This is a genomic window from Staphylococcus sp. HMSC62A08, assembly GCF_001839105.1.
Classification (GTDB): domain Bacteria; phylum Bacillota; class Bacilli; order Staphylococcales; family Staphylococcaceae; genus Staphylococcus; species Staphylococcus caprae.
On sequence record NZ_KV840039.1, the window covers coordinates 620707 to 674605 of the forward strand.

The 53899-nt window shown below is 32.7% G+C and carries 54 protein-coding genes and 1 pseudogene; 12 read left to right on the forward strand and 43 right to left on the reverse strand.

The window, feature by feature from the left end; all coding sequences use genetic code 11:
• Window positions 1–101 precede the first annotated feature (101 nt).
• From HMPREF3264_RS08830 to HMPREF3264_RS08865, 8 genes are all read left to right on the forward strand, one after another.
• On the forward strand, window positions 102–2507 hold the full coding sequence (locus HMPREF3264_RS08830) for a Na+/H+ antiporter subunit A (protein ID WP_070873057.1): 2406 nt from the start codon (window positions 102–104) through the stop codon (window positions 2505–2507).
• Window positions 2500–2928 (forward strand): Na+/H+ antiporter Mnh1 subunit B, encoded by a 429-nt coding sequence (gene mnhB1 / locus HMPREF3264_RS08835; RefSeq protein WP_002441786.1) that lies wholly within the window; start codon window positions 2500–2502, stop codon window positions 2926–2928. Before HMPREF3264_RS08830 ends, mnhB1 begins: the two co-directional genes overlap by 8 nt.
• On the forward strand, window positions 2928–3275 hold the full coding sequence (gene mnhC1 / locus HMPREF3264_RS08840; protein WP_044466322.1) for a Na+/H+ antiporter Mnh1 subunit C: 348 nt from the start codon (window positions 2928–2930) through the stop codon (window positions 3273–3275). Before mnhB1 ends, mnhC1 begins: the two co-directional genes overlap by 1 nt.
• Window positions 3262–4758 carry a Na+/H+ antiporter Mnh1 subunit D gene (gene mnhD1 / locus HMPREF3264_RS08845; RefSeq protein ID WP_070873059.1) on the forward strand — a complete coding sequence of 499 codons (1497 nt, stop codon included), beginning with the start codon at window positions 3262–3264 and terminating at the stop codon, window positions 4756–4758. The genes mnhC1 and mnhD1 overlap by 14 nt, the downstream gene beginning before the upstream one ends.
• Before the next feature lies 1 nt (window position 4759).
• A complete protein-coding gene (gene mnhE1, locus HMPREF3264_RS08850; protein ID WP_002441780.1) occupies window positions 4760–5239 on the forward strand; it encodes a Na+/H+ antiporter Mnh1 subunit E in 480 nt (159 codons plus the stop codon).
• The gene (gene mnhF1 / locus HMPREF3264_RS08855) at window positions 5239–5532 is read left to right on the forward strand and encodes a Na+/H+ antiporter Mnh1 subunit F (RefSeq protein WP_002441778.1); all 294 of its coding nucleotides are present in this window, start codon (window positions 5239–5241) and stop codon (window positions 5530–5532) included. Before mnhE1 ends, mnhF1 begins: the two co-directional genes overlap by 1 nt.
• On the forward strand, window positions 5510–5866 hold the full coding sequence (gene mnhG1 / locus HMPREF3264_RS08860) for a Na+/H+ antiporter Mnh1 subunit G (protein ID WP_002441776.1): 357 nt from the start codon (window positions 5510–5512) through the stop codon (window positions 5864–5866). The genes mnhF1 and mnhG1 overlap by 23 nt, the downstream gene beginning before the upstream one ends.
• A gap of 227 nt (window positions 5867–6093) precedes the next feature.
• Window positions 6094–7251 (forward strand): FAD/NAD(P)-binding protein, encoded by a 1158-nt coding sequence (locus tag HMPREF3264_RS08865; RefSeq protein ID WP_070873060.1) that lies wholly within the window; start codon window positions 6094–6096, stop codon window positions 7249–7251.
• A gap of 77 nt (window positions 7252–7328) precedes the next feature.
• Here HMPREF3264_RS08865 and HMPREF3264_RS08870 read toward each other — a convergent pair whose 3' ends face one another.
• The 6 genes from HMPREF3264_RS08870 to HMPREF3264_RS08895 all read right to left on the reverse strand — a co-directional run bounded on the left by HMPREF3264_RS08870 (window position 7329) and on the right by HMPREF3264_RS08895 (window position 13316).
• On the reverse strand, window positions 7329–7703 hold the full coding sequence (locus HMPREF3264_RS08870; RefSeq protein WP_070832120.1) for a PaaI family thioesterase: 375 nt from the start codon (window positions 7701–7703) through the stop codon (window positions 7329–7331).
• Window positions 7704–7725: 22 nt separating this feature from the next.
• The gene (locus HMPREF3264_RS08875) at window positions 7726–9042 is read right to left on the reverse strand and encodes a Na+/H+ antiporter family protein (RefSeq protein WP_070873063.1); all 1317 of its coding nucleotides are present in this window, start codon (window positions 9040–9042) and stop codon (window positions 7726–7728) included.
• Window positions 9043–9257: 215 nt separating this feature from the next.
• Window positions 9258–10739, reverse strand: a complete 1482-nt coding sequence (locus tag HMPREF3264_RS08880; RefSeq protein WP_070873066.1) for a M17 family metallopeptidase — start codon at window positions 10737–10739, stop codon at window positions 9258–9260.
• A gap of 112 nt (window positions 10740–10851) precedes the next feature.
• A complete protein-coding gene (locus HMPREF3264_RS08885; protein ID WP_002441766.1) occupies window positions 10852–12060 on the reverse strand; it encodes an NAD(P)/FAD-dependent oxidoreductase in 1209 nt (402 codons plus the stop codon).
• A 574-nt stretch (window positions 12061–12634) separates the two neighbouring features.
• On the reverse strand, window positions 12635–12994 hold the full coding sequence (locus tag HMPREF3264_RS08890; RefSeq protein ID WP_037541238.1) for a HesB/IscA family protein: 360 nt from the start codon (window positions 12992–12994) through the stop codon (window positions 12635–12637).
• Between the two features lie 76 nt (window positions 12995–13070).
• Window positions 13071–13316: a YuzB family protein gene (locus HMPREF3264_RS08895; RefSeq protein WP_070832133.1), complete on the reverse strand. Its 246-nt coding sequence runs from the start codon at window positions 13314–13316 to the stop codon at window positions 13071–13073.
• A gap of 313 nt (window positions 13317–13629) precedes the next feature.
• Here HMPREF3264_RS08895 and HMPREF3264_RS08900 point away from each other — a divergent pair, with 313 nt between their 5' ends.
• Entirely contained in the window at window positions 13630–14694 is a 1065-nt protein-coding gene (locus HMPREF3264_RS08900) for an NAD(P)/FAD-dependent oxidoreductase (RefSeq protein WP_002441759.1), read from the forward strand.
• 60 nt (window positions 14695–14754) lie between these two features.
• Here HMPREF3264_RS08900 and HMPREF3264_RS08905 read toward each other — a convergent pair whose 3' ends face one another.
• Complete coding sequence (locus tag HMPREF3264_RS08905) at window positions 14755–15075, reverse strand: YuzD family protein (RefSeq protein WP_070873068.1); 321 nt, start codon at window positions 15073–15075, stop codon at window positions 14755–14757.
• Window positions 15076–15174: 99 nt separating this feature from the next.
• On the opposite strand from HMPREF3264_RS08905, the gene HMPREF3264_RS08910 reads away from it, so the two are divergent.
• A complete protein-coding gene (locus HMPREF3264_RS08910; protein ID WP_002433501.1) occupies window positions 15175–15417 on the forward strand; it encodes a NifU family protein in 243 nt (80 codons plus the stop codon).
• A gap of 163 nt (window positions 15418–15580) precedes the next feature.
• Here HMPREF3264_RS08910 and dltD read toward each other — a convergent pair whose 3' ends face one another.
• From dltD to HMPREF3264_RS08950, 8 genes are all read right to left on the reverse strand, one after another.
• On the reverse strand, window positions 15581–16822 hold the full coding sequence (gene dltD, locus HMPREF3264_RS08915) for a D-alanyl-lipoteichoic acid biosynthesis protein DltD (protein WP_070873070.1): 1242 nt from the start codon (window positions 16820–16822) through the stop codon (window positions 15581–15583).
• Window positions 16819–17055, reverse strand: coding sequence for a D-alanine--poly(phosphoribitol) ligase subunit 2 (dltC, locus tag HMPREF3264_RS08920; protein WP_002433359.1), 237 nt, complete (start codon window positions 17053–17055; stop codon window positions 16819–16821). The genes dltD and dltC overlap by 4 nt, the downstream gene beginning before the upstream one ends.
• 17 nt (window positions 17056–17072) lie before the next feature.
• A complete protein-coding gene (gene dltB / locus HMPREF3264_RS08925) occupies window positions 17073–18287 on the reverse strand; it encodes a D-alanyl-lipoteichoic acid biosynthesis protein DltB (RefSeq protein WP_044466326.1) in 1215 nt (404 codons plus the stop codon).
• Entirely contained in the window at window positions 18284–19741 is a 1458-nt protein-coding gene (gene dltA / locus HMPREF3264_RS08930; RefSeq protein WP_070873072.1) for a D-alanine--poly(phosphoribitol) ligase subunit DltA, read from the reverse strand. Before dltA ends, dltB begins: the two co-directional genes overlap by 4 nt.
• A gap of 15 nt (window positions 19742–19756) precedes the next feature.
• Window positions 19757–19906, reverse strand: coding sequence for a teichoic acid D-Ala incorporation-associated protein DltX (locus tag HMPREF3264_RS08935; RefSeq protein ID WP_002441749.1), 150 nt, complete (start codon window positions 19904–19906; stop codon window positions 19757–19759).
• A 410-nt stretch (window positions 19907–20316) separates the two neighbouring features.
• Entirely contained in the window at window positions 20317–21285 is a 969-nt protein-coding gene (locus tag HMPREF3264_RS08940) for a 2-hydroxyacid dehydrogenase (RefSeq protein ID WP_070873073.1), read from the reverse strand.
• Window positions 21286–21358: 73 nt separating this feature from the next.
• Complete coding sequence (locus tag HMPREF3264_RS08945; RefSeq protein WP_002441745.1) at window positions 21359–22138, reverse strand: TIGR01457 family HAD-type hydrolase; 780 nt, start codon at window positions 22136–22138, stop codon at window positions 21359–21361.
• Entirely contained in the window at window positions 22138–22572 is a 435-nt protein-coding gene (locus HMPREF3264_RS08950; RefSeq protein ID WP_002441743.1) for a DUF86 domain-containing protein, read from the reverse strand. The genes HMPREF3264_RS08945 and HMPREF3264_RS08950 overlap by 1 nt, the downstream gene beginning before the upstream one ends.
• A gap of 118 nt (window positions 22573–22690) precedes the next feature.
• Here HMPREF3264_RS08950 and HMPREF3264_RS08955 point away from each other — a divergent pair, with 118 nt between their 5' ends.
• Complete coding sequence (locus HMPREF3264_RS08955) at window positions 22691–22957, forward strand: DUF3055 domain-containing protein (RefSeq protein WP_070873075.1); 267 nt, start codon at window positions 22691–22693, stop codon at window positions 22955–22957.
• Window positions 22958–23074: 117 nt separating this feature from the next.
• Here the strand turns inward: HMPREF3264_RS08955 and HMPREF3264_RS08960 are convergent, their stop codons facing one another.
• The 24 genes and pseudogenes from HMPREF3264_RS08960 to HMPREF3264_RS09080 all read right to left on the reverse strand — a co-directional run bounded on the left by HMPREF3264_RS08960 (window position 23075) and on the right by HMPREF3264_RS09080 (window position 48046).
• Entirely contained in the window at window positions 23075–23458 is a 384-nt protein-coding gene (locus tag HMPREF3264_RS08960) for a YutD family protein (RefSeq protein ID WP_002441738.1), read from the reverse strand.
• Between the two features lie 104 nt (window positions 23459–23562).
• Entirely contained in the window at window positions 23563–24480 is a 918-nt protein-coding gene (lipA, locus tag HMPREF3264_RS08965) for a lipoyl synthase (RefSeq protein ID WP_070832159.1), read from the reverse strand.
• Between the two features lie 83 nt (window positions 24481–24563).
• Window positions 24564–25883: a bifunctional metallophosphatase/5'-nucleotidase gene (locus HMPREF3264_RS08970; RefSeq protein WP_070873077.1), complete on the reverse strand. Its 1320-nt coding sequence runs from the start codon at window positions 25881–25883 to the stop codon at window positions 24564–24566.
• A gap of 93 nt (window positions 25884–25976) precedes the next feature.
• Entirely contained in the window at window positions 25977–26804 is an 828-nt protein-coding gene (locus HMPREF3264_RS08975; protein WP_002441733.1) for a sulfite exporter TauE/SafE family protein, read from the reverse strand.
• Between the two features lie 13 nt (window positions 26805–26817).
• The gene (locus HMPREF3264_RS08980) at window positions 26818–27666 is read right to left on the reverse strand and encodes a DUF72 domain-containing protein (RefSeq protein ID WP_070873079.1); all 849 of its coding nucleotides are present in this window, start codon (window positions 27664–27666) and stop codon (window positions 26818–26820) included.
• 223 nt (window positions 27667–27889) lie between these two features.
• Entirely contained in the window at window positions 27890–28957 is a 1068-nt protein-coding gene (locus tag HMPREF3264_RS08985) for an NAD(P)H-dependent flavin oxidoreductase (RefSeq protein ID WP_070873081.1), read from the reverse strand.
• A gap of 24 nt (window positions 28958–28981) precedes the next feature.
• Complete coding sequence (locus tag HMPREF3264_RS08990; RefSeq protein WP_070873083.1) at window positions 28982–30007, reverse strand: hemolysin family protein; 1026 nt, start codon at window positions 30005–30007, stop codon at window positions 28982–28984.
• 216 nt (window positions 30008–30223) lie between these two features.
• On the reverse strand, window positions 30224–30895 hold the full coding sequence (locus HMPREF3264_RS08995) for a DUF5079 family protein (protein ID WP_070873085.1): 672 nt from the start codon (window positions 30893–30895) through the stop codon (window positions 30224–30226).
• Between the two features lie 983 nt (window positions 30896–31878).
• Window positions 31879–32490 (reverse strand): hypothetical protein, encoded by a 612-nt coding sequence (locus HMPREF3264_RS09005; protein WP_002441721.1) that lies wholly within the window; start codon window positions 32488–32490, stop codon window positions 31879–31881.
• Window positions 32491–32819: 329 nt separating this feature from the next.
• Window positions 32820–33026, reverse strand: a complete 207-nt coding sequence (locus HMPREF3264_RS09010) for a hypothetical protein (protein ID WP_070873089.1) — start codon at window positions 33024–33026, stop codon at window positions 32820–32822.
• Between the two features lie 164 nt (window positions 33027–33190).
• On the reverse strand, window positions 33191–33562 hold the full coding sequence (locus HMPREF3264_RS09015) for a cystatin-like fold lipoprotein (protein WP_002441717.1): 372 nt from the start codon (window positions 33560–33562) through the stop codon (window positions 33191–33193).
• A gap of 37 nt (window positions 33563–33599) precedes the next feature.
• Window positions 33600–34184 (reverse strand): DUF5080 family protein, encoded by a 585-nt coding sequence (locus tag HMPREF3264_RS09020; protein WP_002441714.1) that lies wholly within the window; start codon window positions 34182–34184, stop codon window positions 33600–33602.
• Window positions 34185–34212: 28 nt separating this feature from the next.
• Window positions 34213–34671, reverse strand: a complete 459-nt coding sequence (locus tag HMPREF3264_RS09025) for a DUF5085 family protein (protein WP_070873091.1) — start codon at window positions 34669–34671, stop codon at window positions 34213–34215.
• The gene (locus HMPREF3264_RS09030) at window positions 34664–35119 is read right to left on the reverse strand and encodes a DUF5085 family protein (protein ID WP_037541228.1); all 456 of its coding nucleotides are present in this window, start codon (window positions 35117–35119) and stop codon (window positions 34664–34666) included. Before HMPREF3264_RS09030 ends, HMPREF3264_RS09025 begins: the two co-directional genes overlap by 8 nt.
• Window positions 35119–35763 carry a DUF5079 family protein gene (locus HMPREF3264_RS09035; RefSeq protein WP_002441708.1) on the reverse strand — a complete coding sequence of 215 codons (645 nt, stop codon included), beginning with the start codon at window positions 35761–35763 and terminating at the stop codon, window positions 35119–35121. Before HMPREF3264_RS09035 ends, HMPREF3264_RS09030 begins: the two co-directional genes overlap by 1 nt.
• Before the next feature lie 11 nt (window positions 35764–35774).
• Window positions 35775–37430, reverse strand: coding sequence for a T7SS effector LXG polymorphic toxin (locus HMPREF3264_RS09040; RefSeq protein ID WP_070873093.1), 1656 nt, complete (start codon window positions 37428–37430; stop codon window positions 35775–35777).
• Window positions 37431–37448: 18 nt separating this feature from the next.
• Complete coding sequence (locus tag HMPREF3264_RS09045) at window positions 37449–37844, reverse strand: YwqH-like family protein (protein WP_070873095.1); 396 nt, start codon at window positions 37842–37844, stop codon at window positions 37449–37451.
• 33 nt (window positions 37845–37877) lie between these two features.
• Complete coding sequence (locus HMPREF3264_RS09050; protein WP_037541224.1) at window positions 37878–38147, reverse strand: TIGR04197 family type VII secretion effector; 270 nt, start codon at window positions 38145–38147, stop codon at window positions 37878–37880.
• Window positions 38148–38152: 5 nt separating this feature from the next.
• A complete protein-coding gene (gene essC, locus HMPREF3264_RS09055) occupies window positions 38153–42601 on the reverse strand; it encodes a type VII secretion protein EssC (RefSeq protein ID WP_070873097.1) in 4449 nt (1482 codons plus the stop codon).
• A gap of 20 nt (window positions 42602–42621) precedes the next feature.
• Window positions 42622–43947, reverse strand: a complete 1326-nt coding sequence (gene essB / locus HMPREF3264_RS09060; RefSeq protein ID WP_070873099.1) for a type VII secretion protein EssB — start codon at window positions 43945–43947, stop codon at window positions 42622–42624.
• A gap of 13 nt (window positions 43948–43960) precedes the next feature.
• Complete coding sequence (locus HMPREF3264_RS09065; RefSeq protein WP_002441695.1) at window positions 43961–44203, reverse strand: EsaB/YukD family protein; 243 nt, start codon at window positions 44201–44203, stop codon at window positions 43961–43963.
• Entirely contained in the window at window positions 44200–44634 is a 435-nt protein-coding gene (gene essA, locus HMPREF3264_RS09070; protein WP_002441693.1) for a type VII secretion protein EssA, read from the reverse strand. The genes HMPREF3264_RS09065 and essA overlap by 4 nt, the downstream gene beginning before the upstream one ends.
• Window positions 44634–47669 (reverse strand): annotated as a pseudogene (gene esaA / locus HMPREF3264_RS09075) (type VII secretion protein EsaA). Before esaA ends, essA begins: the two are co-directional and overlap by 1 nt.
• Window positions 47670–47752: 83 nt before the next feature.
• A complete protein-coding gene (locus HMPREF3264_RS09080; protein WP_002441688.1) occupies window positions 47753–48046 on the reverse strand; it encodes a WXG100 family type VII secretion target in 294 nt (97 codons plus the stop codon).
• 240 nt (window positions 48047–48286) lie between these two features.
• On the opposite strand from HMPREF3264_RS09080, the gene HMPREF3264_RS12805 reads away from it, so the two are divergent.
• The gene (locus tag HMPREF3264_RS12805) at window positions 48287–49285 is read left to right on the forward strand and encodes a CHAP domain-containing protein (protein ID WP_070873101.1); all 999 of its coding nucleotides are present in this window, start codon (window positions 48287–48289) and stop codon (window positions 49283–49285) included.
• A gap of 157 nt (window positions 49286–49442) precedes the next feature.
• On the opposite strand, the gene HMPREF3264_RS09090 is transcribed toward HMPREF3264_RS12805, so the two are convergent.
• The 4 genes from HMPREF3264_RS09090 to HMPREF3264_RS09105 form a co-directional block, all read right to left on the reverse strand.
• The gene (locus tag HMPREF3264_RS09090) at window positions 49443–50147 is read right to left on the reverse strand and encodes a tandem-type lipoprotein (protein ID WP_070873104.1); all 705 of its coding nucleotides are present in this window, start codon (window positions 50145–50147) and stop codon (window positions 49443–49445) included.
• A 321-nt stretch (window positions 50148–50468) separates the two neighbouring features.
• Window positions 50469–51866, reverse strand: coding sequence for a Fe-S cluster assembly protein SufB (sufB, locus tag HMPREF3264_RS09095; RefSeq protein WP_070873106.1), 1398 nt, complete (start codon window positions 51864–51866; stop codon window positions 50469–50471).
• A 218-nt stretch (window positions 51867–52084) separates the two neighbouring features.
• Window positions 52085–52549, reverse strand: coding sequence for a Fe-S cluster assembly sulfur transfer protein SufU (gene sufU / locus HMPREF3264_RS09100; RefSeq protein ID WP_044466333.1), 465 nt, complete (start codon window positions 52547–52549; stop codon window positions 52085–52087).
• Window positions 52539–53789 carry a cysteine desulfurase gene (locus HMPREF3264_RS09105; RefSeq protein WP_002441676.1) on the reverse strand — a complete coding sequence of 417 codons (1251 nt, stop codon included), beginning with the start codon at window positions 53787–53789 and terminating at the stop codon, window positions 52539–52541. Before HMPREF3264_RS09105 ends, sufU begins: the two co-directional genes overlap by 11 nt.
• Window positions 53790–53899 lie beyond the last annotated feature (110 nt).

Below are 53899 nucleotides of genomic sequence, written 5' to 3' on the forward strand. Positions count from 1 at the left end.
TCCTTTAAAATCAATGCTTATAAGCGTTGACGAGGTTTTTCAGAAGAAGTTCATTCATGTATAATGTTATTCATAAATATATTTTAAAGGAGGACAACATAGTGAGTTGGTTACATATTGCGGTACTCCTACCGTTAATATTTGCACTCATTATTCCTATCCTATATCGATTCGTTAAACGTATACACTTAGGATGGTTTGTATTACCTGTCCCAATTGTCTTATTTATTTATTTTATTTCTTTAATTTCAATAACGATGTCAGGTAATACCGTAATGAAAACCTTAAATTGGATGCCACATTTTGGAATGAACTTCAATTTATATGTGGACGGTCTCGGACTGTTGTTTAGTTTACTCATCACAGGTATAGGTAGCTTAGTTGTTTTATATTCTATTGGCTATTTAAGTAAATCTGAGCAACTCGGGAATTTTTATTGTTATTTATTACTATTTATGGGCGCAATGTTAGGAGTTGTACTCTCTGATAACTTAATTATTTTATATCTATTTTGGGAGTTAACTTCATTTTCTAGCTTTTTACTTATTTCATTTTGGAGAGAGAAGAAAGCTTCTATATATGGTGCGCAAAAGTCACTTATCTTAACAGTGTTAGGTGGACTTAGTTTATTAGGAGGTATCATCCTCTTATCTTTAGCTGCAGATACATTCAGCATTCAAACAATGATTGAAAAAGCGAGCGAGATTCAAAACAGTCCATACTTTATCTTAGCAATGGTACTTGTTATGATTGGCGCATTTACAAAATCGGCTCAAGTCCCATTTTACATATGGTTACCTGATGCAATGGAAGCACCTACCCCAGTAAGTGCCTACTTACACTCTGCGACAATGGTTAAAGCAGGTCTTTATTTAGTAGCAAGAATGACACCTATCTTTGCCATTTCTGAAGGTTGGGTGTGGACCATCACTTTAGTAGGTCTTATCACACTATTTTGGGCATCGCTGAATGCAACGAAACAACAGGATTTAAAAGGAATCCTAGCGTTTTCAACTGTGTCTCAACTCGGTATGATTATGTCAATGTTAGGTATTGGTGCTGTGAGTTACCATTATCAAGGTGCTGATAGTCAGCTGTATGTTGCAGGTTTTGTTGCTGCAATTTTCCATTTAATTAATCATGCTACATTTAAAGGTGCATTGTTTATGATTACAGGTGGTATAGACCACGCTACAGGTACTCGTAACGTTAAGAAATTAGGTGGATTACTTACAATCATGCCAATTTCATTCACGATGACTATCATCACCGCATTAAGTATGGCTGGTGTTCCACCATTTAATGGTTTCTTATCTAAAGAGAAGTTTTTAGAGGCTATGATTGATGTTACTCATGCAGATTTAATGAGCTTAAACACATTAGGTATTATTTTCCCAATTATTGCGATAGTAGGAAGTATATTTACCTTTGTTTATTCTATTAAATTTATTATGCATATATTCTTTGGGAAATATAAACCCGACAGTTTACCGAAATCTGCACATGAATCATCGATGTTAATGCTTTTATCTCCAATTATTTTAACTATATTAGTTGTGGTATTTGGACTTTTCCCAAGCATATTAACTCAATCAATTATTGAACCTGCAACACAAGCAGTAAGTCAAACAACTGGAATCACTGCTGAATTCCATCTTTTCCATGGGATTACGCCGGCATTTATCTCTACTTTAGTCATCTATGTGGTCGGTATTTTACTTATTCTTACGTTTAGTTATTGGGTTCGTTTACTTGAAGCACAACCTAATCAACTTAAGTTTAACTATTGGTATGACACGACGGGTCGTGTAGTTCCAGGCTATTCTGAAAATATGACAAATAGCTATGTTACAGGTTTTTCTAGAAATAATTTAGTGATTATTTTTGGCATCTTAATACTACTTACATTCGTAACCTTATTAAGTGTGCCATTTCATATTACCTTTAAAGATGTAAGTCAGCTTCGTATATTTGAAGGCGGCATCTTGGTATTCTTACTTATTGCCTCATTCTTGATTATATTTGCGAAATCACGCTTATTTAGCATTATTATGTTGAGTGCAGTCGGTTATGCAATATCTGTATTATTTATATTCTTTAAAGCACCGGATTTAGCCTTAACTCAGTTTGTAGTTGAGTCTATCTCAACAGCTTTATTCTTATTATGCTTTTATCATTTACCTAACCTTAACCGCTACAATGAAAAGCCTGCATTTAAAGTTACGAATGCTTTGATTTCTATTGGCGTAGGTTTAGTAGTCATTATTTTAGGTCTAATCGGTTATGGAAATAGACATTTTGGTTCTATCACGAAGTATTATCAAGATCATGTTTACGATTTAGCACACGGCAAAAATATGGTGAACGTTATTCTTGTTGACTTCCGTGGCATGGATACATTATTCGAATCATCTGTATTAGGTATCGCCGGTTTAGGTGTATATACAATGATTAAGTTACGCCTTAAACAGAAAAATCAATCAAGCGAGGTGACTGACCATGAATAGACAAAAGAATAACTTAATGTTTCAATACGCAGCTATCGTCATTTTCTTCATGGTCATCGTCTTTGGATTCTCACTATTTCTAGCTGGGCACTATACACCCGGAGGAGGATTCGTCGGAGGTTTATTATTTGCGAGTGCACTTTTAGTCATTACAATCGCTTTCGATGTTAAAACAATGCGTAAAGTCTTCCCGTTGGATTTTAAAATTCTAATAGGTGTAGGTTTGTTATTCTGCGTAGGCACACCGATTGCCAGTTGGTTCATGTCAAAAAACTTTTTCACACATGTCACTTTTGACATTCCGTTACCCCTTCTTGAACCTATGCATATGACGACTGCGATGTTCTTCGACTTTGGGGTACTTTGTGCAGTAGTAGGAACTGTAATGACAATTATTATTTCGATTGGAGAGAACGAATAGTGGAAATTATCATGATATTTGTTAGTGGTATTCTCACAGCAATTAGTGTCTATCTCGTTTTGTCTAAAAGTTTGATACGAATTATTATGGGGACTACGCTACTAACACACGCTGCAAATTTATTTTTAATTACTATGGGCGGTTTGAAACATGGTACGGTTCCTATCTATGAAAAAGGAACTCCGAGCTATGTCGATCCTATCCCACAAGCACTAATTTTAACTGCTATCGTTATCGCATTTGCTACAACAGCATTTTTCTTAGTTCTTGCCTTTAGAACTTATAAAGAACTAGGTACAGATAACGTTGAACGTATGAAAGGAGCGCCGGAAGATGACAGAGAGTAACTTGCTCGTTTTAACGCTTGTGATACCTATTCTAACTGCAATTTTACTCATCTTTATTGGAAAGCGCCCGATAATCAAGCGTTATGTTGCACTGATTGGTTCAGCACTCACACTCATTGTGGCTATCATTAATTTAAGAAATGTATTACACGATGGTCCTTTAAAAGTAGAATTAGGTTCATGGAAAGCACCATACAGCATTGTGTTTGTATTAGATGTTTTTAGTGCTTTACTTATCATCACAAGTATTGTTATTACGATTTTAATTATTTTATATTCATATCGTTCCATTGGTATAGATCGAGAACGCTATTACTATTACTTTTCTATCATGTTTATGTTAATCGGTATTATCGGTGCATTTACGACTGGTGATATCTTTAACATGTTTGTATTCTTTGAAGTCTTTTTAATGTCTTCATATTGTTTATTAGTTATCGGTACCACGAAAATTCAACTCCAAGAAACAATCAAATATATATTAGTGAATGTCGTATCGTCATCATTCTTTGTTATGGGTGTCGCGGTACTTTATTCAGTAGTTGGTACTTTAAACTTAGCACATATTAGTGAAAGATTATCTAATCTATCTGTTCACGATAGTGGTCTCGTCAATATCGTCTTTATCTTATTTATTTTCGTCTTTGCCACTAAAGCTGGTGTATTCCCTATGTATGTATGGTTACCAGGTGCGTATTATGCCCCACCGGTTGCTATTATTACATTCTTTGGTGCACTACTTACCAAAGTGGGTGTATACGCCATTGCAAGAACATTGAGTTTATTCTTCAATAGTACGGTTAGCTTTTCACACTATGTGATTCTTTTCTTAGCGTTACTGACAATCATTTTCGGATGTGTGGGCGCAATAGCCTATTACGATACGAAGAAGATTATTCTTTACAATATAATGATAGCGGTTGGCGTTATCTTAGTTGGCGTTGCCATGATGAACGAGGCAGGAATGATGGGCGCAATATACTATACGATTCACGATATGTTAGTTAAAGCTTCACTGTTCTTACTCATCGGAGTGATGTATAAGATTACGAAATCGACCGATTTACGCAAGTTTGGTGGTTTAATTCAAGGATATCCTATTTTAGGATGGACATTCTTTATCGCTGCATTGAGTCTTGCTGGTATACCACCGTTAAGTGGTTTTTACGGGAAATTTTATATTGTTCAGGCTACATTTGAAAAGGGATTCTACCTAAGCGGTATCATAGTCCTCCTATCTAGCTTAATTGTTCTATATTCAGTGATTCGAATCTTCCTCAAAGGTTTCTTCGGCGAGGCAAGAGGCTATAATACAGCGCAGAAAGTGAATGTCAAATACCTGACTACAATCGCAGTAGTATCGACAGTGATTACAGTCCTATTCGGATTATCTGCAGATGTACTGTTCCCTATCATTAAAGAAGGCGCTGAAACATTTACTGATCCAAATATTTATATTCATAGCGTTTTAGGAGGTAAATAATATGGCCGCACAATTTATCGTAAACTTATTAGTCGCAATGATTTGGTTATTCGTTACAGACAGTTACACGTTAAATAACTTTGTATTGGGCTTCATCTTTGGCCTTGTTCTTGTCTACCTCCTACATCGTGTCATGCCAGGTCGATTCTACTTGGTAAGAGTGTATCGCATCATTATGTTAGTGCTCACATTTTTAAGTGAATTGATTAAGGCTAATTTTGATGTCCTGAAAATTATTTTAAAACCAAGTATTACCAATAAGCCAGGATTCTTCGTGTATGAAACAGACCTCAAGACAGATTGGCAAATCGTATTACTTTCAAATCTCATTACATTAACTCCAGGAACGGTAGTATTAGGTATCAGTGATGATCGCAAGAAAATCTATATCCATGCGATTGATTTTAGTACAAAGGAAGAAGAAGTAGAAAGTATCAAATCATCTCTAGAAAAGGTAGTAAGAAAGGTGGGTGAAAAATAATGACACATAATATATTTATCATAATTGCACTCATTATTGTCGTATTATCAATGTTAGCAATGCTTGTACGTGTCATTTTAGGCCCTTCTTTAGCCGATCGTGTAGTTGCACTAGATGCGATTGGACTACAATTGATGGCAGTCATTGCCTTATTTAGTATTTTACTAAATATTAAATATATGATTGTAGTTATTTTAATGGTAGGTATACTCGCCTTTTTAGGGACGGCAGTCTTTTCTAAATTTATGGATGAAGGTAAGGTGATAAAGCATGATAGCAACGATCGTCACTAGTATTGCAATAATCTTTGTCGTACTAGGTGCTTTAATAAGTGCCTTTGCAGCCATAGGTTTATTACGATTAAAAGATGTATATTCTAGAGCACATGCTGCTGGTAAAGCAGCCACACTTGGTGCCATGTTCTTACTCTTCGGTTCTTTCTTATATTTCATTGGTACTGAAGGTTATGTCAATATGCAGTTAATTATTGGAATTATCTTTGTCTTTATCACCGGCCCCCTTTCTAGTCATATGATTATGAAAGCAGCTTATAATATTCAAACACCTTATAGTAAAGAAACAAAAGTAGATGAAATAAAAGACGATATGAAGGATACGAAATTGTAGAATTCATGCGATATGCCCTCAAAAGTTGGAAAAAACCAATTATTGAGGGTACTTTTTTGTGAAAATCTCCTATTTGATGATGCTACACAACATCTTTCTCTTAATTTGCAATTTAGTCGAATGCACCTTACCTTCCGATAATTATTTTGTACTCTTAGATGAAATGTGATACTATTTAAATCGTAATTATTTAAATTTAAAAATAAAAAAATAAAGGAGCGGTTTGAATGCATTGGACAATAATCGGTGGTGGTATTCAAGGAACGACGGCAGCGATTAAATTAAGACACGAAGGTTTAGAAAAAGAGCAATTGACCATTATTGATCCTTATACAACTTTATGTGAACAATTTAATCAGTTCACCCAGCGTATTAGCATGCCTTTCTTGAGGTCACCATTCGTGCATCACATACATCCCCAACCCTTTCATCTCAAGCAATACGCAAAATTAAATCAATACACCTCAGCTTATTATGGTCCATACAAACGTCCACAAAGAGATATGTTTATGCATCATGTCCATGATTTAGTGCACCAGTACGAACTCAATGATTGTCACATTCAAGGTACCGTATCTAAATTAAACCGCTATAGAGGTAAGTGGCAAATCCAGTTAAAGAGCGGCAAGATGGTCACGACTGACTGTGTTGTGATTGCGAGTGGCTGTAATCATAGACCTTTCATACCTGAACAATTTAAAGAGAATGCAAAAGCAACACATATCTTTGATTCTAATTACAATGCTGAAATAGACAGTAAAACAAATCATGTTTTAGGTTCTGGTATATCTGCTGCTCATTTAACATTGAAATTATTAAACCATCAAAATAGCGATGACATCATACATCTTTGGCTTAACAAACAAATTGAAATACATGATTTCGATGCAGATCCAGGATGGTTGGGTCCTAAACGAATGAATCAATTATCAGTGATTTCATCATCTGCAGAACGGATGAAGCTCATTGAGCAAGAACGCCATAAAGGGTCAATGCCTATGGAGTTATTCTTACGTTTGAAGAAGCATGAACAATCCGGTAGATTACAGCTACATCATTCACCTATTGATGAGGTGTGTTCTAATCAAATTATTTCTGAAGGTCACACCTATCCTTACCAACACATTCTACTTGCAACTGGATTTGTAAATCAGTTAGGTGATCAACCATTTGTGCGCGCTCTGATTCACGAAGAAGATGCCCCGCTAAATGAGTGTGGTTATCCATCATTAACGTATGATCTTGAGTGGCTACCACAATTATTTGTGATGGGCGGACTTGCTGATCTTGAATTAGGTCCCTTTGCTCGAAACATTATGGGTGGTAAAGAAGGTGCTGAACGTATTAGTAAAGCGTTAAGCCGTTTAAGTAAAAAGATATCGTAGTATAAAAAAGCGCGTCCTTAGATTGTAAACTAACATGTTTTTTAACAATCTAAGGACGCGCTTTATTTGTATAATATTTATTTGATTGGTTTGATGGCTATTGTACCTCGCATAATGCTGATTAATTGATGATTGTCATCTTTTATTTCGACATTCCATACTTGAGTTGACTGACCTTGATGCACAATCGTTGCAGTTGCTGTTACACGACCTTCTCTTGTAGAGCGTATATGATTCGCATTCATTTCTAAACCTAAAGGTATATATTGATTTGTATCTATTAAATTTGCTGCTCCCATAGAGCATGCTGTTTCACCTAAAGCTAGACTCGCCCCACCATGTAAATAACCGAAAGGCTGTTTTACCTTGTCAGTGACTGGCATAGAAATGACTACCTTGCCGTTGTCTTCATTTTCAATTCGCATTTCAAATGTCTCTAAAAGATTCGTCATGCTTTACACCTCATTTCATATTTTATAGTACCATAGCAGCTATCGTACCAAAAATCATTAGAGGTATATTATAGAATAAGAAATTCGGCACACATGTGTCACGAATATGATCGTGTTGACCATCAATATTTAGCCCTGCCGTTGGACCTAATGTTGAATCACTAGCGGGTGAACCTGAATCACCTAATGCACTCGCTGTACCAATGAGCGCAATCAGTGCCATCGTATCAAGACCAATGGATGCACCAAACGGTATAAATAATGACGCTATAATTGGAATGGTCGCAAATGAAGAACCAATGCCTAACGTAACGATAAGACCAATCACGTACATCATTATAATACTAATCAATTTATGATCACCTGTCAGACTCGTTAAACCTTTCACTAAGGTATCAATATCCCCTGTCGCATTCATCACGCCAGCAAATCCATTTGCCGTTAAAATAACTACACCAATGTAGGCCATTATTTTAATACCATCTACAAATTGCTCGTCTAATTCATACCACTTATATACTCTTGAAACAAAGAAGACAAGTACACCTGCAAGTGCACCAAATATCATAGAATCTGTAAATGTTTGAACTAAGAAAGTAGCTAATATCGCAATGACAGTCACGATTAACACATAAGGCTTTAATTCAGTCACTGTTTCACGATTGTTCACATTGCGTTGCTCGTAACCACGTGGCTTTCTATAAACGATAAGGCCTAATATCAGCCCTACAATATAACCCATTGATGGGATCAGCATCGCTTTCCAAATCATGTTAAATTCAATTGGATGATGTGCCTTTTGGAAACCGCTTTGAATAATTTGTTGGAAAATTTGACCGAAACCATAAGGAAGTAGAACATATGGCCAACATAATCCAAAACCAATGACTAGACCAATGAGTCGTCTATCAACCCTTAAATCATTAAATAAACTAATTAATGGTGGTATAACAATTGGAATAAATGCGATATGTACTGGAATTAAGTTTTGACTCATAATACTCATTGCTAATAAGGCAATAATAATGATGACTTTCACTTTTATTCGGGAGAGCCTACTATTTTCAGAGTGAATGCCTTCAATGATTTTACCGACTAAGTAATCAGTAATCCCACTATAAGAAATGAGTGCCGCAAATCCTCCTAATAAAGCATAACTCAATGCAACTTCTGCACCGTCTGTAATATTCTTTCCAAATACACTAATAACTTTCTCAACACTCATGCCAGAAATTAAACCACCCACAAGTGCACTGATAAATAAACTAATGACTACGTTTAATCTACATAGACATAACACAATCATTAGTATTACCGCTATGACAACTGCATTAACCATGACGCTCTCCATCCTTTATCACTCTATCGAACTAAAGTATTTATAATCTACATAGTAGCAATACATGATTTCAATGTCAATGTTAAAAGAGATCAGTCGCTTACGTTTTCCCCGGACAAAAATTCATAATTAAAATATAAACTTTGAAGGGAATTTTCCGTCATCCGACTAATCTCTAAATTTATATTGTTATCCATTTCTATGAGTGAATATATTTATTTATATTGCTGTTTCATCCATTCAATTACAGTAGGAATCATATAGCCTGTAGGTCCTTTAGGTCCTTTGAATGTAGCTCTGTTAATCGTAGCAGGACCTGCAATATCAAAATGAATATGTGGCGTCTGACCACTAAAGTGAGTAATAAACGCTGCTGCAAATAATGCTTTACCATGCCCATTCGTATGATTAACTAAATCAGCAACATCTGATTTCTTTATTAATTGCTTTTCCGTTTCTGTCATTGGTAATTCAAATACCTTTTCATCAACAGCTCTTGCAGTACCTAACAAGCTGTTGATTTCATTTTCAGCGTGAGAGTGAAAGGCAGCTGCCTTATCTTCGCCAAGTGCTACTACTGCAGCTCCAGTCAATGTTGCAAAATCCAATATAAGATGAGGTTGGAATTGTGTGGCATAAAATACAGCATCTCCCAATACCATACGACCCTCAGCATCACTATTTAACATTTCAACTGTCTCACCATTTAATGCAGTAAACACATCATCAGGTTTCATAGAGGCTTCGTTAATCATATTCTCAGCAGAAGCAATAATTCCTACCACATTCACAGGTAAACGTAATTTCGCGATGCTATCTATCATACCCACGACATTCGCAGCCCCGCACATATCAAATTTCATCGTCTGCATACCCATCTTAGACTTTATACTATAGCCGCCTGAATCATATGTAATTCCCTTACCAACTAACGCAAGTGGCGCTTCGTCTTCCTTGCCACCGTTATATGTCATCGTAATTAATCTTGGACCATTTACAGAACCTTTACCTACCGCATGAAGGAGACCAAACCCTTCAGACACAATCGTTTCAGCATCTTTAATATCTACCGTAACTTCACTTTCTTTAAAATGATCATCAATTTCTTCGGCAAAGTATTTCGGTGTCAGAATATTCGGAGGCATTTGACTCAATTCTCGCGCAAGATTAATAGACTGTCCTAATTGCTGACCTTCTTGAATATAAGAATCTATATCTTTATGAGTAGTTTGGATACTAATATTTAGTTGATACGGTGCCTTTTTATCTGATTTATAATTATCGAATTGATAAATGGCTTGTTCACTTTGTAAGCCGAACGCTTTAGCGACTTCTGAAGGATGATTATATTTAGAGATAAACGTATCTAAGAGTAACTCTGCTTCATTGATATGTTCTGCCTTTATATATTGAAAAGTATGTCCCCATACCTTTAATAATTGTTGATATGACAGATTTTTTAAGTTACCTAATCCAACTGTTAACAAACGTTTAGGTTGGTTATTTATATAAAACATAGTTGAAGATACTTTTCCTACTGAACTACCAATAATGTGATGCTGTTTTAACGTTTCAAGTTGGTCGGTCATTGATTCGTCATAGTATTTCACATCATTTAATTGATTAATATGATCTGGTAAACCAATCACAAGTGTTTCTATAGGTTGATTAGATTCTTTATTGATTTGAAAATTCATTATCTTCCTCCGTTCCACATAAGTGTATGTATATTGTAATATAAATAAATATTAAAAAACCTCCCGCTCGTGAGCAGGAGGCAAAATACATAATATGTTAATATGACTTAGTTTAGAATTTACCTTTTTTGAAAGCTAAACCTATGCCACCAATTTTGAATACAGCACGTGTATCAATGACTTTCTTCATGAATGCAGCTTTTTTACCTGCAATATCTCTGCCATAAACGATACCTACACCATCATGAGAACCTAATGAGCAAACTGTACCACGGTTAACATAGTGGAAGTCTTCTTTAGCTTCACCATTTAAGATATGTTTAATATTTTTAGCAACATGTTCACCTTGTTGCATCGCAATTTGTGCTGTAGTTGGTAATGGACGTTCTTCACCTTCAGGAATAAACGCTGAACAGTCACCAATTACAAAGATATCGTCATGACCTTCGATAGTTAAATCTTGTTTGTTGATGATACGTCCACGTTTAACACCTTCAAATGATTCTTCCATTAAGTGGCTACCACGAACACCAGCAGTCCAAACTGAAGTACCAGCTTCTAATTGTTGTTTTTCTCCGTTTACTTCTACTACGAAACCTTTGTCGTTACAAGCAACGATTGGCGTAGCAATTTTAAATTCTACACCGCGGTCTTCTAAGAAGTTTACAGCATAGCTAACAAGTTCGTCAGAGAACATTGGTAACATTTTAGGTGCAGCCTCAACACAAGTAATTTTTACTTTGCTTTGGTCAATACCATATTTACTGCATAATTCTGGAATTCTTTCAGTTAATTCACCTAAAAATTCAATTCCAGTAAAGCCAGCTCCACCTACTAAGATTGCTAAATCTTTGTCATCTTTTTCTTTAGAAGCTGCATAGTTTGCAAATTTATCTTCAATGTGACGAGATAATTTACGAGAAGTTAAAACGTTCTCAATTTGGAAAGCATAGTCTTTCATACCATCAATGCCAAATGTTTCACTTACGAATCCTAATGCTACAACTAAAACATCGTAGTCGTATACACCTTTATCAGTTTCAACACGTTTAGCATTGCGATCAATTTTTGTTACTTCAGCAACAACAAAATTTACTTTATCTTGTTTTAAAGCACTTTCAACTGGATACATTAAGTCTTCATAGTTGATAGTACCAGCAGAAGCTTCATGTAACCATGTTGATTCATAATGATATTCATTTTTGTTGATTAAAGTAATTTCTGCTTCATCAGTAGAAATTTCTTTTTGTAATTTAGTAACAGTTTGTAAACCAGCATAGCCGGCACCTAAAACTAATACTTTCTTACGATTTTGAGCCATCTCTAATTCACCTAAGCTTTCATAATATTTTAACCAAAATGAAGATTAAGGCTATAAACTTATGACAAAGTAAATTGCCTTATCATTATAGACTTCCTCGACATCTTAAATTATAACGTCTTTTAATCAGGCCAAATCTTTAGTTGTTCACACAAAAGACAATTTTTAATCCAACTATAATTTTATAGCTTTTACACTACATTTTCAAGTTACAACAAGCGAGATTGTGAAATTTTTAATTTAACGAATGCTTCCTAAAATGAAGTGTAAATGTGTACCAATTTTAATTAAGAGACGATCCATTAAATTAACTATTATCCAAACAGTTACACACTAACTTATACCCTTTTAAACATTTTTAAAATACAAAAAAAGGCTGGGACATAATTAATTGTCTCAGCTTTCTTTAACATATTGGCAGTAGATGTCTGAATTGAAAGTGCGCTTATATCAAGCTTCTTTCAATCCTAGCCATCCTTGCCGGGGTGGGACAACGAAAATAATTTTGCTAAATTATATTTCTGTCCCACTCCCCTTAATACAAAATCATTGTATTTAATTTGTTATAGGATAATTAACATTGTTCAGGGTTTCCTGAAACTTTAGCTGTTTTAAATGAACTGCCACAACCACATGAAGCGATGGCATTCGGGTTATCGATTTGGAAACCGCCACCCATTAATGATTGTTTAAAATCAATTGTCGTACCATTTAAAACTGGTGCGTCATATTTATCTACGAGCACTTTAAGTCCATAATACTCTAACACTTCGTCATTATCGCCAGGTGTTTCTTCAGCAGACATACCGTATGTTAACCCAGTACATCCACCGCCATTTACTTTAATTTTTAAATAGCCATCTGACATATCATTACTTGCTAACATATCTTTCACTTCATAAGCTGCTGCTTCTGTTAAGATTACCGTTGGCATATTACTACCTCCCAAGATCATTCTCTCTGATAATAAAATTCTACTAAATCTATTCTAATATGATTTGCTTTTCTCATTAAAACATATTCGTAATATCATTTTCTTCAATATGTTTATAAATGTTATTTAATAAATCATCCGGTGTATCACCTTCAACAATATCACCATCGACAAGTGCATACAACCCACTAGAACATATCCCACAATTTTGTAGGCATCCGTATTCTAATACATCAACACCTGGATCATTTTCTAGTTTTTCGTAGACAATATCTCCGCCCTTTGCCATATTCGAGACACAAAATTCTACTAACGGGAACATAAGACACCTTCTTAATATTTATTAGTTCACATATTATAACAAAGTTACTGCCTCTATGACTATCCGTCAGCTTGACGATTTCTACAACCTACATTTTTACTATTTTTACAAATTAAATTGCATTCTACATTTGTTTGTAGTCATTTTGAAAAACCGATATAATAGTGTTACACATACATATTTACTTTAAAATTCAGGGGTTAAGTAAATATTACGAAAGTTATCTTTGATGTTAACGGGTACATGAAAGATATTTTTAAAAGGGTCTCAATAATTAATAAATAAAATATGTTGAATAAAGGGGTATAAGGTAATGAAAAACTTAGTATTACTAGGCGGGGGTTACGGTAATATGCGAATTATGTCACGTATTTTACCTAATTCAATTCCCGAGGGGTACAACGTGACGTTAGTCGATCGTATGCCATTCCACGGTTTAAAGCCTGAATTCTATGCATTGGCAGCAGGAACGAAATCCGACAAAGATGTGCGCATGCGCTTTCCTGATAATAACCAAATTAATACGGTTTATGGAGAAATAAATGACATCGATTTGGACGCACAAATTATCTCAGTAGGAAATTCAAAAATTGACTACGATGAACTTATTATAGGTCTTGGTTGTGAAGATAAATATCATAATGTACCAGGTGCAGAGGAATACACGCATAGTATTCAGACTTTGTCTAAATCTCGTGATACTTTCCATAGTATTAGTGAATTACCAAGTGGCGCTCGCGTAGGTATCGTTGGCGCAGGATTAAGTGGTATCGAATTAGCAAGTGAGCTACGTGAAAGTCGCTCAGATTTAGAAATCTTACTTTATGACAGAGGTCCACGTATTTTAAGAAATTTTCCTGAAAAGTTAAGTAAATACATATCAAATTGGTTCTCAAAACATAATGTTACTGTAGTACCAAATTCAATCATTGATCGCGTTGAACCAGGGAAAATTTATAATAATGGAGAACCAGAAAACATTGATTTAGTAGTATGGACTGCTGGTATACAACCTGTTGAAGTGGTTAGAAATTTACCTATCGATATCAGTAATACCGGACGTGTCATTCTTAATCAATATCATCAAGTTCCAACATACAAAAATGTTTACGTCGTAGGCGATTGTGCAGATCTTCCTCATGCACCAAGTGCTCAATTAGCTGAATATCAAGGCGATCAAATTGCTGATGTGCTCAAGAAACAGTGGAATAATGAACCACTTCCTGAAAAGATGCCTGAAATTAAAATTCAAGGTTTCTTAGGATCACTTGGAGACAAACAAGGTTTCGCGTACATTATGGATCGCACGGTGACTGGACGTTTAGCTTCTATACTTAAGTCCGGCGTATTATGGCTTTATAAATATCATAATGGTTAAATATGTTTATGAAGGCAAGTTCTATTTATTCTAGAACCTGCCTTCAATTTGTATATTCAATTAATTTTCAAAGTGAGTGTCAATAAAACGTGTGACTTGCTTCGTTTGAATGTATCCATCAGCGACATATTCATCGTTCATTGTCACTAAAGGGTAAAATAGCTCATCTTCATGAATTCTTTCAATAAACTGTTCATCATGATCCGTCAAATTCTCTTTATCTTTATTGATATCAATATATGTGAACTCAAAATGATGTTCAGGAAACTTTCTTTTAAGTAATGGTTGTAACCACTCAAATGTATCTTTTGAGGTTGGTGCATTAACGCAACTCGCACACACCACATCAGCGCCATACACAACAACACTAATTTTAGTCATCAAAATCCCCCATCTTGTTTTATAGATTTTTACTACTGAATCTATTATAATGAATAAATAATGATTATGAAATAAATGACTTGAAAGGAGACATGTCTCATGCCTACTGAGAATGCAACAATGTTCGATCAAGTAGCTGAAGTCATTGAACGCTTACGTCCTTTTTTATTACGTGACGGCGGTGACTGTACACTCGTAGACGTCGAAGATGGTATTGTTAAATTACAACTACACGGCGCTTGTGGTACATGCCCAAGTTCTACAATCACATTAAAAGCTGGTATTGAACGCGCACTTCACGAAGAAGTTCCAGGCGTTATCGAAGTAGAACAAGTATTCTAATTCAATATATAAGAAACGCGATAAGTGCTCTAATGAGCGCTTATTTTTTATAACAAAAAAGCCAAACACTACTTTGTGAGATGTACCCTGAAAGTCAGATTTTAATCAAACTTTTCAGAGACTCACCAATTTGAGTTAGTGTTTGGCTTCTTTTTAATCTTTATTATTTTTTATCTTCTTTTTTCTCATGATGTTTTTGGTCTTTGTGTGTATCGTGTGGTGGTTTATTTTTATAGTTTTTTTTTTTTTGATTTTTTGGATCTTGACCTTTCATATGTTTAGCAATTTGTTGATCTACGTAGACCCAACCTTTCCAGCCAATATGGACAGCATCACTAATTACATACTTTTCATAATCTTTATTAGTCATATCGTAAATTTTACCACCATTATCGACAACGGTAGAATGAATTTTTTTATAAACGCCTTCACGTCGATCTTTATCAATACCGATATGGTCATACCATCTACCATTGGATGGAATACTTACATATTGTACGTCTGCACCTGCTTCATGCAATGTTTGTACTAATAATTTTAAGTCATCGAATTCAGGAGAATTAATATTGAACTCATAATCACGTTTAACTTTACGTTTATTTTCTTTAATTAATTTCCAGTAAGGATCTCTAATATCAAAACGATTTGTTTTAGTATTTGCCTTACCGATATCAACCGCTTTATCTTTCATCTCATCCCATGATGCATCCTCTTTAGTAGCAGGTTTAACATGTGCTAATGGAGGTTGCTTGAATGAGAATAAAGATTTAATCGCTTCAATTTTAACAAGTTGATTTTCTTTGAATGCTGAAATGTAATTGCCGGAAATGTCTTCAGGATGTTTCGCTTGCTCTCTTAAATAAGGTTTGTTGTGAGCATGCGGGAATTGTAATAATCTTTGTGCATAACGTTTCTTTAAGTCAGCTGGCATATCCTTCTGATTGAACATTTGGTTGATTTGAGTTTGAGACATACGAGCATCAAAATTTTGGTTCGTTAAACCATGGTTTGTAAACCATTGTGGAGAAATTATAAATGTTAATTTCTTACCCTTAAGTTGATCGTATTGAGATGCCAATTCAACAGCATTAATCAAATCTGTTGATCCACCTGTACCGAGTAAAAATGTTTGTTTGCTTGAATTGTGTTTATTCAAAGCAATTGCCGGATTAAATGGATCGTCTTTACCAAGTTCACTTGAACCAAAGATAGAATAATACTTATTTGACTCAAATAATTTATTTTGAATGAGCGTGCCTTTTAAAACTTGATCAGTTAGAGAAATTCTATTATCAGCTAGCGTTTTATTCGTTACTAGTCCTGTAAACCAACTGGCTGGTAAAAGAACAAAAATAATGAATATCACGCCACTGATTAAGATAGGTAAAAAAGGTTTAAATTTCATCGTAATTCTTCTAATGCTTCTACGATTTTATTTGGAGTTGCCCACTCATCTCTATCAAAGTCCATAATTGAAACTTCAATATCTAATTTATTTTGAATTTCCAAAAGTAAACCAACTGTTTGGAATGAATCAATAATTCCTTCTTCAAAGATTTCAACGTCTGGGTTTTCTTTTACAATATCATTTTCAGCAACTTCTGCTAATAAATCTAATACTTGATCTCTAAATTCCATAATTAATTACTCCTTTATTAAATAAATTTACCTGAGAAAATTAAGAATCCAAATGTTACAAAATGGAATGTAATAATGATACTTAGTGCGGTTGTAAATCCATTTTGCCAACGTGGTGGATGCTTTTTACGCCAACGTTCATAATAGCCATAACCAATGAACAATGCCGCATGGTATAAACCATATACAATGTAATAAACTTCAAGACCGTGCCATACACCCATGATAAAGAAGTTCAAGAAGAATGCCATATTAGACATTGCGAATTGGCTTTTCAATAACTTCTTACGAGACATATAGAATAATGATCTCATGTAAATACAATCTCTAAACCAGAACGATAAAGTCATGTGCCATCTGTTCCAGAAATCTTTAATATTTCTAGCCTTGAATGGTTGATTAAAGTTCGGTGGCGTTTTAATTCCGTATAAATAACTTACTGCTATCGCAAATAAACTGTATCCTGCGAAATCGAAGAATAAATAGAAACTATACGCGTACATGTATAACCACATGTGCGTAAAGCCATGTAAGTTTAATTGTAACGGATTAACCGCATAAACTTGAATGAAATACGCAATAATGTATTTATATAAGAAACCTAACATAATCATGTGGATAGCTTTAAGAACAAGTTCTCTATATTCTCCACCTGTAGGTACCTTTTTATCGTCTTTAACAAAGCGTTTATAACGATCGATTGGCCCTGAAGAAATCGTTGGGAAGAATGAAATAAATTGAATTAACTTCCCTACTTTAATTTCTTTAATTGAACCATCACGAATTTCCATGATTAATTGAACACTTTTAAATGTGACATATGAAATACCAAGGAATCCAACAAATTCGATTAACTTGCTCTCATGAAAATGAATTTGATGTCCGCCTAACCAAGTACTTTGTAATATTTTAACCAAAGCTAAAGGTAGAATGGATAAAACCATTACAGTTACAAACTTAGCAAATGTATTATTCTTCTGTCTTGATTTATAGTAGAACATAATCAATGCGACTTGCCAAATAACATAAATAATAAAACTCAATAGTTGTACACTTAAATACTTTTGACCGAATAAATTGTGTTTATCTGAAGAGAAGATTAACACAATCATAATGGCAGTACTTATACCGTTATAAATATAACTTCGCTTACCTAAAAATCCGAGTATAATAACTGGAATAAGTACAATAAAAGCAATTAAGAAGAAGGTAAACGTTCCATATGGAATCATCCGTTAACTACCTCTGCAATCTTCTTACGATCTAATTTACCATTTGAAGTAAGTGGCAACTGTTCCATCCATTCGAACTTTCTCGGAATCATATACTCTGGTAAGCGAGATTTAAGTTCATGTTTGATGTTCGTCGTCATTGCTAAATTATCTTCAACTGGTTCATGTGGCACAACTGCGCCAATGAGATGTACAACTTTACCATTTTTATAAACTGGTACAACAATCGCTTCTCTTACATATTGAGATTGACGCAATTGTGTTTCAATTTCTTCAAGTTCCATTCGATAACCATTAAGCTTGATTTGGAAATCAATACGTCCTTGGATAAACCATTGTCCGTCTTCTTCTTTAGCTTTATCGCCTGTATGATATGTTCTTGTACCATCTTCAAAATTGAAAACAGCTGAAGTTTTCTCTTCATTCTTCAAGTAACCTAAGCTCACACTTTGACCTTCAATGACAAGTTCGCCTTCATCTGTGGTTGATAAAGTAGTACCAGGTCTAGCCACACCAACTGGTAATGGATTGTATTGATCTAATACATCTTGTGTAATTTGAATACTAGTCACAGCTACAGTCGCTTCAGTAGGACCGTAAGTATTATAAATTGTAGCGTTAGGATATCTACTTACTAATGCTTTCGCTGTTCTATGAGGTAAGATTTCTCCACAGAAGAAGAATTGATTTAAACTACCATATTGTTCCTCATTAAGATTAGGTAATAGTAAACACATTTCTATGAATGACGGAGTTGAAACCCACACATTAATAGGCGTATTGACTAACATTTCATTTAGTAGTTTAGGCTTTTTAATCATATCTTTGTCTACTAAAATTAAAGTTCCGCCTGATGTTAAACATGGGTAAATCGCCATTACAGATAAATCAAACGAGAATGGCGCTTGGTTAAGCCATTCTTTACCTTCGCCTGCTTTATTAAGTGAAACCATCCATTCTGCAAATTCAATCAAACTTGCATATTCGATTTGTACACCTTTAGGCTCACCTGTCGAACCAGATGTAAAAATGGTATAAACAACGTCATTTGTTTTCATTTGGCTATCGAAAACGATTGGAAATTGAGATTCCTTAACGTCTTTGATAGAAATGACTTCAGCAATAGATTGGTCTACATCTTCTTCTGAAGTATTGAAAATATATTCTGGTTGTACCTTTTCAATGATCATTTTCACACGTTCTTCTGGAACTGATGTGTCAATAGGTACATAACCACAACCTGCTTTGATTGCACCTATCATACCTACAATCATGTAAGGAGACATATGACCATATAAGACCATTGGTTTCTTACTATCTTGTAATTGATGCGCTAGCTTACTTGATGCATGATCTAATTCTTTATAAGTTAAGACTTCATTTGTATGTCTAACCGCAATCGCTTCAGGTTGTACCTTAACGAAATGGTTTAACGTATTAATTATTTCTGCCATAATTACTCTCCCTCATTAGAATTCATTATAAATGAAGTTATTATGTGTATCGCCACTACCGTATATTAAATACAAAGCTATAAATATAGCTAAATATAATAATGTTAGTAAGTAAGGCTTCATTTTCTCAAAATGCTTGTTAGGTTCTTTACCTTTAGCTTTCATATAGCACCTCTCAAACTTGGACTATTTTATTCGTTCATAAACAACTATTCTGCTTATATAAAATACGTCTATTAAAATCTAACGTTTTGAACCGTGATTTTTAAAATACAAAGCTACTTTTATATTTTAGTTTTACAATTTATTATAATCGTATTCGAATTATAATTCAATTCAATTTTTATAATCTTTGTATAATGAGCTATCTTAATATTGAATGACGAATAAAAAAGTCATCACGTATTTTAAACGATTGAACGTTCTCACTTTTATTAGAACAACATCATTTTAAAACTAAACAGATAAATAGACAATTACAGACTGTATAACAAAATTGTTAGATTAAGCCACAAAAAACTCACGTAATCAAAACACGTGCTTCAAACTATGATTACATGAGCTTTTATGTCTATCTAATTTTTAAATTCCACAGCAGTGATTGGTGGTTTATTTTCTAAAACGGCTAAAATATTATCAGCACAAAGTTGAATCATTCGATCTCGTGTACGGCGAGAAGCACTACCGATATGAGGCAACACCACTGCATTTGGTAGTTGTAACAATGGATGATTCATATCAATAGGTTCTTGACGTAAAACATCCAGGCCACAAGCTAAAATGTCATGACGTTGTAATGCTGCAACTAATGCTTCTTCATCAACGATGGCACCTCGCCCAATATTGATAAATATGGCATCATTTTTCATCATCTCAAAAGCTTTAGCGTCGAATTTGTTTTCCGTTTCTTGAGTCAATGGTGCTGTACAAATCACAAAATCACTCTCTTTTAACAATTCTTCGAAAGTGACATATGTGGCGTTTAATTCCTTTTCAGCATCTGAATGACAAGAGCGATTATGATATAAAATACGTGTATTAAACCCCTTCAACCGATGAGCGAATGCCTTACCAATATCGCCCATACCAAAGATGCCAACTGTTGAACCATAAACATCTTTGCCTGAAAGTAGATACGGTCCCCAGCTTTCCCACTGGCCTTCTTGCACATATGTTGCCGCTTCTATAATTCGTCGCGCCACAGTAAGCATCAATGTAAACCCTAATTCAGCGGTTGTTTCAGTCAATACATGAGGCGTATTTGTTACTGTTATACCATACTGACTTGCCTTATTTACGTCGATATTGTCATATCCGACTGCCATGTTCGCAATAACCTTAAGGTTTGATGCTTCTTTTAATACTTCTTCATCTATTCTTTCACTTAAAGTACTCAAACATGCCGTGGCGTCTTTGATTTCCTCTAGGAATGCTTCTCTAGGCATGGGCGTTAGTTCTTTATCCCACATGACAACATTGCCAATCCGTTCTAATTGTTCCACAAATGGTTGCGGAACCTTTCTGGTAATCAGTATTTTATTCATTTAATCACTCCATTACTTCCCAAAAAGTAAAATCTTATTCTGCACATTCTATTAACGCTCTTATTATCTAGGTTTACTTTTCAAGTTCGGAGATTGCAACATTTAAATCAGCAAATGAATGTGTAGGTGGAACGTCTTTAGTTTGAATCTCTTCATATGTCGTTACGCCTGTTTGAACGTGAATCGTATCAATACCTACATTAATTCCTGACATAATATCTGTATCATATAAGTCACCAACCATAGCAACATCTGATTTATCTAGCCCAAGAATTTCTATCGCTTTATTCATAATGATAGGTTCTGGTTTCCCAATAAATTGAGGTTGAACACCTGTTGAAACGCTGACAACACTAGTAATTGCACCATTACCTGGTAAGAATCCTCTTTCTTTAGGTATAGAAACATCTGGGTTAGTTGATATAAATTTAGCACCATTACGCACGCCAAGTGTAGCAACAGCGAGCTTTTCATAAGTGACTTCTTCGTCTAAACCAATTACCACATAATCTACGTGTTCATCATCTTTGACTGTAAGTCCAGCTTGAGTTAAAGCTGTTTTCAGTCCATTACCACCTAACATATAAACAGAAGCATTAGGATGTTCTTCTGAAATGTAATCAGCAGTCGCAAGTGCTGAGGTCACAATTTCGTCTGGTTTAGCATCAATCTTCATATTGCGAAGTTTTTCTGTTACTTCGTCTGGCGTTTTCGTTGAATTATTCGTTACATATAAATGCGGAATATTGTTTTGATTTAAATAATCGATAAATTGTGCTGCACCATCAATTTCATCTGTACCTTTATACATGGTACCGTCTAAATCGATTAAATATGCTTTATAATGCTTCACTATTTATTCTCTCCTTTTCCGAATGCAGTGATTGGGACATTCTCACTCTCAAGAAATTGCGCAACTTCTTGAATAAACTGCTTATAATAAGGTAAAGCTTTATCAAATAAAGGAGCGATTTCTTCAATATTTAATTCTGTATAATCATGAGCAAACTGTTTTCTCACATCTACCGTGTCATTAATATGAGTTTGAGTCTCTTTAGAAATGACATTTTCCAATTCTAAGATATCAATCACATCTTTATAATTACCTGGGTCTCTTAATATAAATCCATCAATAATCATATTTCCAATATCCACAGAAGATTCTATTAACATTTGTGCAATTCTCTCAAATGCATAATGATTTTCTTTATTTTCACCATAGTCTTGCGTTAAATTTTGTAAGTATGTTAATTTCTGAGTTAATTTATCTTTATCTACGAAATACATTCCCTAGTCACCTCTTCATACGTCTATCATGATTATCATATCATAATTTTGCAGTCCTCTTCATTTGTCGTTATACTTAGACGTAACACTTTTTGGAAAATAAAGGAGCGCATCACGCATGATTGATATGTACTTATACGATGACGAAGAACAAAGCCAAGTTCAATTCGTGGGATTTGTTGGCGAACACAGTCGTTATGATTTAATGCTCGTTCAAACAGATAGACATTACGGTAAAACACTCGTATTGAACATGCAAACAAATAAATTTGGAATAATCGGTACTGATGATATAGAAGAAGAGCGTTATATTGCGCATATTTTAGGCGTTACAGAAGAAGAAGGCGATGAAATTATCGAATATTTAAATGAGGTCATTCAATAATTGAAGAAAGATTCAGTTGAGCTTGTATAGACCGAAAGTTTATCACCTTCAAATTCAAAAAATATTAAAGCAAAAAGTCCATTAAATCGAGGTATATTGACTCGACTTAACGGACTTTTATTTATGTTCATCTTTATTTTCAGTATCTTGAATGGTCGGTTGTATTTTAACATCATGAAGTTTATCTATAAGCACTTCTTCATCTTCTACTTCTTCAATCAGTTCATCGGCCGGAATATGTCGTAATACGAAATAAGGACATCCAAAATTGCAATATTCTAGCAAGTAATCTTGAATACTTGAAAAACGCTTGCTAATTTCAGCTTTTCTATTATTATCTTGATAAAACCCTTTTAAACGTAATTGATCATATCCGAAGTCGCCGACCACATAATCATATTTGTCTAAAATATCTGAATATCTCGATGCAAAAATTTCTTCATCAAAACAATCTCTATATTCTTCAATTAATTCAAAGTATTGTTCTTCCACTTTAATCATGATTTCACCTAATTTTATTAATATAAAAAAGGTTAGGACAATTATCGTTAAGTTACTCTGTTCAAACCCTAAACGTCTTTGTCCCGACCTCTTTTAAAATAGATTTATTTACTTAATTGTTCTTCCCCTTGACGTTGTCTTTCTTTAGCCGCTTCGTTAACTTGTTCATCGGCATGATATGAACTACGTACAAGTGGTCCTGCTTGGCAATGCTTGAATCCTTTATCCATAGCAATCTTTCTCATTTTGCCAAACTCTAATGGTGTATAGTATTTCTCAACTTTAAGATGTTTACGAGAAGGCTGTAAATATTGACCAATTGTTAAAATATCTACATCATTTGCACGTAAATCATCCATTGTTTCGTAAATTTCTTCCATTGTTTCCCCTAAGCCAACCATTAAGCTAGATTTTGTAGGAATATCTGGTTGTAATTCTTTAGAACGACGTAAAAATTCTAATGTTCTATCATACGTTGCGCGCGCACGAACTCTTGGCGTTAAGCGACGAACTGTTTCGATGTTATGGTTTAAAATGTCTGGTCTTGAAGCCATTAATGTCTCAAGTGCTTCATAGTCACCACCCATATCTGATGGTAAAATTTCTATCGTTGTAAATGGATTTCTCGCTCTTACTTTACGTACTGTTTCAGCATATACATTTGACCCTTGGTCTCTTAAATCATCACGTGCTACTGCTGTGATCACCACGTGTTTTAAGTTCATTAACTCCACTGACTCAGCAACACGTTCTGGCTCGTTCAAGTCTAATTCGTTTGGTAACCCTGTTTTTACCGCACAGAATCGACATGCTCGTGTACATACTGCACCTAATATCATAAACGTAGCTGTACGTCTTGCTCCCCAACATTCATGTATATTAGGACACTTGGCTTCTTCACAAACCGTGTGTAAATTCTTCTCACGCATCATCTTTTTGAGGCCAGTATAGTTTTCGTTCGTGTTAAGCTTTATTTTCAACCAATCCGGTTTACGTAAAATTTCTTCATTTTTAGTCGCCATAACAACGCATACCCTCCTGTTTATTCTCTCTCCGTATATTATAACGAAATTAACAATAAATTAAAATCTAATATACGTTAAATTTAAAGACTAAGCAACTTTTCCTTAAAAATGTCTCTTAAAAATTCAGGCATAATATAATCAGTTGGTAACCCTTTTAAAATGGGGAAATATCTCCCAAATGTATACATATCAACAGTGCCCAATGTATACTGCTTATCCCTTTGAATTTCCTCATTATTAACAAAATAACGATCTTCTGACTCAATGAAACCTATGTTATATAGAATATATCCTCCGAAAATGTCTCCCCTAAATCCTAAACCTTGAGCATGTTCATAGATGTACTCTTGTTTTTGACTTTTCTTAATCACTTGGATTAATTCATCGCCAGTTAATCGTACTCTCACTAAGTTGATAGGATGTGGTAACATGCGATGAATGTCGTACTCTGTCACTTCATCCGCTTCTATACTATTTACAATTAAGCCTGCATTCACTATCGCGCAATCTGCATGGGTAAATTCATACACACTCTCAGCAAGTAAATATGATGTTTCAGTAATCATATCTGTTTTTTTCTGCAATTTCACATGATGGTTAATCACAGGTTCACTTAATAGTGCTTTACCTTCTTCGTCAAAGTGCGTTTCTACCTGAGGTAAACCGTCAAGTGGATAAAGCTTTGCTCTTTTATCAGTTACCTTACCTTGCTCAATAGTAAGGTTGACTTCGCCTAAATAATGCCCATACTTTCCAGCCGCAGCCATTAAAACACCATTGTTGATTTCTCCATTTTCAAAATAATGGTGCGTATGGCTCCCAAAAATAACATCAATTTCAGGAATTTCTTGGCATAATTTCTCATCAAAGAACACACCGACATGGCTCATAACAATTAAAATATCGAACTGACCTTGTTGTGCATCAATTTCGTCTTTAATAGCGGCTAGAGGATCCGTCACAATCCAATCTAACGCCCTATAGAAAGGCGTGAACGGTGCTGTCGCAGCTACAAATAGAATGCGTACGCCTTCAATTTCTTTAATATAGGAAGAAGCAATTTGGTTAGGTAACTGACCTTGCTCGTCAAACACATTCGCACAAATCACTTTGAACTTCGCTTCGTTATAAAGATTTTGCAACGCTTCGTGAGAAATAGTCATACCTTCATTATTACCAATGGTCGCAATATCACAGTGCGCTTCATTCAGTAGTTCAATATTCTTCTTACCTAGAGTGGCTTCTGTAACAGGCGCTGATAAGTCAACGTGATCACCAATATCTATGTAAAGTGAGGGATGATGAAGTTGCGGACGGTGATCGGCTAAATAGGCTTGAATACGTGCATATTCATTTAAATGACTATGAATATCGTTTGTATGATAAATCGTTAACTCCATAACTAGACCCCCTCTTCAATCATTGATTATTATGTACTTATTTTTTACTTTAGCATTTAAATACGTTATCTAAAAGTAGAAGCGCTTATCAAATTATAATAGCGATTTGATAATTAAATATGCACCTATAAGTAACATCACTGTTCTTAATAGCATGACAACAGTGTCAGATTTAATTGAGCGATTCACTCTCACTCCAATTTGTGCACCAATAATACTAGAAATAATTAACGCAATAGAGTAACCCCACGCTACATGGCCTTGCACAATGTGTCCAACTGAACTCATCACACTTGAAAAGAAAATCATCATCATGCTTGTACCTACAGCCACATGAGGTGGAAATCTAAAGACGATGAGCATCAGTGGTGTCATAAGTGCGCCTCCACCTATACCAAATAGTCCAGTAAGTACTCCAATAAATAAAGTAGCTACAAAGGCAAAGAGTGGTGGCACACTGTAATGATAAGTTTTCCCTTCCACATCTACATATGTACGTTCGTATTGAGGCTTATCAAAGATTTTAAATGGTTTAATTTTGTGGCGAACCATCAGTAAAATGGCTACACAAATCATAAATATTCCAAAATATAAATTGAAAGAATCTAATGTTAAATATCTACTCAAAAACGAACCAATCAGAGACCCCGGGAGCAACCCAAATAAAAAGATTGACCCATTTTTAATGTCGACTTGCTTCGTTTTTAAATATCCTAAGGAAGAAGACAATCCGGTAACGATAAGAATGACTGAAGATGTACCAATAGCAATCTGTGGTGTGATACCGTGAAGTAAATGATGATTCACGCCTAAGTAAACAAGTGTTGGTACTATGATGATGCCTCCACCTATACCTACGATTGAACCAAGTATTGCAGAAAGGCCTCCGATAAGTACTAATAAAATAATAGTTAATAACATGACATTTCGCCTCTTAGAATAATTTTAATTGTTGTGGTGCTAATCCTTCGTAATCAATACCTAAAATATCTTGATACGTTTTAGCATTTTGAGCAGCATGACCACCAGAATTATTATTAAAAACGACATAAACCTTTTTAGCTTTATGATTTAAAATTTTCACTTTTTGTGCTAAATCTGAAAGTTCTTCATCGTTATAATTATACAAATATCTTACATCTCGCCACTCTTGATCAGTCATATCCTTCTTCGTCCAGCCGTGCCTATTACGACCGTGATAACGAACGAAGGCAATTTCATGAGTGATACGATTGACCAATGGAATACTTCCTTCTTTCACTTGTGGTTCATCAACTACAGAATGAATAATTTGGTGTTCCATTAAGAAAGACAATGTTTGCTCTTTGAAACGTTCATCAAACCAAGATTGATGTCGAAATTCCACACACATTGGGAAATCCTCTAACTGTTTCCTCACATATAATATGTAATTAATATTTTGAACATTACAATCAAACCACGGTGGAACTTGAACTAATACCATTGCCAGTTTGCCATGTTCCTTGAGAGGTCGAATCATGGCCTTGAATTGTTCAAATAATTCGTTACGCGTCTCTGCAAAATCTTTATAATCCGCATGTAACGTTAACGCTTGATGTATTTTCACGATAAACTGAAAGCGCTTGGGCGTCTCATTTATCCATTTTAATATGTTTCGTTCTGGCTGAATCGCATAATATGAAGCATCCAGTTCCACTATTGGAAAATGACTGGCATAAGTCCTAAGCTTATCCGTTTTACGCTCTAAATCTTCATATAATGTATCATGGTCTCCCCAACCAGTAAGACCTATTTCTATCATATTTATCACCACCAACATGATACCATACAATAAATCAGCGATTCACTTTATCAATCTAAAATTTACATATTCTTTAATGATTAAAATCGAATCACTTTTACTTTGATTGAGGGAAGTAAAATTTAAGTGCACTTTCAATTCAGCCATCTACTGCCAATATATTAAAGGAGACTCAAACAACAAATTTTGTCCGAGTCCCCTCCAATTGTGACACTATTTTGATTTAATTCTGTTTTAATCTTTCCTCAACTTGTGATACAACTTTATCCATAATCATTGCCGCATGCATTTTCTCAGCAAGTCGTGGCGACTGACCACTCCACATATGTGTGAGTTCTGGGTTACCATCTTTAGCAGCTGCTTTCCTAATACTATTCGTCAATTGATTTTGAATAGGATAATCAGGAATTTCTCCATCATATTGATTCATCTCATCGATAAACGCATTATGAATACCTCGCGCATACTTTCCGCTAAATACTTTAGTAACAACTGTATCTGTTTCTTTACTATTTAGGATGGCATTTTTCAATAAATCATTCGCAGCACTTTCATCAGTAATTAAGAACGCCGTACCCATTTGAACACCTTGAGCACCTAACATCATACTTGCAAGAAGACCTCGCCCATCCATGATGCCTCCTGCAGCGACAACAGGTAACGACACTGCATCCACCACTTGGGGCACGAGAGACATCGTTCCAATCATTGGTTCATACTTCCCATTGTTTAAAAATGACCCTCTATGTCCACCCGCTTCACTACCTTGAGCGACAATTAAATCCATACCGGCCCGTTCGTTCTCAATGGCTTCATCTACAGTAGTAGCTGTACCAATCAATGTTACTTTCGCTTCTTTAAGTTTCTGTATCGTTTCATGGTCAGGAATACCAAATGTGAAACAACACACTGGCACCTGATATTTAATAATCATGTCTAACGCTTGCTTGAATTGTATTTCTTCGGTCACATTTACTACAGGTTCTTCTAAGTTAAATGCACGTCGATAGGGTTTCAACCATGCATTCATATGCTCAACTTGATCTGGTAAATAATGATTCTCGCTAGGAACAAATAAATTCACACCAAATGGTTTGTCAGTTAATTGTTTCACTTCTTGAATTTCTTTTTCCAACTTTTCAGCATTAAAATAACCGGCACCAATCGTGCCTAAACCACCTTGTTCACTGACAGTCGCAACCAGTTGAGGTGTAGTGCTACCAGCCATCCCTGCTTGGATAATAGGATAGCGCACGCCTAGTCGTTCAGTCATGTCATTATCATTCCACATCATGCTCTCCCCTTTACAACTCAGTTATCGTCGTTCCACACTTTGCGGGAACTTTTGATTTTTCAATTTTTCTTCCTCTTCTTGGTCCATCTCGTCTTCAATGTCCATACCTAACAATTCCTCGATTAAATCTTCATGTGACACAATCGCATCGGTGCCACCATACTCATCAAGCACGATGGCTAAATGTTTACGTGTCACTGTCATTTTACGTAAGACCCATTCCGCACGATTATGCTCATTAACGAATAGTGGACTTGAAGCATAATTCGTAATCCTATCATTTTTATTCTTACTCCACGCAAGTAAGTATTTTGAATGAAAGACGCCAATAATATCATCAATATCTTCATCATATACTGGATAACGTGTATACGGTTCATTCATTACAGTTTCATATGCTTCATCATAAGTCACTTCTTTTGAAAATGCCACTACATTCACACGTGGCGTTGTATCTACATCGGTTACTTTTAATTTCTCAAAGTCCATTACATTTTGTAAACGTGCATTCTCCACTTCATTAAAGGCGCCTTCTCGCCCAGCAATATTTAATAACGTACGTATTTCTTCCTTATTAAAACGTTTTTCAACTGGCTTTCCTCGAGAAAACATATGATTAATTCCGTCAGTCATTTTATTTAATAATACTGTTATCGGTTTTAAAACAATGACACAAATATTGATCACAGGATAAACCAAACGTGAAATTTTGTCAGGGAACGTCGCGGCTACTGATTTTGGAATCACTTCCGAAATTAAAATAATCACTATCGTAATAATGGCAGCTGCAATTCCTATATTAACCCCCATTCGAATAGCTAAAATCGTCACTAATATAGGTAAAATAATGTTTGCTACATTATTACCGATAAGGATTGTAGTTATAAACTCACTCGGATTGTCTAATAGTCGAGTTAACCCTTTGGCCTTTCGATCACCATTCTTAGCTTCCGTTTGAAATTTAGTACGATTTGCCGCAGTTAAAGCCGTCTCACTTCCCGAAAAGAAAAACGAGACAAAAATCAAAATAACAATCGCAACAATCATGATGCATTCTCCTTATAGAAATAATCAATTTAAGCATTAATAAACTATTTCCCGAGAAATACGTATTTGAAACGGGACCAATTCCAATGTGGTACGTATTAAAAAAGATGAGAATACTAAGTTATAAACTTAATACTCTCATCTTCTATATTGTGTGAAGGTAGTTGGAAAATTGAATTTATTTAGCATTTAATTCTCTCAATTAGATTCTGTCATCTAATCCTCTATAATTATAGCTTTAAAATCCGCATACTTTTTCATATATAAAAAGGCAACCACATTTGCTGAGAGAATAATGAGGATTGAAGCTATTATAGTAAATTTATTGTCTAAATAATATGGAAGCATAAAATATTCAATAATCTTCTCCACAAATATTAATTGTGCTAATGCTTTGAAGATAATACCCAATTTTGCAATTAATTTATTATCTATAAATTTTTCAATAAAGGGTACATCGATTAAAATAAACATGTTACTGATTAAGTCTAAAATACAAAAAAGTAAAACTATTGATGTAGTTACTAACCAAAAATTTTCTAAATTGTATTTACTTTGTAGTGCTAATACATAGAAAATATTATGGAACATAAAAATAGCGTTATAAGTGCTTAAAATATTAACAGTTGTTAGAAATTTCGCATACTTCTTTACCTTAAACTTATTATCTATATTTTCGTATTTGAAAAAATCTTTAAATTGAATAACACTTATAATTATAATAATGATTTGAACTATCAAAAATATTCTTAATCCTAAATACATATCTTCAATATTTGCACCAAAAAGAAATACCAATGATGCATAACTCAATATTAAAAATAAAAATATACTAAGTACTTGAGCTCCTGGTTTTCTTATATCATCTAAAAATTCCGCAGTAGACATTTTTATCCCCTAACATATGACTATATATTCTTATTCGATCCAATCTAAATAAAATTACTGTTTCTAATTCAATGAAACTAGACAATTATAAAAATATTGAATGTTCTTATTATTTAATTTTCACTTCATATATATCAAAAAAAATGTTACCCACTATACATAATGTTAATTAAGTAGCAAGGCGATACTAATACTCACCCAAATAGCACACAAAATAGAAACTAATATATGATGTGTAACAATTTTATATTTAATTAAATAAAATATCATCTGTATGAATGTAAATATCAAGTAAAATACAACTATTACAGCAACGAAAGAATAAAATTCATCATCACTTCTTATAAATTCATTATTATTTAATATAATTGTCATTAGAAACAAACAAATGGAAATATAGAAAAAGTGAAATCCTCTATTCTTTGAAGTTCCTAAAAATTCTAATTTTTCTTTAAGGTTACTTTGTCTAATATGGTCATTAGAATGTTTTATTTTCTTAATAATTAACGTCTTTCTCATTTTCACAAAATAACTTCTAACAGCTAAAATCATATATACATATGAACTGAGCAAAAGATTTTCATTTAACGATTTAGTATTATTGAAATAACTTAATATAAAAATTATTAAAAGTATACTTAAATTCACTATACAAATGTAAAACCTTTTAGTGTTAAAATCATCATTATTTTTACTTATATACGAGGAAATCATATATAATAATACGATTATTATAGTTATAACTATTGTCATATTTCACCTCTGTACATTTTTATTTAGTACCTACTTTAACTTTTACTTCTGACCAATTAGTTATGAAATTTGATTTAGTCATGTTATCTATATTCAAATATAAACTAAAACAAATATGGTGCTTCGATTTTTAAGATCATAATAGTTTTAGAAATTCCCTATGAAAATTCACATTACTCTTTTTTATAACCATATAAAATCTTATTTATATTCTTATTGCATTTTTAAAATCAACGACTCTGGCTTAAATAATGATAAATAAATATAACTCTTAATATATAAAATAGATTTAATATTAGTACTATAAGTTGAAACCATAAAAAATACTTGCTTTGTTCTAAAGATGGAAAAGTGAAACAATTAATCATTATATAAACCACACCCAATATAAGAAATATTGTTAAAATAGCAATATTTAAAATTTTATTAGCGTATACTATGAAAGTCGTTAAAATTAAAATAAATCCAATGTAAACTGCTGTATTTTTAAACCAAAAATTATAAATATTAATATCGTTAAATAGTACTATTGTAAAATAAATCATTGAAATTAGATATGGTATACTTAAGCCGAAAATTACATTATTAAATAAATAAGATTTCAATAAAATTTTTGATTCTCTATTGGCATTACGAATTTCAAAATAAAAATCATTAAAATAGAAAACTATGTTTAAAATCCAAATGAATAAGATGATTATTAGACTAAGGTATATATATGGTGTTGCCTTATTAATTCCTTCTAATACTACAAAACCTGTAATTATTATAAAAAAAGAAACAATATTTATTATACTAACAGGTACCAAATAAGCATCTTTATATATTCTATATTTATTCATTAATAAACTCCTTTTAAAAAGGATAACTATAGAGTACTCATTACCAAAATTCTTAAGTAATTCACTCGTTTTTTAAGTTCTATTAACACTTAATAATTCATGCTTAAAAGAAAAATACTAATTATTTTTATAGTCCAACTTGTCTCACTTATCAATTAGTATTATTTTCGATAAAAATTGATAACCAAAAAAAAGATTTATCTCCTAAATTAATATAGGAAATAAATCTCTAATATAAATACTAAACCATTTTAAAACTTCCGTTTTCAGTATAATATTGATAAATTTCTTATATTGAATATACTGCTATGGTTATAGTGCATTTCATTTTAAGTAAACATTCTAATTATATTTATACCCACAACAACTACTACAACAATAATTGATATTTGTAGTAATTGCGCGCCTTTTTTCTCTTCGTATTTTTTATATTTAATACTACAAAGTATGCTCCCTATTGCAAATAATGGTAAAATAACCGTTAATACTATAAAAATCCACGCCCATACCTTTAGAGCTTTTCCATCTTTTTCCATGTGTACAATTCTCCTTAAGTAAATAGATTAATAAAATATAAATTCTATGATTCAATTATATGAAAATTTCATTCATTTTCATATAGATTAATCGAAGATATTACCAACGATATAACTATTTCATTAAAATTATTAATAATTATATTTTCAACTGACTACTTAATTTATTTCTTTTCAACTTTTTGATTTTCTTCCTCATAATCAGCATCATGTTTTTTCATATATTTCATTGGATCCGCTTCTTCATCAAATTTTGCTTTGCCATCCTTAATATTATAATAGAAGTAATGTAATTTATTCTCCTTTTTAAATAATTGAATGCCAATGATGATAACTTTTCCATCTTTATAAACATGAGTATTACTTTTATCTCGATCAATTTTAGTATTTACTTTATCACTAAACAGTGAAATCTCTTTGTTGAGCTTTTCTTGTTCTTTATAAACTTTATCAATATCTTTTTTATATTTTTCCCCATTATTGCACCCTGCTAAAACTATCGTTAACATCAATAATATAACTAAAACTCTTTTCATAATATGTATCTCCCTATCATTTGATTTTATTAAACTATTATAAAATTAAGGTTGTTATAATAATCCAAATAGTAACAGTTAGAGGAACTATTGTTTTAAATAAGAAAATACCATAACGGCCCTTTCTATAAAAATCAATAATCAACCATAAAACTATTATAATAATCCCAATTAACATCAAAGTTGAATTCACAGAAACTGCATCATCCTTCAAATCAATATTCATCCTTAATTTTGTAATAATGAAAAGCATCACTGAAATAATAAAATAGTATACTGATCTAACTCTAGCAGTTTGTAAATTTAATTCACGTTCTTCCAAATCTTCATCTGAGTTTAAATGCTCTTTTAGAATGACATACTCAACTACTTTTGGTTTTATCCAAAAATATTTTATTGCAAAATACATATATACATATGAACCATACATAGTAAACATAAGATAATTACTTAAATCCTTAGGTTTTAAATATCCACCTATATAATAAAAAACAATAATCGATATTAAAATGAGTAAATCAATACATAAAGGTAAAATTGCAAAACCCTCTGTTTTTAATAAACTCACAAAAATTATTGTATAAAAGAGAATAAATAACCCTATTAATACTACAAATACCATTAAAGTTCTCCGTTCTTATTAGAAAAATTTACTCATTTTCATAAACTTTTGCTTTAACTTCTACCCATGCTTTTTCATTCTTATAGTTAGTCTTGAATATATGATAGTAAGGTGAAATAAATGTCAAATTATTTTCTTTGGCAAATGTCTGCATTTCATTTAACAATTCTATTTCATCTTTAACAAAATTATTTGAGGATATGCGACCCTGAAGTAAATTGTTAATATAGAAATACGTTCTATACTGTAGTTCTTCACATGACTCGAATGGCTTATTGACCGCTATAAAAACTTCAATATTTGAATTCTTATGTAAATCCACTTGAGTAACCGCAAAATGTAACGGGCTTTTAGCAATTACTCCTTTACGTTCTAATAACTTATTAAAGTTCAAAAATACGCTCTCAAAGTCACTTTCAGTTACATCAAAATATGTTTTGTAGGCAACATGTTTCAACATTATAGTTGAATAACTATGTTTATTCATTTACTTCACCATCATTCACTTCTAACTGAGCATATATTTCAAATGCCGTACCACCAAAATAATCTACCATTACATGATAGTAAGGCTCATCTTTAATCGATATATCATTATCTTTTGCAGCTGTTTCAATTTGTCTATATACTTGTTCAAATTCTTCTTCATCAAAACACTTTTCAGATAATGTTGGACCTACTTCTAAAACATCAATATATTCAATATTTAATTCAGGTATATCTTGTAATTCATTGTTTAACGAAATATAGGCTGTGTATTTAAATTCACCTAAACCAATAGATTTTCTTTGAAATACTATAGGTCCCGTAGGATAAATATCCTTATCCATAAAAAAATCATTTATCGTATCCAAACCTTCTAACCAATCATCATTTTCATCAATTTCATATGTAATTTTCACACAATACGGCATGATTAACATTCCCAGTTCCATTATTGCACTTCCTCTTCCCCATTTTTCATCAGATATAAATACCATGAATAATTGTAATAGCTTCTAGTTAAAAGACCATATACACATAATAAAGCTATAATTCCACCAACTATAAACATATTTTCACCATCTGTAATTGGAACGATAAAAGCAAAGTAAATTAAAGAAATAATAGATAAAATGATAAGAATAATTCCTATTACTTGTATTAGTTTATTAATTGATAAGTCAATAACTTTAAAATAACTAATGCAAAAGAGATGAAATCCTATCCATGATACTAAGAGTATAATTAATAAATATAACCAATAATTAAATACATTAAATTCATTAACAGTTGCCCCTATAAAATAAATTGAAATAAACGCGATTATCAAACTGTAACCACACAACACGTTTACTATCATATAAGTAAGGACGTGTTTTTTACTAAGGTTAATACTCTTATTTCTCTCTTGTAGAATGGATATAATATTAATGATCAACCATAACACTATGAAAATAATTATATATATTGGCAAACGTTGATACGTATTATTTAAAGATAATAATATTCCATAAAATAAAATCGTTAGACCATTTATAGCTATTCCAAAAGGAGTTAAATACGCATTTTTTATATTTCTAACGGCTTGTTTTAACATTTAATTCACCTCTAATTAAAATTCATTTTAAATGCTGAAGTTGTTTTCTTCCATGCATCCTTCGCATTGTCCAAACCACTATTTATACCGTCTTTAGCTACTTGTGTAACAGACTTATGAATAAATGGAAGTTTCGTTTCTAATGCTAAACCTGCTATCGCTCCTACACCGGCTCCTACCAATGTTCCTAATACTGGAACTGGAATAGCAGTACCTATTGCTGCTCCTGCAGCACTGCTCGCCCCAATAGCAGCTAAATCCACGCCAGAACCTACAAAAGTTTTTTGTGGATCATCTTTTTTATAGTTGTCCATAATTGCTGAACCTATTGCAAGTGGTTTTAAAATCTTCCCTCCCATTTTTGTAATTTTACCTATTTTTCCTAGTATATTTTTATTCTTAAATTCGTTCACTCCACCTCTAACATTCTTATTCCAATATTTTTTGAAATTATTTTTAAAACCACTTATAGTGAAAGTCCCTTTGTTTCCAAAAGCTTCTCTAAGACCTTGATTAATAAAAGTATTTTTAAATTCGGTACTAGCTGCTTTTTTCATTTCTTTTGTATCAAAAAATTTCTTTGCATCACCAAATTGGTATTTAAAATTCTTATTTTTTATACTTTCTCTTAAAACTTTAGCATTCATACTATCATAGTTCTGCACTTTTGATAGCCAATTCACTAAGTTTCCTTTTTTAAATGGGTTATTTCTCACAAATTCACTAGCATTTTTAAATGAATTTTTTAACTTAATGTCTGACTTACTTACATTAAATAGAGTCATAACTCTACGTAATTGTCTTTTATTCATACTATTGAATATTTTATTTACGTCTCTGTATTTTAAAAATTTGTCAAAACCTCTTTTGACACTACCATCACCAATAGCTTTAACAACAAAGTACTCCCGTCCTGCTTGGACCATTGCTTCATAGTATTTTTTATTTAAACCAGGTTGACCTTCTATACTATCGCTAATACTTTCCATGTATTTTTGCCATTTTATCAATTCTTCGCTTGTTTTATGAGCAAATCTTGCTCTATCTATCTTTGCACTCGTTGAACTTATTCTAGCTCTATTAGGTGATAGCTTTTTAACATATGAATTTAACCCACTTAATTCTTCGATTAAATTGTTCGTTCGATCCCCATCGATTGAATTATTAGTATCAAAATCACGAAGTTTTTCCAATGTCTTGTCTATTTGTTTATTGAATGTGGCCATTTTATTAGCTAAATTAGTGGTGTCAATTTTATTAGCAGTGGTTAAGTCTGCTACATCCAAAATCGAATTATTGGCGTCGTAACTTGATTTATAGACATCGCCTAAAGTATCGTCAATTTTTTGTTTATAATCTTTTATTTCATCTTCGACCAATATAGCAGATGAATTATTATCTACTTCGCCTTCAAATTTATCTATTGATTTCTTTATATCTGATTTATATTTTTCATTTATTGTTTTTATTTTACTTATGTTTTTTACATGAAAAGTTTTTGTATAATTTTTAACACTATCGGCAGCTTTCCCTTCAAAACCGTCAGTCCCAATCAAACTTGTCATACTACTATTTAAATTTTCAACTTTAGAATTTAGAGAATCTAGAGAACTATCAATTGATTGTTTCATATTATGAACTTCGTTCATATCTACTTTTAACCCCATAACAACATTCTCCCTTCACTATAATTTATTTTTTAAAGAATTTATTTCATTTTCTAATCTAGTTATTTCTCCCTCTACTCCTGTAATTTCATTCTCTTTTTTAGATATATCAGATTCCAAGTCATCTATAGCTTCTTCATAATCTTTTTTTACTTTTTTCATTTCATCGTCCATGTTCTCTTTATGTTCGTCGCTCTTTGATCTGGTTTCCCCTTTCCAATCTGAATCTGCAATCTTAATATTGTTGTACTTAGAATGTGCGGAATTAAAATCATCTTGAGCACTTTTTACACCTTTTAAAGCCTCTTTCAAACGTTTTAAATCTTCCCTTAATCCGCTTAATTCACTTTGTTTACCACTTTTTTCATTTTCCTTTTGAGAAATTTTCATTCTTATCTCAGCTTTATTACTCATTCATACCCATCCCTTTTTAATTTCACAATAAATTTATGACTCCCGAATTTGTCCAGCAATATTTTGATCATTTTCTACTATTTCGTTGACCGTAGTTTCCATAGCTGAAGTATCTTGACTAACAATACTTTCATAGTTTGATATAGCAGATGTATAACTTTCAAACATATCTACGTATTCTTCAAAAGTGACTAAATTTGTTTTAGATAAATTTACTTCGCTATTATTTCCCATTAACCCTTGGCCATTATTTCGTATATTATTGATATCCGATGAAACAGAGTCTTTGTTTAATTTTATCATCAGTTTCACTCCTCGAATAATTTGAACTTTTTATATTCTTGATTAGAAATATAATACATTTCTTTTGATTTCAATTCAGGTTCACCAAATCGATCTTTGACTCTAATGAACTCTTGTTCAGATATTTTATGACCAATGACTGCCTGATTAACAGTTCTAGTCATCATTTTGCTTTCTTTATCGTATGTGCCGACGGTGTCTGAATATAGACCGCTTCCGATAACAAAGACATTATATTTAACGCCTTCATTAAATAGATAACGTATTTCATTTTCATTCATACCAGTAATTTGATTAAACCTTTTTACATTATTAATAAATACAATTTTTCTTTCAGATGTAGATCTTTCTCCATTTTTTCGCGCAGCTATTTCCTGAGAAAATCCTTTTCTGATCATAGTTAAATCTGAAGGACTAGAATAATAAGATGATACTTCATTCGCATACTGTGCCATGTTTTCATCTGCATCTGCTAATAGAACTACATGTTCACGAGAGTAAACACTTAAATGATCTAAAATTAAATGATTTAAATACTCTTGTTCATTTGGTTTAATTGCGGTAACAATTGAAGATTTATCTACTTCTAAACTCACTAACTCTACGTCTTCAAAGTCTAATCCGAGTGGTAGTTTGTGTTCTTCTAAGATAAGTTGTTCGAGATTGTATCTTCGTTCTACGTCTTCTCTGATTACTTTTTCTGGCATCATTGGAATGTGTGCTGGGTAATCGCCGACGAAGTTTTCGTTCATTTTGGCAATTTCGTCTTTAATGTGACTGTTATACGTTTCGCCTTCGCCTACTCTAAATGGTTGTGCAATTTGGAACTGAGTAAAGTTATCATCATTAATCGCAGCTCGTCCTTTGATGTCTTTAACTCCTTTTTTATAAGAGCCAATAATATTTGTAAGTTCATTATTTTCGAATAAATATAGTGCAATTCGTGTTTTAATATTTGTGAAAATGGCTGACTTAATCGCATTAGATCTTGAACCAGTTAAAATGATATACACGCCAAGTGCTAAACCTTCACGTGTCACTTTCATCATCATTTCTTCATATTCTTCAACGAATGGCGATTCTTTAACCGTGTCGTAGTTATCAATGATGATAAATACATTTGGCACCGCATCGTTCGTTTCACGATTGTATTGTTCAATGTTAACTACACGTTGTTGACTTAATAGCTTTTTACGATCAGAGATTAATTGATTAATGCGCTTAATTGATTTGGCAATTTTATCTTCTTGGTCAACTGTAAAGTAATCAGCCACATGTGGAACATCGGATACTGGCATTAAACCGTTTGTACCAAAGTCGAATAGATACATATGTGCTTGATCTGGTCGATAATGTCTAGCAATATCAAAAATAGTATTGTGTAAGAAATTGGTGCGTCCATAACCAGGACTTCCAATAAGTGCAATATGACCTGCTTTTTTAAGTTCTAATTCAAGCGGACCTTGATATTGTTCTTCAGGCACATCTTTTAAGCCTACCGTTAATACAACTTCACTAGGTTGATCTGACCATAATTTTGTGAAATCTGTTTCAATTAAATCTTCTTGATACACCGCTTCTGGTAATGGTGGCAACCAAGGACGTTTTAAGTCATCAATTGCTAGTTGTTGTGTAACATCTTGAATGTGATGAATCACCGCTTCAAGTTCTGTTTGACCCTCTTGTGGTTCTTCATTTTCCAAACCACTAAGATCTCTATTAATTGCTTCAAACTGACCATAATCATTGATCATATAAATCGTCTTATCTTCAACTTCATAATTATCCCCTGCAACATCATACGTCGCGCCACTCCAAGCAGATTGGAACAATTCGTAAATTTCATTATTACCCACTTGTAAATACGCACGACCTGGTAACGTGATGTCAGCAGCGTCAGGTGTTTTTAAGATTTCATTACTGTCTTGACGGTCTTGCACTTTCAACGCCAATTTAAATTTAGAGTTCGACCAGATTTGGTCATCAACGACACCTGATGGTTTTTGCGTAGCTAAAATTAAATGAATTCCTAGTGAACGACCGATACGCGCAGTTGATACAAGCTCTTTCATAAAGTCAGGTTGTTCAGATTTTAATTCGGCGAATTCATCTGAAATAATATATAAATGTGGCATAGGTTCTGTTGCAATACCATCTTTAAATAATTTGTGATATTGATTGATATGATTCACATCATGTTTACCAAATAAACGTTGGCGTTGACGTAATTCAGCTTTAATAGACGTTAACGCTCTCATTGCTTCATCACCATCTAAGTTGGTAATTGTTCCAACGAGATGTTTCAAGTCTTTAAATAAGTTCGCCATACCTCCACCTTTATAGTCGATTAATAAGAATGCCACTTCATGTGGATGGAAGTTAACCGCTAATGAAAGAATGTAAGATTGGATAATTTCAGATTTACCAGACCCAGTCGTACCAGCAATCAATCCGTGTGGTCCGTGTGCTTTTTCATGTAAGTTAAGATTGAGAATGTCGTCTTTACCTCTTACACCTAATGGCACTACCATTGTTTTAAATGTTTCATTTACTTGCCAACGATGCTTGATATCTAATTCACTTACTTCATTCACGTTATACATTTGTAAGAATGTCACGCTATCTGGAATCGCATTTTTCATATGTTCAATATGATTTAAATTTGCGATACGACGTGCAATATACTCTTTATCCACCCCATCAATATTTTCAGGCGTGAATTTTAATTGCACGAGCTCTTCATTTTTCATAACAAGTTCGCCTTCAGTGCGAGATTTCACATCAATAATCGTCTCAACATGTTCTGGTAAGCTTTCAATGACATCTTCAACGAAAATAAGCGAAATTCCATAATCTGTTAAGTCTTGGTTCACATATTCTAAAATAACGTGGTCAATAATTAGAGACATATCAGTGATAATAAATACAAGATGCGGCGTGAATATAACTTTTTCATTACTTTGTGTCTTTTCTCGAACTGTTTGGATACGCTCTTTAATCATGCTGTAAATTGACGTTAGAATTTGGTCTCTTGTACGTTGATTGTAAACAAACCCTCTAATATTTTGAGCGCCTAACGTCATATGTGGTAACCATCTTGACCAACTGAATGTGTCCTTCTCATCTTCCCTAATTACCAATAAAAATTCTAATTCATGGTAACTATGGAACGTTGATAATTGAAGAATCATTTTTTCAATTTCTTCTATAATAAGATGACGTGTACCAACATAAGCGATTGGCCCATGTGTTAAATCATTGATTAAAGGTGCTTGTTCAACTTCACCATAGAATTCATACAATCTTTTCGCATCGTCAAAGAGTTCGTCACGACGTTGATTGAATTCCTCTTCATGGTAGTCGATTTTAAATGATTTCTTAATATTTGCGACGCCGAGTTTATAGTGAAGATAATCATGGTGGTGAGATGTTTTTTCATATATTCTAGGTGCCTTCGTTTCAACAATATCTTTAATTTCTGGTAATGTTGGATAATGAAAATTTAAACTAAAGCGTTGATCTTTGATGGCTTTGTTAATTTCTGTTGCTTTCTCTTCTAAATACTTCTTATAATCTTTCTCTCGTTTTTCGACATCTTCTTTATATTTCTTTTTCTCAGTGAAATACGTTGTGATACCGAAAATGATTGTAACGGTACTCATACCAAGCATAAGTAAAATATAGACGCCTATAGGTCTTACTAAGAAGATAATTACCGTCAATGCAATCATTACTAAAGGTGGAATAATCGCTCGCCAAATCATGGTGTTATTCTTTTGAACAGGTTGAGGTGGTCTTTCAATTTTAATTGTTTCCGTAGGTTCACGATGAATGATTCTAGGCGAACGGTGATAATCGTTATAATCTGTATCAACAGCTTCCGGTTCATCATTATTGAGTACAATCAATTCAGAATGAATGTCCCCATGCGACAGTATTGATAGCCCTTCTTCTTGAACTTCAAACCAAATACCGTCTATAAATACATGGTCCCCTATATACGCTTTACTTACTTCTTGCGATTGCTTTTCATAATTAATAAATAGCGTATTATTTGTATTATGCACAATTCTGATAAAATGATTGCGATAAATTTGTTGGATATCCTTAACCATCACAATATCATTCAAGCTTTCAACTTGAATGTCATCAAACGCATTCTCACCAATTGTCATGACTTCTTTAGATGAAGGATACGCATATGAAGTAAGATTATTTTTAAAATAAATATTGAATATTACTTCGCCATTGTTCGTTTGATATTTAAGTTCTTTAAATATTGACGTGTGATTTACTTGCCATACACCTTGTTCATTTTGTTCAAGGTGTATGGGTTCTTCTAATAATTTAAAGGTAATATCTGCTTCTTTATCATTACTAATGGTATACGTTTTACCATTTCTTAAATTAAGCATGCTTATTTGGTCATTATATTGAATAATCAATTTATGCATAGTTAGTCCCCAGTCCTATACTATTTTTTGCGTTCTGCTTCTTGACGTTTTTCTTTGTCTTTTTGAGCTTGTTTCTTTTGTTTTTTCTCGTTTTCTTCTTGTTGTTTTACTTTTTCGTCTTTTTTCTTAGCTTCTTCTTCTTTCTTTTTAGCTTTTTCGTCTTTAACTTCTTTCTCTTTGTCTAAAATATCTTGAAGTTTATCATTATATTTCTTAGTCTGTTCTGAACGTTTATCATTTGAAAGATTTGAATTATTTTTAATATCACTTAATTTATTAATTAAAGCGAGTTTCATAATATCGTTATCATCTAAATATGTTGCGATATTCAATACTTCATCTAAATGGCCTTGTCCAAGTTCAACCCAATAAAGTAAATAATCTTTATTAGAATTTGGAGTAATATTATTTAATAAGTTTTCTTTTTTATCTTTTTCTAATCCCTGCTTATTCGTTTGAACATAACTTTTCGCATAAATATATAGCGCTTCTTTATCTAAATTCTTACCATTTAAATCTTTATAGTCATTTAAAACTTGAGTGTAGTCTGATTTAACATAGTCTTTATAACCTTTTTCAACTTGATCATGATTCTTCATAACTGAAAAATAGAGATACACTAAAAATGCGATAAGTAATAATCCTAAAATACTTGCCCCAATAGCTAACCATTTAAAGATTTGGAATTTTCTTTTTCTAACATATGTGAAATTTTGAGAATAATCTTTTTGTTGCTTATTAAACTGTTGCTTAAGAAAATCTTTCAATTCATCTAATGATTTGATATTAATAATTTGATTTTCAAAAGGCGTTCCCTTATGTAGTTCCAAATTCCCTTCAACGAGTGAATCAAATGAAACCTTACTATTAAACGAAGTAATTACTAACGCTTTATATCGAGTCAGAAAATCTTCGTCCGACATTGGTAACGGCTCCACAATGTTTTTTAACCCTCTTGTCTTTAGAAGTGGTAAGCCATCCTTAGTAAAATACAGTTCATTTGGTGCTAAAACGAAGGTATATCTTGTATTTTTAATATCTTCTAATTTAGCAATATTCAATAAATATCTTAATTTTTCATTTTTAGAGAACTTCGTTATTTTGTGAAAAGATGTAATATCATCTGAGATCTTATAATAGACTTGATAACTATCACGCAACTCGGTCAATTCAGCATCAATAAAGTAAGTAGCTTTCTGTTCGAGTAAGTACATTAAATGATAATGTTCTTTCTTAATAGAAGACTTCGTTATTTCTCTCATATCTTCTCTATCATGCTTTTTAACATCTTGCTTATTATCTAATGTTTCTAATTCACTAAGTTCTTTGGATTTTTTATTCGCCATGATTGAATTCTCCCTATAATAATTTCAAAATGTCTCCATCTGCAACTTGAAAATCTACTAATCTATCATTTTCAACTAATAATTGATTTTTCGTAATTACTTTAACTTGGTTTTTAAAATTATGAATATCGATACCTAAACTATCAATAATTAAAGGAATCAATGTTTTAAGTGGTAAATATATTGGAACTGATAAATCATAAGTCCCCATATGATAATTTGAAAAATCTATAGTCACTTTTTTATGTTGGTTCATTGTTTACTTCTTCTCCCTCTTCTAATGGAAAATATGACAAATCCTAACGTCAAAAGAACCCCTATACTTAACAAGATGTAAGGAAAGATGTTTCTCTTTTGTTTGTCTTGTATATAGGGGCTCTTATCACTCTCCACAGCATTATTTGAACTTTTATGGGAAAACAATACGTGCTTTGTTTCATCCAAGCGAGTCGTGTGACTCGCTTGGTTTTGAAACAAATTATTTTTAACTTTTTCATCTTTATTCTTTTGTTGTTGTTTTATTGCGTCATTAATAGATTTACTATCTTTATCAAATAACGTTGTGTCGTATTCTTTTATATCTTTATTCACATTCTCTTTATCTTCTTGGTCAATTTCTATGTTAAGGTCACCTCTATGATTATCAGCTGTTAACAATGTCATTGCTATCATACTTTCAATTATCATTAGATGAGCCTCTCTTTCTTAAAGTGTTTAATGAACATATTTAACACAAATCCTACAATTGCCAATAATGATAAAACAAGTAATGCGAGACCTACTGGATGTTCAGCATTTAAATAGTTATAAATCATTGAGTCAACGTAAGATAATGGTGATAAACGATTTAACGTGCTACCACTTCCTGATGGATTCAAGTAATTCATCGCGATAAAGTAAACTGCTAATATCACAATCATGATAAACATACCGATAGATTTTAATTGTCTTAATAGATAAGTATTAATTAAGACGAACACGACCATAGTCACTAGAATCATGAAAATGAATTTAACCTTATAACCTGGCATCACTTGATAACGATTCATAGCAATTAACCCAATCGCAAGTCCTTCAACCATTCCAGTAAACGTCACAATTGCAGAAGAAATGACTCTGTTCCATATATGATTATTTTTACTAAAATCATCTTTAATAAAGTTGATCTGACCTTTCGCACGTTCATAACTATAGAACACATATGCTGTCATCATTGAGATAAGATACATCAGTAATACGAGTAATGTTGGTGAGAACGTATCTTTATCTCCATTATTAGCCAATACGTTTTCTAAGTTTTGTTTCTGTATTGGATTACTCATAAAGTCTTTAAGTGCTTTATTTTGTCGATCTCCATCTTTAGAATTTTTCAGCACATTTGCAAAATCTTTAGCAAAGAGTTGGTTATCTTTATCATTGTTTGCCATTTGTTTATTTAAATCATTCGCTCTTGTACCAAGTGCTCTACCACTTGCATGTAAATTATTGACATTGTCATCAAGTTTATTTAATTCTCCACTGATTGAATCAGCTGTAGATTTAGAATTCTGACTATCTGAAAGCAACTTCGTACTACGTTCAGATAATTTATTCACTTGATCGTCTAAATGCGTTGATAAAGTTGTAAATTCTTTAACAAAAAATTATTCGATTTTAGGTGTTTCAGGATCTTCTTCAAGTTGCTTTTCAACATCATTTAAACTATCAATGATTGAATTAAGTTCTTTTTTATTGTTTTCAACGCTTTGTTTATTATCAAATATTTTATCAATCATGTCGTTTGACGAATTGCTTAGAGAATCAATTTCTTTGAGTAATGCAGACTTATCGTCTTTAAAACTTTCCATATCTTTGATAACTTGGTCAACCATCATATTCACAATTGCTTTATTATCAATTTTTGGTTTTTTAGGATCAAGATCACTATCTTTATATAAATCGTATTCTGATTTAAATTGATCTAAAGAACGCAATTGTTGATCTAAATCTCCACTAACTAATTTGCCTTCCAAGTTATGATTGATACTTAAATCTACGACATTCGCTTTCTTATTTTCATCATCTTTATCAGCTTGACCGAAGACAAGTTGTAGATGCATCGTTTTATCTTTAAGGAAGTCTTCTTGATTTTTATGTTCGCCTTTCAACTTAGCTGTACCTTTAACTTCTACATCATATGATTTCTGAGTTGTATCTAATTTAATGTCTTGATCTTTAACATCATATTTTTTGTCATTAATATAGACAGTACCATCGAAGTCGAAGTTAGGATCAGTCGCAATGCTCAATCTGTTGATGTCTTTACTCTTAATTGTTTCTTTTCTTTCGAATTTTACACCTTCATTAGTTAACTTAGATGTATCATCCGCATTAATTTCTCCATGATAATCGTCTTGTTTAATTGGATGATCAGGGTTTGCCTCATTATATTTACTGATAAATTGATTCATGTCATCTAGGATATGTTGATATTCACGTGTTGCTTTCCAACTTAACCCTGCATTTTCTAAATCTTCATTTGTCAGCTTTCTAATATAATAATTATCGAAACCTGTATGATCGTTTTCTATTGTATTTTTAAGATGATTCATCATTGTATCTTGTATGTTTTGATTATCTTGTTTAATTTGGTCTAATGCGTCATTGAGATCTTGATTATTTCTAAGTTGTTCCTCTAAAGAATCAGTTAATTTCTGACGATAATCTTCTATCATGTCTTTTGTAAATGGTGATTCTTGTTCTTTTACATCATCTTTAACTTTTTCTAAATTCTCTTTAAATGTTTGATTATATTCTTCTTTAGAACGGTCTTGTTCTTCCGATTGTTGATCAATTTGTTTATTCATTTGTTTTAATTCTGAGATGTAATCACCAACGTTAATGTTATCCTTTTGAGTTTTATAATCATCTAACGTTTGTTCTAATGCTGATATATTTTTATCGAAAAATGATCCTTGATCCTGAACAATTGAAGAAGCGTTATAATCATTATCGATGTTAAATATATTTGAGTTAGCACTTAGAAGTGAATGATTATAATTTTGAATCCATGACGTGATGTCTTTATTTGCCACGAGTGAATTTACTAATGTATCCGTAAATAATTCTGGAAAATCATTGAGCGGATTTAATAGATAGTTGGCAAAGTTTTGGTCCACATTACGTTCACGCTTCATAATGTCTCCCACATTCTCTTGAGCGTTATGTAAATTATCAATGATACTTGTGAGATAAATATTGATTAAATTCTTATTAAAATCATTAAGAACATCACTTACTACTTTTTCAGTTTTCTTAGCAACATCCTCTTTTTGTCCTACAGCAGTTTTATATTGAATAGACATTTTTGATGGTGTTTTTTCATCTAATTGCATTGCTAACTTAGAAAAGTTCTTAGGAATAACAATCATTACCTGATATTTACCATCTTTAAGTCCATTTTCAGCGATATTTCTTGATACCGTTTCAAAATTGTAATTACTTTGCTCAGATAACCTCTTAATAAAAGGTTCACCTAATTCAATTTTTTTACCGTTATATTTAGTTGGTTGGTCTTCATTTATAATTGCAATATGTATATTTTTATAATCTTTAGTTTCATTTTTAGTATGATTTTCAGCTTGATTTCCATATTTCGTATGTACAAAAGTAATTAGTCCTACTATGGCTAACACTATAATTAATATTATGATGAGTGAATATATCCAATTTTTCTTTTTCATTTTTATATTTCCCTTTCAAAACATTCTCCCCATGATGAAAAGTAAAGCCACATTGAAATGTGGCTCTACTATACACAAAATTATTATTGTAATCCGAAGTTATTAGACAACTGTTGGTCTTGTTCTTGAACTGCGTCTGCAGTGCTGTTTAATTGTTGTTTAATTTCTTCTAATAACTGAGCAAATTTTTCAACTTTTGGACTAAGTTGTTGGAATTGCTCTTCGAAACGATTGAATGCTTGACCTTCCCAGTTTGAAGCGATTTCTCCTTGTGCACGAGTTAAATCAGATAAAATTTGACGAATTTGTTCAGATCCATTCCCGTAAGATTGTGACTTAGCTCTGATTTCATCCGGACTCATCTTAATAAGTGCCATATTGTAGAACCTCCTGAAAATTTTGAGTTAGATCTTGCATGTAGACATACTAAAAAAGTTTTAGTGTGCCTTACGTAAATAATATAAAAATTATAAGTATATGTACATAGTTTTCTTCAAATTTATCAATAATTATTTATTTTTACTTCGAAAAATGTAGAAATTTAAAATTCCTTATTCATTTAAGTATTTTTTATGTGTATAATAAAAGTAAAATTTCAAATAAAGGATTAGCGATTAATGAGCAAAAAATTATTATTATCAACTATTTCTACACTTACTATATTAAATATACTTAATATAGATAATATAGGTTACGCTAAGAATTACGGGACAATCGAAGAAGCTAAAAAAGAACATCCAAACGCAGATTTCAAGGTCAATCCATCTGATGGTTCTTTTACTTATACATATGGGAAAAGTAATGGGAATGTAAATAATGGCAGAAATAATAATGATGATGGGCAACATAATACCTCTACAAATCATTCTTCTGGACAAAATAATGTAGCACATCGTTATTCAACTTCGCAGAAAAAAGTTAATCAACCTCAAGAATCGAATCAATCTAATTCTAATAACTTATTAAATAGAAGTAATGGGTCAACACCATTACCAGATGTTCAAAATGGGAATAATGATCAAGGGGAAAAAATAAATAATAGTGATACTCCTCCACAAAATAACCGTTCACCAATTGCGCCTCCCAACCTTAACAACGATGATGATCATAATGCTGATGTTTCTCAAGCTTTCAAAAAAGATAAACATGGCATGATTACTAACTTAGATATGGATGACTTATATGATGAACTTAAAGTCTCAGAATTTAATGAAAAAGCTAAAACTAAAGATGGGAAACCGTTAGCTTTAGGTAATGGTAAAATTATTTCACAACCACTATTTACGAATAAGAATAATTTATACACTGCAGGTCAATGCACTTGGTACGCATTTGATAAACGTGCTCAAGATGGACATACTATAAGTACGTTCTGGGGAGATGCGAAAAATTGGGCTGGACAAGCGTCTAGCGCAGGATTCAAAGTCGACCATACTCCAGAAAAAGGTGCGATTCTTCAAACAATAAACGGTCCATATGGCCATGTCGCTTATGTCGAGCGTGTCAATTCAGATGGTAGTGTTTATATTTCAGAAATGAACTGGGTAGCCCCTTATATCGTTTCAACTAGAACAATTTCTTCTAACGAAGCTGGTTCCTATAGTTATATACATTAATAAAATAAGAGGATAAGGTAGAAGTTGATCTCTACTTTATCCTCTTGTTGCCTATAACTCATATTTTTATTTCAAAAGAACTTCATCAAATTATAATTAGGATATTAAAGTTGATTAACTATAGTCGATAAAATTCGTCACTTACATTTCGAGAATTTTAATTTGTATTTGACGGTTGAAGGTTCACATAATCTGTAAATGAAATTGTTTCATCTGTTCTCTTTATAAATGAAAATTCTATACTCTTATATCCTACTCTTGCGTGATCGAGACTACTTTGCCCTTCTATTAACAATTTTGGCTTTTTGTTTGTAGGGATATTATAAATTTCTCTAAGTTTTTTTACATTATTTTCTTCATTATTTAGATTATATTCTAAGGTATAGCTAGGAACATTAGGATTGTAGCCTAACTTTGAATACTGATTCGTTTTCAAATCTTTAAAATCTCCATATTGAACAAAAAGCTTAAAATTTTTAATTTTGTTTTTTACTTTATTATCATGAACTGGTTTTGTAATTATAAATTTATTATTCACCATTTTAACTGGATATCTTTTCTCACTACTGTCCTGACTTCCATGTTTATCAGTAAAATAACTGCTTATATAATAATAACCTTTTGCAGTTTTTGTATTTCTATTTATATTTAGCAACATACCTTCTGATTTTAAATCTTCTCCTTTTCTCTGGATATTCATGGCTGAATTCAGATACCACGTTCCTTTATCTTGTTTGTCGAAATTTTCGTCTTTATAACCTTCTATATTATAAAAATCTTCCAAATTTTTAATTGGATAAACATTAAATATCGTTTTATCTAAATCTTTAACTAATTGTCTTTCCTTTTTATGTTTATACATTAAAGGCTTCCTACCAATAATACAATAATCATTACAACAATAACTATAATAGTTAGAAGTAGTTTAGTTCTGCTTTTCATAGTTTCTCAACCTTCTCGAATGATTTGTTTTACATTAATCATTTTAATATCCGAACAATGTATTTTCACTTATTTTAATAATTTTAATTACTTATTTTCTATTACTAATTAATTAACAGATATTTGTTATACAAATAACCTTTTATTAAATCTTTATTCCAACAAAAAAACTGCCAACAACTCGTATAAAGAATTGTTGGCAGTTTATTCATAATTATTAAATTTATAGCTCTAGTCTATATTAACCAATTGAGCCTTCCATCTCGAATTTGATTAAACGGTTCATTTCTACTGCATATTCCATTGGTAATTCTTTTGTGAATGGTTCAATGAAGCCCATAACAATCATTTCAGTAGCTTCTTCTTCAGAAATACCACGGCTCATGAGATAGAATAATTGTTCTTCTGACACTTTAGACACTTTCGCTTCGTGTTCTAATGAAATATTGTCATTAAATACTTCGTTATATGGAATTGTATCTGAAGTAGATTCATTATCTAAGATTAACGTATCACATTCGATATTTGAACGTGCACCTTTAGCTTTACGTCCAAAATGAACAATACCACGATAAATGACTTTACCGCCATTTTTAGAGATAGATTTAGATACAATTGTTGAAGATGTGTTTGGTGCTTTGTGAATCATTTTAGCACCCGCATCTTGAACTTGTCCTTTACCTGCAAAGGCAATAGATAATGTGCTACCTTTTGCACCTTCACCTAATAATACACAGTTAGGGTATTTCATAGTCAACTTAGAACCTAAGTTACCGTCAACCCATTCCATATTACCATTCTCATGGACAAACGTACGTTTCGTAACTAAGTTATAAACGTTGTTGGCCCAGTTTTGAATTGTTGTGTAACGAACATGCGCATCTTTATGAACAATGATTTCAACTACAGCTGAGTGTAATGAACTTGTTGTATAAACTGGTGCAGTACAACCTTCAACATAGTTTACTGATGCACCTTCATCAGCAATGATCAATGTACGTTCGAATTGCCCCATGTTTTCAGAGTTAATACGGAAATACGCTTGTAATGGTGTATCTAATTTAACGTTTTTAGGTACATAGATAAATGAACCACCTGACCATACAGCTGAGTTAAGTGCTGCGAATTTGTTGTCAGCTGCAGGTACAACAGATGCAAAGTATTCTCTAAATAGATCTTCATTTTCACGTAATGCACTGTCTGTATCTTTGAAGATAATACCTTTTTCTTCTAATTCTTTTTCCATATTATGATAAACAACTTCTGATTCATATTGTGCAGAAACACCAGCTAAATATTTTTGTTCAGCTTCAGGAATACCTAATTTATCAAATGTACGTTTGATTTCTTCAGGAACTTCATCCCATGAACGCTCAGTATGTTCTGATGGTTTAACGTAATATGTGATGTCATCAAAGTTTAATTCTGATAAATCTCCACCCCATTGTGGCATTGGCATTTTATAGAATAATTTCAATGCTTTAAGACGGAAGTCTAACATCCATTGAGGTTCTTCTTTCATTTTAGAAATTTCAGTAACGATATTTTCTGTTAAACCTCGCTCTGATCTGAAAATGGACACATCCTCATCGTGGAAACCATATTTATAATCTCCAACATCAGGTGCTTTTTTAGCCATTTTAATCACTCCTTGAATTTATAATTAATAAACGACGTGCGTGTGAGATTTTTAATTTTATATAGTTAAAAGTGTAATATTTAAAAATGACTATTCTTTAATGTTGTAATATCTATATTATAACAACATGCTATATTCATCTAAAGACTATACAGATGTTATAGTTTGAGTTTACCCGATTCATTTTCAAATACACTGAAGGAAACTTTGTAAATAAATTACTCTTCTTCAGTAGTACCTTCTGTTTTACCTTCTTTTTCGACTGTGCCTTTTTCTAATGCTTTCCAAGCAAGTGTGGCACATTTGATACGTGCTGGGAATTGAGAAACACCTTGTAAAGCTTCAATGTCTCCCATATCTTCAGTAATTTCATAATCTTCACCAAGCATCATCTTAGTGAACTCTTGGCTCATTTGCATCGCTTCAGCTAATGAATGACCTTTTACAGCTTCAGTCATCATAGATGCACTGGACATTGAGATAGAGCAACCTTCTCCTTCGAACTTCGCATCATTAATTATCCCGTCTTCAATATCAAATGTTAAACGTATACGGTCACCACATGTGGGATTGTTCATATCTACTGTCATTGAGCCGTTATCTAAAACACCTTTGTTTCTAGGGTTCTTATAATGATCCATAATTACAGATCGGTATAGTTGATCTAAATTATTAAAATTCATAAGAGAAAAACTCCTTCGTTTGTTTCAATGCTTGAACTAACTGATCTACGTCTTCTTTTGTATTGTATACATAGAAGCTTGCACGTGCAGTTGATGATACATTGAGCCATTTCATTAGCGGTTGAGCGCAATGATGACCTGCACGTACAGCAACACCCTCAGTATCTACAGCTGTTGCGACATCATGAGGATGAATATCAGAGAGATTAAATGTAATCACTCCAGCACGACGGTCTTTAGGTGGACCATAAATGTCTAATCCTTCAATAGAAGACATTTGTTCATAGGCATACTCAGTTAATTCTTTTTCATGTTTGTGTATCGCATCGAAGCCAAGGTCTTCAATGTAGCGAATTGCTTCACCTAAACCAATCGCTTGAGCAATAAGTGGTGTGCCCGCTTCAAATTTAGTTGGTAAATCTGCCCATGTCGCATCATATTTACTAACGAAATCAATCATGTCACCACCAAATTCGACTGGTTCCATGTCTTTAAGTAAATCACGTTTACCGTAAAGCACACCAATACCAGTAGGACCAAGCATTTTATGTCCACTAAAGCTATAGAAATCTGCATCAATTTCTTGCATATCTAATGCCATATGTGGTGCTGCTTGTGCACCGTCGACACTAATAATTGCGCCATGTTCATGGGCAATGTCTGCTATCGTCTTAACATCATTAATTGTTCCAAGTACATTTGAAACATGTGCAATGGCTACAATTTTCGTTTTATCGTTGATTGTTGCTTTAATGTCATCAAGATTAAGTTCGCCCTCGTCTGTCATTGGGATAAATTTTAATGATGCATTTTTACGTTGAGCTAATTGTTGCCATGGAACAATATTCGCATGGTGTTCCATCTCAGTTACAACAATTTCATCGCCTTCTTCAACGTTTGCATCTCCATAACTACGTGCAACAATATTGATAGATGCTGTTGTACCTCTAGTGAAAATAATTTCTTCAAAATATTTAGCATTGATGAAACGGCGCACAGTTTCACGTGCACTTTCATATCCATCTGTTGCTAGTGATCCTAAAGTATGAACGCCTCGATGAACGTTTGAATTATAACGCTTATAGTAATCGTCTAAAACGTTTAATACTTGTATTGGTGTTTGACTTGTTGCAGTTGAATCAAGATACGCTAAGCGTTTTCCGTTTACTTGTTGCTCAAGAATCGGGAAATCTTTGATGATAGAATTTACATCAAAAGTTCGTTCGGTCACTTTATTCACGACCTTTCTATAATTAAAAATCTCATCGTATTTTGGTTTTACTTTTTATATAGTGCGAAATAAGTTTATTTAGAAACTTTACGTTCAATAACTTCTCTTAATTGACGTTT

What these genes read in the sequence shown, in the direction of transcription:
- mnhB1 (WP_002441786.1), top strand. Translation starts at nt 2,500, where the DNA reads ATGAATAGACAAAAGAATAACTTAATGTTTCAATACGCAGCTATCGTC.
- mnhD1 (WP_070873059.1), top strand. Translation starts at nt 3,262, where the DNA reads ATGACAGAGAGTAACTTGCTCGTTTTAACGCTTGTGATACCTATTCTA.
- mnhE1 (WP_002441780.1), top strand. Translation starts at nt 4,760, where the DNA reads ATGGCCGCACAATTTATCGTAAACTTATTAGTCGCAATGATTTGGTTA.
- mnhF1 (WP_002441778.1), top strand. Translation starts at nt 5,239, where the DNA reads ATGACACATAATATATTTATCATAATTGCACTCATTATTGTCGTATTA.
- mnhG1 (WP_002441776.1), top strand. Translation starts at nt 5,510, where the DNA reads ATGATAGCAACGATCGTCACTAGTATTGCAATAATCTTTGTCGTACTA.
- HMPREF3264_RS08865 (WP_070873060.1), top strand. Translation starts at nt 6,094, where the DNA reads ATGCATTGGACAATAATCGGTGGTGGTATTCAAGGAACGACGGCAGCG.
- HMPREF3264_RS08870 (WP_070832120.1), bottom strand. Translation starts at nt 7,703, where the DNA reads ATGACGAATCTTTTAGAGACATTTGAAATGCGAATTGAAAATGAAGAC.
- HMPREF3264_RS08875 (WP_070873063.1), bottom strand. Translation starts at nt 9,042, where the DNA reads ATGGTTAATGCAGTTGTCATAGCGGTAATACTAATGATTGTGTTATGT.
- HMPREF3264_RS08880 (WP_070873066.1), bottom strand. Translation starts at nt 10,739, where the DNA reads ATGAATTTTCAAATCAATAAAGAATCTAATCAACCTATAGAAACACTT.
- HMPREF3264_RS08885 (WP_002441766.1), bottom strand. Translation starts at nt 12,060, where the DNA reads ATGGCTCAAAATCGTAAGAAAGTATTAGTTTTAGGTGCCGGCTATGCT.
- HMPREF3264_RS08890 (WP_037541238.1), bottom strand. Translation starts at nt 12,994, where the DNA reads ATGCCAACGGTAATCTTAACAGAAGCAGCAGCTTATGAAGTGAAAGAT.
- HMPREF3264_RS08895 (WP_070832133.1), bottom strand. Translation starts at nt 13,316, where the DNA reads ATGTTCCCGTTAGTAGAATTTTGTGTCTCGAATATGGCAAAGGGCGGA.
- HMPREF3264_RS08900 (WP_002441759.1), top strand. Translation starts at nt 13,630, where the DNA reads ATGAAAAACTTAGTATTACTAGGCGGGGGTTACGGTAATATGCGAATT.
- HMPREF3264_RS08905 (WP_070873068.1), bottom strand. Translation starts at nt 15,075, where the DNA reads ATGACTAAAATTAGTGTTGTTGTGTATGGCGCTGATGTGGTGTGTGCG.
- HMPREF3264_RS08910 (WP_002433501.1), top strand. Translation starts at nt 15,175, where the DNA reads ATGCCTACTGAGAATGCAACAATGTTCGATCAAGTAGCTGAAGTCATT.
- dltD (WP_070873070.1), bottom strand. Translation starts at nt 16,822, where the DNA reads ATGAAATTTAAACCTTTTTTACCTATCTTAATCAGTGGCGTGATATTC.
- dltC (WP_002433359.1), bottom strand. Translation starts at nt 17,055, where the DNA reads ATGGAATTTAGAGATCAAGTATTAGATTTATTAGCAGAAGTTGCTGAA.
- dltB (WP_044466326.1), bottom strand. Translation starts at nt 18,287, where the DNA reads ATGATTCCATATGGAACGTTTACCTTCTTCTTAATTGCTTTTATTGTA.
- dltA (WP_070873072.1), bottom strand. Translation starts at nt 19,741, where the DNA reads ATGGCAGAAATAATTAATACGTTAAACCATTTCGTTAAGGTACAACCT.
- HMPREF3264_RS08935 (WP_002441749.1), bottom strand. Translation starts at nt 19,906, where the DNA reads ATGAAAGCTAAAGGTAAAGAACCTAACAAGCATTTTGAGAAAATGAAG.
- HMPREF3264_RS08940 (WP_070873073.1), bottom strand. Translation starts at nt 21,285, where the DNA reads ATGAATAAAATACTGATTACCAGAAAGGTTCCGCAACCATTTGTGGAA.
- HMPREF3264_RS08950 (WP_002441743.1), bottom strand. Translation starts at nt 22,572, where the DNA reads ATGTATTTCGTAGATAAAGATAAATTAACTCAGAAATTAACATACTTA.
- HMPREF3264_RS08955 (WP_070873075.1), top strand. Translation starts at nt 22,691, where the DNA reads ATGATTGATATGTACTTATACGATGACGAAGAACAAAGCCAAGTTCAA.
- HMPREF3264_RS08960 (WP_002441738.1), bottom strand. Translation starts at nt 23,458, where the DNA reads ATGATTAAAGTGGAAGAACAATACTTTGAATTAATTGAAGAATATAGA.
- lipA (WP_070832159.1), bottom strand. Translation starts at nt 24,480, where the DNA reads ATGGCGACTAAAAATGAAGAAATTTTACGTAAACCGGATTGGTTGAAA.
- HMPREF3264_RS08970 (WP_070873077.1), bottom strand. Translation starts at nt 25,883, where the DNA reads ATGGAGTTAACGATTTATCATACAAACGATATTCATAGTCATTTAAAT.
- HMPREF3264_RS08975 (WP_002441733.1), bottom strand. Translation starts at nt 26,804, where the DNA reads ATGTTATTAACTATTATTTTATTAGTACTTATCGGAGGCCTTTCTGCA.
- HMPREF3264_RS08980 (WP_070873079.1), bottom strand. Translation starts at nt 27,666, where the DNA reads ATGATAGAAATAGGTCTTACTGGTTGGGGAGACCATGATACATTATAT.
- HMPREF3264_RS08985 (WP_070873081.1), bottom strand. Translation starts at nt 28,957, where the DNA reads ATGTGGAATGATAATGACATGACTGAACGACTAGGCGTGCGCTATCCT.
- HMPREF3264_RS08990 (WP_070873083.1), bottom strand. Translation starts at nt 30,007, where the DNA reads ATGATTGTTGCGATTGTTATTTTGATTTTTGTCTCGTTTTTCTTTTCG.
- HMPREF3264_RS08995 (WP_070873085.1), bottom strand. Translation starts at nt 30,895, where the DNA reads ATGTCTACTGCGGAATTTTTAGATGATATAAGAAAACCAGGAGCTCAA.
- HMPREF3264_RS09005 (WP_002441721.1), bottom strand. Translation starts at nt 32,490, where the DNA reads ATGAATAAATATAGAATATATAAAGATGCTTATTTGGTACCTGTTAGT.
- HMPREF3264_RS09010 (WP_070873089.1), bottom strand. Translation starts at nt 33,026, where the DNA reads ATGGAAAAAGATGGAAAAGCTCTAAAGGTATGGGCGTGGATTTTTATA.
- HMPREF3264_RS09015 (WP_002441717.1), bottom strand. Translation starts at nt 33,562, where the DNA reads ATGAAAAGAGTTTTAGTTATATTATTGATGTTAACGATAGTTTTAGCA.
- HMPREF3264_RS09020 (WP_002441714.1), bottom strand. Translation starts at nt 34,184, where the DNA reads ATGGTATTTGTAGTATTAATAGGGTTATTTATTCTCTTTTATACAATA.
- HMPREF3264_RS09025 (WP_070873091.1), bottom strand. Translation starts at nt 34,671, where the DNA reads ATGAATAAACATAGTTATTCAACTATAATGTTGAAACATGTTGCCTAC.
- HMPREF3264_RS09030 (WP_037541228.1), bottom strand. Translation starts at nt 35,119, where the DNA reads ATGGAACTGGGAATGTTAATCATGCCGTATTGTGTGAAAATTACATAT.
- HMPREF3264_RS09035 (WP_002441708.1), bottom strand. Translation starts at nt 35,763, where the DNA reads ATGTTAAAACAAGCCGTTAGAAATATAAAAAATGCGTATTTAACTCCT.
- HMPREF3264_RS09040 (WP_070873093.1), bottom strand. Translation starts at nt 37,430, where the DNA reads ATGGGGTTAAAAGTAGATATGAACGAAGTTCATAATATGAAACAATCA.
- HMPREF3264_RS09045 (WP_070873095.1), bottom strand. Translation starts at nt 37,844, where the DNA reads ATGAGTAATAAAGCTGAGATAAGAATGAAAATTTCTCAAAAGGAAAAT.
- HMPREF3264_RS09050 (WP_037541224.1), bottom strand. Translation starts at nt 38,147, where the DNA reads ATGATAAAATTAAACAAAGACTCTGTTTCATCGGATATCAATAATATA.
- essC (WP_070873097.1), bottom strand. Translation starts at nt 42,601, where the DNA reads ATGCATAAATTGATTATTCAATATAATGACCAAATAAGCATGCTTAAT.
- essB (WP_070873099.1), bottom strand. Translation starts at nt 43,947, where the DNA reads ATGGCGAATAAAAAATCCAAAGAACTTAGTGAATTAGAAACATTAGAT.
- HMPREF3264_RS09065 (WP_002441695.1), bottom strand. Translation starts at nt 44,203, where the DNA reads ATGAACCAACATAAAAAAGTGACTATAGATTTTTCAAATTATCATATG.
- essA (WP_002441693.1), bottom strand. Translation starts at nt 44,634, where the DNA reads ATGATAATTGAAAGTATGATAGCAATGACATTGTTAACAGCTGATAAT.
- HMPREF3264_RS09080 (WP_002441688.1), bottom strand. Translation starts at nt 48,046, where the DNA reads ATGGCACTTATTAAGATGAGTCCGGATGAAATCAGAGCTAAGTCACAA.
- HMPREF3264_RS12805 (WP_070873101.1), top strand. Translation starts at nt 48,287, where the DNA reads ATGAGCAAAAAATTATTATTATCAACTATTTCTACACTTACTATATTA.
- HMPREF3264_RS09090 (WP_070873104.1), bottom strand. Translation starts at nt 50,147, where the DNA reads ATGTATAAACATAAAAAGGAAAGACAATTAGTTAAAGATTTAGATAAA.
- sufB (WP_070873106.1), bottom strand. Translation starts at nt 51,866, where the DNA reads ATGGCTAAAAAAGCACCTGATGTTGGAGATTATAAATATGGTTTCCAC.
- sufU (WP_044466333.1), bottom strand. Translation starts at nt 52,549, where the DNA reads ATGAATTTTAATAATTTAGATCAACTATACCGATCTGTAATTATGGAT.